49 protein-coding genes (1 of these 49 only partly in view) are annotated in these 57,671 nt (G+C 37.3%); 41 read left to right on the plus strand and 8 right to left on the minus strand.

Annotated features, from left to right (window positions below; all coding sequences use genetic code 11):
• The 13 genes from JNG87_RS13470 to JNG87_RS13530 all read left to right on the plus strand — a co-directional run.
• Nucleotides 1–1,471: the 3' portion of a type VI secretion system Vgr family protein gene (locus JNG87_RS13470; RefSeq protein WP_202838868.1), read on the plus strand. 461 nt of this gene lie to the left of the window's left edge; the window shows 1,471 of its 1,932 coding nt (coding positions 462–1,932); its start codon lies off the left edge, out of view; its stop codon occupies nt 1,469–1,471.
• Nucleotide 1,472: 1 nt separating this feature from the next.
• Entirely contained in the window at nt 1,473–1,643 is a 171-nt protein-coding gene (locus JNG87_RS13475; protein ID WP_153816338.1) for a hypothetical protein, read from the plus strand.
• A gap of 61 nt (nt 1,644–1,704) precedes the next feature.
• A complete protein-coding gene (locus JNG87_RS13480; protein WP_238349591.1) occupies nt 1,705–2,679 on the plus strand; it encodes a DUF2931 family protein in 975 nt (324 codons plus the stop codon).
• A gap of 34 nt (nt 2,680–2,713) precedes the next feature.
• Entirely contained in the window at nt 2,714–4,126 is a 1,413-nt protein-coding gene (locus tag JNG87_RS13485; RefSeq protein WP_202838870.1) for a T6SS phospholipase effector Tle1-like catalytic domain-containing protein, read from the plus strand.
• 53 nt (nt 4,127–4,179) lie between these two features.
• The gene (locus JNG87_RS13490) at nt 4,180–5,223 is read left to right on the plus strand and encodes a hypothetical protein (protein ID WP_202838871.1); all 1,044 of its coding nucleotides are present in this window, start codon (nt 4,180–4,182) and stop codon (nt 5,221–5,223) included.
• A gap of 29 nt (nt 5,224–5,252) precedes the next feature.
• A complete protein-coding gene (locus JNG87_RS13495) occupies nt 5,253–5,741 on the plus strand; it encodes a DUF4280 domain-containing protein (protein WP_202838872.1) in 489 nt (162 codons plus the stop codon).
• A gap of 11 nt (nt 5,742–5,752) precedes the next feature.
• A complete protein-coding gene (locus JNG87_RS13500; protein WP_202838873.1) occupies nt 5,753–8,584 on the plus strand; it encodes an OmpA family protein in 2,832 nt (943 codons plus the stop codon).
• Between the two features lie 5 nt (nt 8,585–8,589).
• The gene (locus JNG87_RS13505; RefSeq protein ID WP_202838874.1) at nt 8,590–9,189 is read left to right on the plus strand and encodes a hypothetical protein; all 600 of its coding nucleotides are present in this window, start codon (nt 8,590–8,592) and stop codon (nt 9,187–9,189) included.
• A gap of 13 nt (nt 9,190–9,202) precedes the next feature.
• Nucleotides 9,203–9,853 carry a hypothetical protein gene (locus tag JNG87_RS13510; protein ID WP_202838875.1) on the plus strand — a complete coding sequence of 217 codons (651 nt, stop codon included), beginning with the start codon at nt 9,203–9,205 and terminating at the stop codon, nt 9,851–9,853.
• Nucleotides 9,853–10,413 carry a LemA family protein gene (locus JNG87_RS13515; RefSeq protein ID WP_202838876.1) on the plus strand — a complete coding sequence of 187 codons (561 nt, stop codon included), beginning with the start codon at nt 9,853–9,855 and terminating at the stop codon, nt 10,411–10,413. The genes JNG87_RS13510 and JNG87_RS13515 overlap by 1 nt, the downstream gene beginning before the upstream one ends.
• Complete coding sequence (locus tag JNG87_RS13520) at nt 10,394–10,762, plus strand: hypothetical protein (protein ID WP_202838877.1); 369 nt, start codon at nt 10,394–10,396, stop codon at nt 10,760–10,762. The genes JNG87_RS13515 and JNG87_RS13520 overlap by 20 nt, the downstream gene beginning before the upstream one ends.
• A gap of 4 nt (nt 10,763–10,766) precedes the next feature.
• Nucleotides 10,767–11,540 carry a hypothetical protein gene (locus JNG87_RS13525; protein ID WP_202838878.1) on the plus strand — a complete coding sequence of 258 codons (774 nt, stop codon included), beginning with the start codon at nt 10,767–10,769 and terminating at the stop codon, nt 11,538–11,540.
• Nucleotides 11,541–11,658: 118 nt separating this feature from the next.
• Nucleotides 11,659–12,378 (plus strand): hypothetical protein, encoded by a 720-nt coding sequence (locus JNG87_RS13530; RefSeq protein WP_202838879.1) that lies wholly within the window; start codon nt 11,659–11,661, stop codon nt 12,376–12,378.
• A gap of 201 nt (nt 12,379–12,579) precedes the next feature.
• Here JNG87_RS13530 and JNG87_RS13535 read toward each other — a convergent pair whose 3' ends face one another.
• The 3 genes from JNG87_RS13535 to JNG87_RS13545 form a co-directional block, all read right to left on the minus strand.
• A complete protein-coding gene (locus JNG87_RS13535; protein WP_202838880.1) occupies nt 12,580–14,370 on the minus strand; it encodes an endonuclease in 1,791 nt (596 codons plus the stop codon).
• Nucleotides 14,371–14,797: 427 nt separating this feature from the next.
• Nucleotides 14,798–15,325, minus strand: a complete 528-nt coding sequence (locus tag JNG87_RS13540; RefSeq protein ID WP_110011388.1) for a DUF4136 domain-containing protein — start codon at nt 15,323–15,325, stop codon at nt 14,798–14,800.
• A gap of 1 nt (nt 15,326) precedes the next feature.
• Nucleotides 15,327–15,509, minus strand: a complete 183-nt coding sequence (locus tag JNG87_RS13545) for a DUF5522 domain-containing protein (RefSeq protein WP_047434227.1) — start codon at nt 15,507–15,509, stop codon at nt 15,327–15,329.
• Nucleotides 15,510–15,549: 40 nt separating this feature from the next.
• Here JNG87_RS13545 and JNG87_RS13550 point away from each other — a divergent pair, with 40 nt between their 5' ends.
• Nucleotides 15,550–15,876: a hypothetical protein gene (locus tag JNG87_RS13550; protein ID WP_202838881.1), complete on the plus strand. Its 327-nt coding sequence runs from the start codon at nt 15,550–15,552 to the stop codon at nt 15,874–15,876.
• Here the strand turns inward: JNG87_RS13550 and JNG87_RS13555 are convergent.
• Nucleotides 15,873–16,061: a hypothetical protein gene (locus tag JNG87_RS13555; RefSeq protein WP_202838882.1), complete on the minus strand. Its 189-nt coding sequence runs from the start codon at nt 16,059–16,061 to the stop codon at nt 15,873–15,875. The genes JNG87_RS13550 and JNG87_RS13555 overlap by 4 nt on opposite strands.
• 168 nt (nt 16,062–16,229) lie before the next feature.
• On the opposite strand from JNG87_RS13555, the gene JNG87_RS13560 reads away from it, so the two are divergent.
• From JNG87_RS13560 to JNG87_RS13590, 7 genes are all read left to right on the plus strand, one after another.
• On the plus strand, nt 16,230–17,138 hold the full coding sequence (locus JNG87_RS13560; RefSeq protein WP_202838883.1) for a 1-aminocyclopropane-1-carboxylate deaminase/D-cysteine desulfhydrase: 909 nt from the start codon (nt 16,230–16,232) through the stop codon (nt 17,136–17,138).
• A gap of 66 nt (nt 17,139–17,204) precedes the next feature.
• A complete protein-coding gene (locus JNG87_RS13565) occupies nt 17,205–18,263 on the plus strand; it encodes a glucosaminidase domain-containing protein (protein WP_202838884.1) in 1,059 nt (352 codons plus the stop codon).
• 16 nt (nt 18,264–18,279) lie between these two features.
• Nucleotides 18,280–19,248: a hypothetical protein gene (locus JNG87_RS13570; RefSeq protein WP_202838885.1), complete on the plus strand. Its 969-nt coding sequence runs from the start codon at nt 18,280–18,282 to the stop codon at nt 19,246–19,248.
• A gap of 19 nt (nt 19,249–19,267) precedes the next feature.
• Entirely contained in the window at nt 19,268–20,557 is a 1,290-nt protein-coding gene (hemL, locus tag JNG87_RS13575; protein WP_202838886.1) for a glutamate-1-semialdehyde 2,1-aminomutase, read from the plus strand.
• A 299-nt stretch (nt 20,558–20,856) separates the two neighbouring features.
• On the plus strand, nt 20,857–22,188 hold the full coding sequence (locus JNG87_RS13580; protein ID WP_202838887.1) for an amidohydrolase: 1,332 nt from the start codon (nt 20,857–20,859) through the stop codon (nt 22,186–22,188).
• A gap of 203 nt (nt 22,189–22,391) precedes the next feature.
• Complete coding sequence (locus JNG87_RS13585; protein ID WP_202838888.1) at nt 22,392–23,237, plus strand: AraC family transcriptional regulator; 846 nt, start codon at nt 22,392–22,394, stop codon at nt 23,235–23,237.
• 79 nt (nt 23,238–23,316) lie between these two features.
• Entirely contained in the window at nt 23,317–24,555 is a 1,239-nt protein-coding gene (locus JNG87_RS13590) for an amidohydrolase (protein WP_202838889.1), read from the plus strand.
• 379 nt (nt 24,556–24,934) lie between these two features.
• Here the strand turns inward: JNG87_RS13590 and JNG87_RS13595 are convergent, their stop codons facing one another.
• Both JNG87_RS13595 and JNG87_RS13600 read right to left on the minus strand, forming a co-directional pair.
• Nucleotides 24,935–26,344: a hypothetical protein gene (locus tag JNG87_RS13595; RefSeq protein WP_202838890.1), complete on the minus strand. Its 1,410-nt coding sequence runs from the start codon at nt 26,342–26,344 to the stop codon at nt 24,935–24,937.
• 44 nt (nt 26,345–26,388) lie between these two features.
• A complete protein-coding gene (locus JNG87_RS13600; protein ID WP_202838891.1) occupies nt 26,389–29,178 on the minus strand; it encodes a TonB-dependent receptor in 2,790 nt (929 codons plus the stop codon).
• A 325-nt stretch (nt 29,179–29,503) separates the two neighbouring features.
• Here JNG87_RS13600 and JNG87_RS13605 point away from each other — a divergent pair, with 325 nt between their 5' ends.
• From JNG87_RS13605 to JNG87_RS13670, 14 genes are all read left to right on the plus strand, one after another.
• Nucleotides 29,504–30,178 carry a response regulator gene (locus JNG87_RS13605; protein WP_002977493.1) on the plus strand — a complete coding sequence of 225 codons (675 nt, stop codon included), beginning with the start codon at nt 29,504–29,506 and terminating at the stop codon, nt 30,176–30,178.
• Nucleotides 30,179–30,226: 48 nt separating this feature from the next.
• Nucleotides 30,227–31,258 (plus strand): sensor histidine kinase, encoded by a 1,032-nt coding sequence (locus JNG87_RS13610; RefSeq protein WP_110010193.1) that lies wholly within the window; start codon nt 30,227–30,229, stop codon nt 31,256–31,258.
• Between the two features lie 133 nt (nt 31,259–31,391).
• Nucleotides 31,392–31,991 (plus strand): IS1096 element passenger TnpR family protein, encoded by a 600-nt coding sequence (locus tag JNG87_RS13615; protein WP_137905915.1) that lies wholly within the window; start codon nt 31,392–31,394, stop codon nt 31,989–31,991.
• A 292-nt stretch (nt 31,992–32,283) separates the two neighbouring features.
• Complete coding sequence (locus JNG87_RS13620; protein WP_202838892.1) at nt 32,284–33,633, plus strand: alpha-amylase family glycosyl hydrolase; 1,350 nt, start codon at nt 32,284–32,286, stop codon at nt 33,631–33,633.
• Between the two features lie 130 nt (nt 33,634–33,763).
• Nucleotides 33,764–34,204 carry a hypothetical protein gene (locus tag JNG87_RS13625; protein WP_110010190.1) on the plus strand — a complete coding sequence of 147 codons (441 nt, stop codon included), beginning with the start codon at nt 33,764–33,766 and terminating at the stop codon, nt 34,202–34,204.
• A 16-nt stretch (nt 34,205–34,220) separates the two neighbouring features.
• The gene (locus JNG87_RS13630) at nt 34,221–34,871 is read left to right on the plus strand and encodes a hypothetical protein (RefSeq protein ID WP_110010189.1); all 651 of its coding nucleotides are present in this window, start codon (nt 34,221–34,223) and stop codon (nt 34,869–34,871) included.
• A gap of 137 nt (nt 34,872–35,008) precedes the next feature.
• Nucleotides 35,009–35,803 (plus strand): thymidylate synthase, encoded by a 795-nt coding sequence (locus JNG87_RS13635; RefSeq protein WP_110010188.1) that lies wholly within the window; start codon nt 35,009–35,011, stop codon nt 35,801–35,803.
• Nucleotides 35,804–36,032: 229 nt separating this feature from the next.
• Nucleotides 36,033–36,251 carry a hypothetical protein gene (locus tag JNG87_RS13640; protein WP_110010187.1) on the plus strand — a complete coding sequence of 73 codons (219 nt, stop codon included), beginning with the start codon at nt 36,033–36,035 and terminating at the stop codon, nt 36,249–36,251.
• A 25-nt stretch (nt 36,252–36,276) separates the two neighbouring features.
• Nucleotides 36,277–38,787, plus strand: coding sequence for a M1 family metallopeptidase (locus JNG87_RS13645; RefSeq protein WP_202838893.1), 2,511 nt, complete (start codon nt 36,277–36,279; stop codon nt 38,785–38,787).
• Nucleotides 38,788–38,956: 169 nt separating this feature from the next.
• The gene (locus JNG87_RS13650; protein WP_202838894.1) at nt 38,957–40,285 is read left to right on the plus strand and encodes a hydroxymethylglutaryl-CoA synthase family protein; all 1,329 of its coding nucleotides are present in this window, start codon (nt 38,957–38,959) and stop codon (nt 40,283–40,285) included.
• Nucleotides 40,286–40,898: 613 nt separating this feature from the next.
• A complete protein-coding gene (locus tag JNG87_RS13655) occupies nt 40,899–43,697 on the plus strand; it encodes a SusC/RagA family TonB-linked outer membrane protein (protein ID WP_202838895.1) in 2,799 nt (932 codons plus the stop codon).
• A gap of 14 nt (nt 43,698–43,711) precedes the next feature.
• On the plus strand, nt 43,712–45,175 hold the full coding sequence (locus JNG87_RS13660) for a RagB/SusD family nutrient uptake outer membrane protein (RefSeq protein ID WP_202838896.1): 1,464 nt from the start codon (nt 43,712–43,714) through the stop codon (nt 45,173–45,175).
• A 572-nt stretch (nt 45,176–45,747) separates the two neighbouring features.
• Nucleotides 45,748–48,588, plus strand: a complete 2,841-nt coding sequence (locus JNG87_RS13665) for a SusC/RagA family TonB-linked outer membrane protein (protein ID WP_202838897.1) — start codon at nt 45,748–45,750, stop codon at nt 48,586–48,588.
• Between the two features lie 12 nt (nt 48,589–48,600).
• The gene (locus tag JNG87_RS13670; RefSeq protein ID WP_202838898.1) at nt 48,601–50,052 is read left to right on the plus strand and encodes a RagB/SusD family nutrient uptake outer membrane protein; all 1,452 of its coding nucleotides are present in this window, start codon (nt 48,601–48,603) and stop codon (nt 50,050–50,052) included.
• Nucleotides 50,053–50,134: 82 nt separating this feature from the next.
• Here the strand turns inward: JNG87_RS13670 and JNG87_RS13675 are convergent, their stop codons facing one another.
• Nucleotides 50,135–51,061 carry a helix-turn-helix domain-containing protein gene (locus JNG87_RS13675; protein WP_202838899.1) on the minus strand — a complete coding sequence of 309 codons (927 nt, stop codon included), beginning with the start codon at nt 51,059–51,061 and terminating at the stop codon, nt 50,135–50,137.
• A 182-nt stretch (nt 51,062–51,243) separates the two neighbouring features.
• On the opposite strand from JNG87_RS13675, the gene JNG87_RS13680 reads away from it, so the two are divergent.
• From JNG87_RS13680 to JNG87_RS13690, 3 genes are all read left to right on the plus strand, one after another.
• Nucleotides 51,244–52,773, plus strand: coding sequence for an aldehyde dehydrogenase family protein (locus JNG87_RS13680; RefSeq protein WP_202838900.1), 1,530 nt, complete (start codon nt 51,244–51,246; stop codon nt 52,771–52,773).
• Between the two features lie 212 nt (nt 52,774–52,985).
• On the plus strand, nt 52,986–54,020 hold the full coding sequence (gene adhP, locus JNG87_RS13685; RefSeq protein WP_110010178.1) for an alcohol dehydrogenase AdhP: 1,035 nt from the start codon (nt 52,986–52,988) through the stop codon (nt 54,018–54,020).
• An 89-nt stretch (nt 54,021–54,109) separates the two neighbouring features.
• A complete protein-coding gene (locus JNG87_RS13690) occupies nt 54,110–54,493 on the plus strand; it encodes a DUF779 domain-containing protein (protein WP_202838901.1) in 384 nt (127 codons plus the stop codon).
• Between the two features lie 17 nt (nt 54,494–54,510).
• Here JNG87_RS13690 and JNG87_RS13695 read toward each other — a convergent pair whose 3' ends face one another.
• Nucleotides 54,511–55,710, minus strand: a complete 1,200-nt coding sequence (locus tag JNG87_RS13695; protein WP_202838902.1) for a dicarboxylate/amino acid:cation symporter — start codon at nt 55,708–55,710, stop codon at nt 54,511–54,513.
• Between the two features lie 93 nt (nt 55,711–55,803).
• Here JNG87_RS13695 and JNG87_RS13700 point away from each other — a divergent pair, with 93 nt between their 5' ends.
• The 3 genes from JNG87_RS13700 to JNG87_RS13710 are packed head-to-tail and all read left to right on the plus strand — an operon-like array spanning nt 55,804 to nt 57,592.
• On the plus strand, nt 55,804–56,718 hold the full coding sequence (locus tag JNG87_RS13700; RefSeq protein WP_110010175.1) for a DnaJ C-terminal domain-containing protein: 915 nt from the start codon (nt 55,804–55,806) through the stop codon (nt 56,716–56,718).
• Between the two features lie 3 nt (nt 56,719–56,721).
• Nucleotides 56,722–57,024: a chaperone modulator CbpM gene (locus JNG87_RS13705; protein ID WP_079242769.1), complete on the plus strand. Its 303-nt coding sequence runs from the start codon at nt 56,722–56,724 to the stop codon at nt 57,022–57,024.
• A gap of 37 nt (nt 57,025–57,061) precedes the next feature.
• On the plus strand, nt 57,062–57,592 hold the full coding sequence (locus tag JNG87_RS13710) for a hypothetical protein (RefSeq protein WP_202838903.1): 531 nt from the start codon (nt 57,062–57,064) through the stop codon (nt 57,590–57,592).
• Nucleotides 57,593–57,671: the final 79 nt, after the last annotated feature.

The following is a 57,671-nucleotide window of genomic DNA, read 5'->3' on the forward strand; positions in this document are numbered from 1 at the left end:
TATCGGAATTATTGCAGAAGAAGTGATCAAACAAGGGATTGATAAAAGCCGTTTTGATATCAGGGTAGATGCCAATAATTTCTCTCAGATCATCTATAGCAGCCAGTATGATGAAACCCATTATAACTATCTGGCAAGAATGGCCGAAGCATACGGTGAACAATTCTACTACGATGGTGAAGTTTTACATTTCGGAAAACTGCCGGCTCAGAATAAACCTATTACCCTTACTTACGGAAGCAGCGCCAATGAAATTAAAGTTGAGCTGAAAGCGGTACACACCAAACCACAATTTTACGGTTATAACAGTAATAAAAATGAAAAGCTGACTTCTGGGTCTACACCCATCAAACATGTGAGTGATCTTGCAAAAACAGCATACAGCCATAACGAAACTATTTATAAAACACCGGCTTTACAGATTGCTCCTATCAAAGCTGCCACACACCTGGATGTGGAGTATTCGCAGAAAAGCGCTTCAGGAAGTGAGGCGGTGAATGTTTTTTCCGTTTCAGGAAATACAACGGTTCCTTTCCTTCACCCGGGGTGCGTAGCAGACGTCCAGATGCGTAAACAGGATTCCAATGAAACCTCTTATTTCACAAGGATAATGATTACGGAATCAGAACATGAGATTGACACAATAGGTCATTATAAAGGAAGCTTCGTAGGAATTGCAGCAGATACAGGGTTTCTTCCAAAGCCGGAATACACCATTCCGAAAGCTGAGCCACAAACTGCCACCGTAATTTCCAATACGGATCCCGAAGGACAGGGAAGAATACAGGTAAGATTTGACTGGCAGACCAATGATACCACTCATTTTATCCGTATGATGAGCCCAGATGCCGGAGGAACAGATCAGATTACCCAAAACCGTGGGTATGTAGCCATTCCGGAAGTGGGGGATCAGGTGATGGTTAATTTTGTGCACAGCCATCCGGACAGACCTTTCGTAATGGGAGGAATGTTCCATGGAGGAGTTGCTTTGGGCGGCGGCGTAAACAATCACCTTAAGTCTATTCAAACCAGAAGCGGAATCAGGATACTGATGAATGATGAAGAAGGAAGTGTAACCATTCTTGATCCAAGCGGTAATACCTATTACATGGACGGACAGGGAAATATCAGTATGAAAGCCCCTAAAAACTTTACGTTGAATGCGGGTGATAATATCAACATTACTGCAGGAAAAGAAATTTCTATAGGCGCAGGAGCAAGTATTACCAGTACAGCCAACGATAATATTGTTTCCATCGCAGGAAAAGATATGAAACTTACGGCTTCGGGAGATATTACGGAAACTTCCGATACCAGAACGGAAATGATTGAAAAAGAATTCAAAAGACAATCTGAAACCTCCAATGAAATTGCAGGTGAAATTTCCATGTTCAGTCAACTGGAAAATATGACCATGCAGAGCGGAAAGATTGTAGAATTCAACAGTGCTGAAAAATCAAAACTCTTCTGATATGGCAATCATCAAAACAGCAACCAACCTGCGCATAACAGTTAAAGATTCTTACCATCTGAGTGTAGGAAAAAAGGTTGAAAAAATAGCAAAGAAAATCAATGTGGAAGCACATAAGGAAAATCTGGTTTTAGCGAGTAACAAGAAGATTATGTCCCATGGTCATAAGTAAATGTAACCTGCTGATTCTTTTTATATGGTGTTTTTCATTAACGAATTGTCAGAATAAAAAAATGGAAGAAAAATACAGTTGGCTGGGAACCGTTTCTGCCCCGGAGGAATACCCGATGGAAGTCTATGAAGGTGCTATTGTTGCCGATGGTTTTACCTACAGCTTTGATGCCATCTGGGGAACACAGAATACAGGCTGGGGTAAAGAAGGCGGTACCATGAACGTTAATACCGAAAGCATGAGTGCGCCCTATAAACTGGAATTTACATGGTATTCTTTGGTAGAAAATAAATTCTACACCGGAAAATGGGACCTGGATAAAGAAAAGATCAAAAAACTTTTGGATGAGGGGTTTGTAGACCAGGACACAAAAAAGAAATCTACTTACAATTCCTTTGTGGTAGGATTAGCTCCACAAGGAAGAGTTGTGCTTTGGATGAAAGGTCCGGGAAACCAGAAAGAAGTAGGTGCTTTTCAGGCTCATGATACCATTATCACCAAAGAAAAAGCATACGATAATGCTCAGTATATGTTGAATGAAGGCTTTGCAGAAAGAATGTTGAAAGATCCGTCTTATAAGACATTCAAGCCGGAAATTCGTGAGAAAATTGAAAAAGAAGGCTATCCGCCAGCAGATATTTATAACGTTTATCGGGAAAGATACAGCTGGAAACCTTCCGTGATTCTCCCTGAAGGAGCCACCTGGATAGATTTTGGTTTTACCGGTTACAACGGTGAACAGGAAAACCTTTTTGACCAAAGCTTGAAAGAGAATACGTACAAAAGCAGGGCTATCCCAAAATTCTGCGGTTTGTACTGGAAAGACAAGAACAACAACAGGTATGCAGTATGGATAGACGCTTTTGATGATAAAGAGATATTTGATTTGTTTCAGAAATCGGGAAAAGACAAAAATATTGATCTGACCATTAAAGTAAACGAAGACAATACAAAGGTCTTGGTCTCTTTAGAATCTGAAAAAGAAAAACTGGCAGTTACCAAAGCAAAAATAAGGGTATCCCGAAAGATAGAATGATAATATTCACTCAGTCAATTTAAAAACAAGAACGATGCACAACAATCAATTTGGAAGTTATACACCATCTGTATCCAAAGAGGAAGTACTGGATATTACCATTGGGATTTTTTTTGACGGAACCCTGAATAATAAAACCAATACGGAAGAGAGAAGGAAAGGGACAGATGCTCATAAAAAACATGGTGGTGGAGCTAAAGACAATACCAGTTATAACAATGACTGGAGTAATGTAGCCCGCATGTGGGATAACTATGATAAAAACTTCGGGATTTATATAGAAGGTATCGGTACACTGGATAAAGAAGGAGATGCAACGCTCGGATACGCTTTCGGTACCGGAGAAACCGGGATCAGATCAAAAGTGAGAAAAGGCTGCGAAGAAATCGTAAAAAAAGTGAAAACCATTAAAGCTGAAAAGAAAGCCGATAAAATTGCCGTACTTACTTTCGATGTATTCGGATTCAGCCGTGGAGCAGCCGCTGCCCGTAATTTTGTATACGAAATCGGAAAAGCAAAATATAAAGCCAGTTCACGAACCGTCGCAAACGAAGCTGTTTCAGTGACCACCTATTCAGATGATGATGGAAAAAATGTTGATTCTGAAGAACTTCCAAAATGGGGACATCTCGGTCTTAAACTCGAAGAAGCAGGTTTAAAAGTTGATGTGTTGAAAGTGAGATTTCTGGGGATTTACGATACCGTTTCTTCCTATTCAAAATACCTGTCACCAATGCCCAATTTCAGTAACGATGTTGAAGAATTAAGCCTGAATGACATCGGAAAAGCCCAAACTGTAGTTCACTTTATTGCAGCCGATGAGCACAGAGAAAACTTTGACCTTACAAGAGTACATATCGGAATCGAAAAAACATTCCCAGGTGTACACTGCGACGTCGGAGGTGCCTATGAAAACGGACAGGAAACGTGGGAGGAAGTGGAAACATCCTGGACAACCAGTTCCAAATTAGAAGCATTAAAAGCAGAACTCGTATCAGAAGGTTGGTATGAAAAAGATATGCTTACCATTACCCCCGGATTCTATTTATCATTGAGAGGGTCCCGTTACCTGCTGAAAACTTACAGCTATATTCCTCTACATTTTATGGCTGAATACGGCATTGAGAAAAATCTTCCTATCACCTTGAAAAAAATGACTGATGATAAATATTCCATTTTGAATGATCAGTTTTTAATAGGAATAAAAGACCGTCTCAGAACTTATGTGATGGGAAATGGCAAACCTTATGCCTTCAAACATTTTAAAGCGCTGCGTGATGCTTATGGTGGAAACGAAGTCCCGGAAGACCGTCAGGATGCTTATCAGAAAGAAGTAAAAGAACAGAACGATTTGAGATTCCTTCGTCTTCATTACCTTCACTGGTCAGCAAGAAGAGAAAAAATAGGTATGGATCCGAGACCGAACAGAACAAGAGTTATCCATTAAATATTTAAATAAGAGTATTATACCAAGAAAGAAATTGAAGCAGGAACATTTTTATGCAGAAATATAATATACATACCGTTCAGAAAGATGAAACTTTAAAAAGTATAGCCTTGCTGTACGGGCTGGATAAAGATGCATTAAAACTCTTCCATAATAACCACTGTGCTGTGAAAGATATGATTCTGATCAATCTCAACGGGCAGAAAGAGCTTTTTGTTCCGAGAACAGCGGTTGCTGATCAAAAGAGTCTGGTTAAATTCGGAAAAGGAAACAGCCTTACTCTTCAGCCTGAAAACAAAGTGCGAAGATACAGTGTCGTTATTACCATTGAAAAAGGAGAATCGAAAAACGAATTAAAATATGAAACATCAGTTCGCTGGCTGAAAACAGAAAAAGGGCATCATTTTTTTGAGATAGACAGAACATCAAAACTCTATCTCAACGAAGAAGAAGTGAATGAAATTGCAGATCTGCTCGCTTACAGAACCTCCGGGATCTTATATCCTTTACAGATCAGTACAGATGAACATGGAAGGTTTGAAACCGTAGAAAATGCAGAGGTATTTTCCAAAAGATGGCCAGCTGTAAAAGAAGAACTCTATAAAGAATTTGATGGCGAAACGGTAGACGAATACTGCGGAAAGATTGAAAAAGTGATCAGCCAGCCCGAAGCAATCAATCTGTATATTAAAAATGATTATTTCATCCGCTCATTATTTTTTGGAATATATCAGCGTTTCGGAAATGAATATAGAACTGAGATGACAGAAACCTTTCCGGTAACAGATAATGCCATTGAACCTGCATATAAACTGACACTGGAAACAGATCCGGTGAAAGGAGAAACCGGCCTGATTACCATAGAAGGATATGGAAAGTTATATGACGAAAGAAATATTGATGATTTTATAAGAAAATCACCTTTTTCATTGATTATAGAAGATCATCCTGTGATGAATGAAGAAGGAACTTTCAGACTCATAAGCTATCTGAAAGGAGAAACTTCACTTCCGGAATCTCTTTACCTGGAATGCAGTATCATGCTGCAGGAAGAGAAAAAGATTTCAGTATCAGTTTCAGGAATTGATGAAAACTAAATTACCATTTCACTAAAGATAAAATTAATATGGCAGAAAAACATATTGTAGTACAGGGCGCCCTATGCAAATGCCAGTTCGGACAGGCTCCGGACAAGCTCAAAGTACTTACACACCAAAAAGAATATGCCAATGATAAAAGCGCTTCCAAAAAACTGATCGTTACTACGAAAGAAATAGGAGCAGACACATTTGAAAAAAACACATTCGGAAACTGTACCAAAATGGGAGGTCCGCCTCCACCATGTAAAATTATGGTTACAGAATGGCAGAATTTTTATGATAAAGTACAGCTCAGCAATGGCGGATATATCATTGTGGAAGACAGCAAAGCCGTGTGTGCTGTTGCCGGAACGCCATGCATCGAGATTATAGACCACGGGCAAAGAGCAGAAGCCAGCCAGCAGAACTTTAAAAATGCAGACAAAGATGTTCAGCAGCAGATCAATCCACTGGTAGATTCCGAAGAAATGTATAACGACCAGCCTTCAGGAGGAGGGCAGGATGGTGCAATCTAAATGATAAGAAAATGGCAAAAGGCGTAAAAAAAATAAAAGTTGTAAGCGGATTGTATTACCCCAAAATGTCTGTATTAGGGCAAAGGATTACCATAAAACCGGATCAGTGGGTGCAGTTTGGTGTGGATGAATGGCTGCCGGGCACCACAGATGCCGACAAAAAGAAACCTCTTACCTGGATGAGGCAGAACAGTAGCAAAAAAATTATCATCAATCAGATAACCTCTGCTACAGGATATAAATTTTTAATTGGTAAGCAGTACTGCGGAAGCTATCAGTTTTATATTGAAGCCAGTCTTTCAGGAGTAAGAGACCCTAAAGGTAATACAGGACTATTTGTAAAAGGCTGGTGTGAGCCCAAAATTGTAAGCAGCAAATGGTCTACCCAGAAGAACAGCAAAAGCATCAAAAACAATAAAAAAAACGAATACATTTCCTATGGGCATATCGTTCATCTGAACCTCGTGACGGAAGGACTCAATGGAAATACAGTCAGCATTGAATTGTGGAATCAGCAGTCCGCAAAAGCAGATAAACTGGTGCATACCTATAACAATGTACAGGTAATAGACGGTGAAGTGAATCTGAAAATAGAAAATACCTTTGCCTGGATGGCTTATGTGGACAATATTCAGAATGTAGAGGAGTTCTATGTTAAAGTAAAAGATGTTGCATCCAAAAAATACATTAAAGACAAGCTTGGAGATGACCTTCATGCCATCTATCTGAATGTAAAAAATAAAGTAGTTACTACCAATACCAACGGAGCCCAGAACCAGACACCAACTAAAGTGTATAAGCCGGATGTAAATTCCGTCAGACTGGAACCTTGTAAGTTTGAAGTGATCAAAATCACAGAAAGTGAAATAAAAGACGGAAAGGCTAATAATACAACCGTTAAAGTTTTTGATAATGGTAATGGTATAAAGCAAATACAGTCACCGGCGCTTCAGGAACATATTAAAAGAACCATCTTTTATAAATTCGATTCTACAGAAATTGATAAAGATGGAGTCGCCATCCTGAATAATGTACTCAAATTCCTTTTAGAACATAAAGATGCCACCATGAATCTGAGTGGCTACGCTTGTGTAATCGGAAAGCAGAATTACAATAAAGGTCTTTCCCAGAGAAGAGCGGATGTTGTCAAAAAATTCTTTGCAGACGGTGGATTAGATCCAAGAAGAATCATCTCTGTGGGAAAAGGAGAAGTAGATCCTACTGACGATAAAAAAGGAAGAGATAATATAAAATATAAAAATGAGAAAGACTACGAAAATAACCGTAGAGTAGACATCTCATTTGTATTCAATGCCCATGATGCACAAACGGTTAACTATGAAGTGACAGCACCTAGTGTATCCATGAAGAAAGATATAACGATTGATGTTACCGGTTTTCAAACCAATGAATGCTTCAGAGACAGCAAAGGGAAACATAAAAAACAGGTCCTGATGGTAGATGTAGGGCAGGCAATAGATAAAGGAGATACTGTAAAAACATTTACCACACCATCATTTAATTATGGAGTATACTCAGATCTATCACAATTCAATGCTTTTCCTATACAATATATCTGGCCGATGTGGACCACTCCCAATCAATTCCATCTTCACGCACATACATGCAGGTATTTTAGCAATGAAAAGAGAACAACCGTATTAATCAAAGCTTACCCGGACATTAAATGGACACTTACTTTCTTCGTTAATCTTACCAATGAACTGAGTGTGAAATGGCAGAACCAGCCAGCGGCAAAACATAAAGACTTACAGGCTAAAGCCGGTAAAATAGGTGCTGAAAGAAGATGGAAACAAAAGGATGCTTCCTTCGGATTCAGCCTGAAAAGTGAATGGGAAAAGAATAGAAGCGGCAGTTTTCAGAAAAGTAAGGAAGTTAAAGGAGAATACGAGACAAAATTCAAAAAGCTTTATGATCTTTTCGGATCAATGGGAGCAATGTCTGACGGTATTACCAACAAAACTAAAGGACAGGTTAGAAATATAGGTTTTAAAGGTCTTCCGGTAACTTTCGCAATCAAGCCTCCTAATATTAATCTAAAAGGTGAATGGTTTTTAGAAAGAGCCAAACAGAAAAATACCGAAATAGAAAGATTAGGAACAAAGGTTGATATATCTTTTAATGCAGAACCCCTGATAGGATTAGAAGTTACAATAGACCTCCTTTGTACAGCTGTAGGACTGGTGGCAGGAGCCGTGAGTGGTGGAACCGCAGCACCAGGTGCTGTAAGGTTGTATGGAGTGATCAAAGACCAGATGAATACAGGAGTTGAGTTTGGGAATGATGATTTCGGAGCTAAACTGAGTTCAGATGTTTACATTGATCTTGTTATTTCAAGTGAAATCAAAACATCAATTGGTTTTTCATTCAATACTGTAAGCGAAAAAAGTGATAAGCAAGGAAAAATAGAAGCTAAAAATACCCTTAAAATTGAATTAAAAGCAGGGGTTTGGGCAAAAGCAGAAGCCAATCTTGTCATTGTGAAAGTAGAAGGATATTTTGAAATGAGCGGAAAGGGATCAGCTTCCATTACATTCGGGCATGGTGTGAAATTTGATGATAAAGGATTAAATTACCGCCCGGAATTAGGATTTGATGGACTCAACGCTGAGTATGTGATTAAAGGAAAAGTAGGAATGTCTGCAAAAAAGAAAATACCTAGAGGTGGCAGTAAAAAACCGGCAGAACTTAAAGGAAGTTCAGAAGACGAAGGTATTATCGCAGAAGGTAAATTTAACGAAATTGTACCTAAATTTGATGTCATCAAAAGTCTTGAAGAACTTTTCGGATTCAGTGCCGATATTCCGTTAATAAGAAATTAGATCATATGAAAAAGATAGTTTTAATAATTTTGTGTTTTATCATGTTTGTATCATGCCAGTCACAACAAAAGACAGATCTGGAAAAAATAGATTTTTCCAAAGGATATAAAGAAGTTCTGAAAGACACCAAATATCAGACAGAAGCAAGGGAAATTGTAACTACATTGCCTGTAGCTTATACCAAAGATGTTTCCGGATATAAATTCGGAAATATATCGTTTCCCGAACAGAAAGAAAATAATGTAAAAAACTCCACCGTAGGATTACTTATTAACAATACTACAGAAAGGCTTACTAAAGGCGTGAAAATAGAACTGGAAGATACTGCTGCAGGTAACGATCTTTTAGCCTATCTCAAATCACAATACAAAAATCCTAAAGTTCTTGCAGGAGTTCCTGCAAAGAACAGTGAAGGTAAAATATTGGGAAATGCAGCCTATGCCTGGGATCTGAAAGGTAAAACAATGGTATTGGTACAATATTATGAATACACCAATAATAAACCCAATACTTCCTCTGTTCTCTATATTGTAGACAATCAGGTGAAGACGGCAGACGGGCAGGAAACAGCAGCAGTACACCTGCTAAAAACGTATACTTCATAGCAGATTTTTATTGATGGATAATTATGATTATTATGCAGAAAAAGTAATTACGTATTTACCGTTAGTTATACTTTCTGTCATTGCAGTTATTTTACTACTTCCTAATTCTAGAAAAAGATTTTTAAGAATTCAGGCATCATTACCCACATCCAAAATAAAATCTGTGGCCATGGGGCTGGTAGAAATTCAGGGAAAACTTATTATGAAAGAACCTATGATTTCTCCCGTTGCAAGAGAAGAATGCATAGGATATTATTATACAATTGAAGATGTAACCAGAGATAAAGAAGGGAAAAATTCTTATACAACAATTCATAGAGAAACCCAGTGCAATCTCTTTCTGATGCAGGATGATTCAGGAACCATTGAAATACATCCCGAAGGCATAGAATTGATATTCATCGAAGAAACCAATGTAAGTTATAACGGACAGAAAAGATACAAGGAAACATTGCTTAAATCCGGCCAGGAAATGCTTCTGGTGGGAGCTGCCGATTCAAGAAACGGAGAAGCTTTCATCAGAAAAGATACAGGGCATAAGCTTTTAGGAATTACCACTGTTGCAGGAATTTCAGTCTGGAATAAATACCAGCCCCTGTTGAGGTCATTTATTGTCACCTGTATCGTTATACTTATCGTAATGATTTTAATCTTATCACAATAATGAATCAAATTGTAGCAATTGTTATCGCCGTTTTTCTTATCGTGGCCATCGTGGCTTTTTTCATCAGTTTATATAACAAGCTTGTCATGCTGAAATTCAATGTGGAAAAAGCGTATGGGAATATAGATGTTATTTTGAAGCAAAGAGCAGACGAAATTCCAAACCTTGTTAATGTTGCCAAACAGTTTATGGCACATGAAAAAGACCTGCTTACCAAACTGACAGAACTAAGAACTTCCTATAACAACACCAATGATTCCGACAGAAAAACAGAGCTTGCCAATGAGACATCAAAAGCACTTTCATCATTTTTTGCTGTTTCAGAAAACTATCCCGGCCTGCTGTCAAACAATAACTTCCTGGAACTACAGAAAAGAGTTTCCGGAATGGAAGATAAAATAGCAGACAGAAGAGAATTTTTCAATGACAGTGTAAACCTCTATAATATAGGAATTCATGAGTTTCCCAATGTTATATTGGCAAAAATGCTGGGCTATAAAGACAAAACCCTATTAGACGTTTCAAATCAGGAAAAACATTATGAAGGAGTTCAGTTTTAATACATTTTTCGGATATGAAAATATACTGATGGAAAAACCCGAAATTGTTTTGTTTGGGGCGATGCTTCTTCCTATAGGACTGATTATGGTGGTGAGTATCATAGGATGGGTGTTCAGGAAACTGAAATTCAATATGTATATCATTCAGGCAATACTGTATACCTTGCTTTTCACCTTTTTTTTTGGAACGGTTACCATGCTCATTCTTTTTTTTATAACAGATAAAAACGGAGTTAAACTTGCGTGGTGCTGGAGCGCTATTTTCCTTGGAATGTTTTGTTTTAGCATCATCAATACCAATACCATCAGTAAAATGTTTACAGACTGGTCTAAAATCATTAAAAACTAAAATTATGATACAACAACCTTATTATATGATCGACTTCAGTGCATCAGCCTGTTTGTTTGAAATAAGGATTAATGATTATCCTGTGATTCATATGAATGTTGAGGGACAGGTTGCCACCAATATTCCTATCAATTTTGCCATATTGAAAAGTGGTGTTCAGACGATATCAGCAACCATTTTACCTAATATTGGCGATGTACAGCTGCATCCTAAATCAGAACTGAAATTTAATGTCAAACTTTTTGATGTGGCTAATGATTTTGTTTTTGATAAACAGTTTGGAGACTATCATTCAGAGGCTATTGAAGACAAAAAGAAACAGGTTATCAAATATGTTGGCTCCTTTAAAGCTGAAGTTCCTTATCAGCTTTCGGCATGGCAGAACGGGAGAAACCTGCAGGATATTAAAGACAGCAGAAAAAAACTGGAGCAGGCTTATGATCATATATCAAGATTAATAAGAGAAAATAAATTTGAAGATTATAAGAAATCAATTTCCAGAAGAGAAGAAAATATGGCTGCTTCTATGTATCTGTCAAAAGCAGAATCGGAAGAACGCTTTACTGATCTTGTAAAAGATTTCAAGTCCGGATTTAAAATACAGCCTGTTTCCAAAGATGCCGTAATGTTTGTATGTGCAGAGAATAGAGTTGCCTTTTTAAAAAAAATAAACGGAGAGTCTGCTTTATATCTGGAAAATCCTGAAACAGGAGAAGAACTGATGCTTGATATTTCATTTTATATACCTGAAGGAAAAGAAGAATTTGAAATAATATAAGCGTTTTATATTCATGAAACAAATAGGAATTTGAAGTTAAAAAATGAATAAAAAACGTTTTCCGGATACTTGAATCCTGTTTTTTCTGTTTTATTATTGATAACCGGACACTAACATTATGAAAAATCTGAAATATGTATTAACAGCGGTAATCTGTCTGAGCTTTGCGTCATGCGACCAGCAGAAAAATAAAGAAAGTGAGTCTTTGGTTGAAACAGAAGGAAGTACTCAGACCGAACCATTCAATCTTGCTAAACTGAAAGCAGGACAAAATATCAACGATATTTTAAAATCTGCCGGAGCAACAGCAAAAGAAGCCGTCCGTACCGGTGAAGTTACCCTGATCGGAAATGAAAAGCTGGCTTTTGCTTCAAAAGAATTATTGCACTTCAACGGAATTGATCTGGAAGGAAAAAATCATAAAAATACAAACAAAGTAATTTTACATTTCGGAAAAGTAGATCAGGAAATTGGCCCGCTTGCCAATGAAAAAGAAGACGAACTGGGAATGTATCAGCTTGATATTTATACAGAGCAGGAAAAAACAGCACTTCTGGAAAGCTTAAACAAGACACTTCAGAAACCTAGTTTTGATACCATTCGGGAAGGTTTTGAATCTGAAGTTAAAGATAATGAGATCATCCGGACGCATAACAAACTCAGACAGGAAGTAGCGATCTGGAGAAGCAAAGATATGCTCTATTATTACTGCGAAACCAAAATAGATAACAGACCGGACGAATACCGCTGCAACCTCTTCGTGTTCAGAAATAAAGAATGGAAAGACCTTCTGAAAGGGTCAGGATATCCGGACCTGGATAAAATCTCCCTGAACTAAAAGAATATAGCAAAGAAATTAAACCATTTGCTTAGCCAGATCAGCTTGCTGATTCCTCTTTGTCCTCTAAAATAAAACATTAGAAAAATAAAATCTCTGCGTTACAAAGATCTGCTCAATCAGTAAAATCTGCGAGAGTTAAAAAAAATAAATGCCGGTCCAAAAAGAACCGGCATTTTTTATATCAAATGACTATTTGAACTATTTCACTATAAACTGCATCGTTACCTGATCCAGTTTCAAAATATAAACTCCCTGGCCAAGATTTCTGGTTTTAATAGAATTTCCATTTCTGAAAGGCTGGTCAATTGTCTGAAGAGTTTTCCCCTGAAGGTTATAAATCTCGGCTTTTTTTACTTTCTGAAGATCTCCTTTTACAAAAATCTCCTGATTGGTAACAGGGTTAGGAGATATTTTAAAACTGTTGGATGTAGTTTCTGCTGCTGTATTTTGAGCCATTCTTGCTGTTGATCCTGAATAACATGTCCATGAAAGATCATCAATAGCAACTCTGTTACTTGATGAAGTATTAACCAGGCTTACCACTACATTTCCGGAAATATTGATATTATTGATAGTCGTGGTTGTAGATGAAGTACTGTAAGGAATAGTTCCTACGGTTGTTCCATTTACTTTTACATCAAAAGTACCATTGGTTCCTGAGAATTTAAGCTGTGTAGTTACTGTTAAAGAACCAATACCGTTTGCAGAACTGCCGGAAGTTAAAGAACCGTTTCTTACCGTAATTGCTTTATTGTTAATGGTCTGGTCTGTTCTTGCATCCGTTGCGCTCCAGGAAATGCCGCCATTGCTCCATGTTCTGGTTGTATAAGTAGAGTTGGCTGCAGGAATGGTTTCAAAATTTTCATTGGCACAGCTAGTACCCGGAGTAGTACCGCCAGAACTAGTAGTACCGGAAACTGTTGAACTGTTCGATGAAGAATTTCCAGCTGCATCTTTTGCTACCACGTAAAAACTGTAAGTTGTAGAAGGCGTAAGCCCTGAAATGGTTGTAGAAGTTGAACTTGTCGTAGTTTGCAGAATTCCGTTCATGTAAACATTATATCCTGTTACTCCTACATTATCGGTAGAAGCATTCCAAGCCAGAGAAATACTGCTGGAAGTTGTTCCTGAAACATTCAGACCTGTTGCTGTAGTAGGCGCCTGGGTATCACCTGAAGGCTGCTGGGAACCCCAGATAAGGTTAACATAATTTGGATTGTCGATAAACGGGTTTCTGTTCCCCTGAAAAGTATAGGAAGCATTATTTCTTTTGATCTCAGCCTGGGAAACCGGATCCTGATTGTGCCATGCCAAAAGGACATTAAGTTCCCATGTCTGTAATCCCGGGAACGCAGAACTTCCTAACATATTTCCTGACGAAAAAGAAGAAAGCTTGCTTTGATAACGGGTTACAAAATAGAAAATCATACGGGCCACATCTCCTTTAAACTCGTCAATAGGTTCAAATACCGTTCCTGAATATCCTGAAGAAGCAGATGTTCCCAGCTTGGATCCGTTCTGTGAAGTAAAAGAAGCACTTCCTACCTTTCCGAAAGGATAATTACTTCTCATTCCATTTACTTTTCCGTCTGTAGCTCTGATAAAGTGAATATCCGCAACCATTGGCGAAGCTTGATTGAATAGGCTTTGAGGAACAATATGCTCCCTGTTATAACAATTTCCTTCAGTAGAATACGTTCCACACTGATCAGATCCTGGAGTATAAGTATAAGGATCACTACCTGCTGGTCTTTCAGAATAAATATCAAGGATGGTTCCGTCATTTTCATAGTCCTTATCGATATCAGTGGTTTTATAAGCTGTCCAAAGCCCACTGTACCCTTTATCCATATGTCCGTTGGTGATAATGCTGCTTAATTCAGTTTTCAGTGCTGCACCACTCAGTCCGTTGGCAGAATTGTAGTATCCTGCAGGAGCCTGGGCGTGGGCAAGTCCCGCAAATACAGAAAATAAAATGATTTTTTTCATAATTAATATTTAGTATAAAGTTTCAGCAAGAATACCACAATTTTTGTGAATAAAAAATTACAAAATTGTTAATTTTAAACACACTGTATGTAATGCATAATGAGTGATAAATGATGGATGATGAATGATGATGAACGATGAGGTTTCGTATGCGATTCAGTTTTTTATATCTTGAATTATGATTTTTCTATAATCTATCCTCAATATTGTAAATTCAATAGGATCGGGCTATAATCCAGAACGTAGACGAAGGAAGCCCAGTTTAAAATAAGACGTTTATCATCTGGCTTCAGCCAAAACTTAAATAACAGAAGACTATATCACGGCTATCTGTGTAATTCTGTGTTATCTGCAGGAAAAAACAAATAATTATCCATAAAAAAAGCCGATACCAAACGTACCGGCTATATAATGGATGACTTACATCTTATTTTCTTTGTGGCGGATAATTTTTCATAATCTCAGCCATAATTTCTGGAATCTGTCTCTGTTTTGCTTTTGGAGAATCTACAGAAATTCCGCTTCCGATACCCTGCCAAACCAATTTGTTGCTTTTTGCATCGATAAGATCAACGATCAAAGCGCCTTCATTGTAGTTGGTTGTCCATGTTCTGTTCATACCAACACCCCATCCGAATGGTCCGCCCCATCCCCACATTCCGTAAGGAGAAGAGGAATTGATATCAGTAATCTTTTTATGATTTGCTTTTACGTTGATAATCAGATCAGGGTTTTCTCCGGACTGAAGTCCTTTGCTCTGAAGCTGTCTCGACAGCTCATTCAGCACTCTGTCTTTATCAATATCATTCAGTTTTAGATCATCAATTCTTATTTTATAGGTTTTGTAAGAATTGAAATTGGCAGTTTCAGCATAATCCGAACGTACCTGAAAAGGGCTACAAGAAGTTAAGCCTAATGTAGCAGATGCCAACAAAATAAAAATATATTTTTTCATTTTATTTATTTTTTTTATCACTTTTAATGAATGTATCAGTCTTTTTATCGTACCCGTAAGGACAGTGTCTGCAGCCGCTTTTACAGCAATATCCTCTTTTCAGATGGAATTTTTCTGTAAAAACCTTGTACCCCTGTTCATTATAGTAGAAGTCTTCACCTTCTTTGATGTCATAATGGGCCATAAGTTAAATGCTAGTCAAAAAACTTTTTATATTTGTTACTATGATAATTGTATGCCAAAAGCCTTTAAAAAAATTAAAAATTAATGGCATCGCTCTCTTTCCCTTTATCTTCATTAGGAAACCCGAAGATAAGGAAAATAATGTATTGATCAATCACGAAAAAATTCATTTACGGCAGCAACTGGAAATGCTCGTTATTTTCTTCTATATTTTCTATGGTATTGAATATTATTACTGGTTTTTTAAACTGAAGGACGGTTATCTGGCTTACAGAAGAATCTCTTTTGAAAGAGAAGCCTACGCTAATGAAAACAACCTGAATTATCTCAGAAAAAGAAAATTGTGGAACTTCAGGAAATATCTTTAGAATAAGGGCATGATGCATTGGAGTTCCGGGTTACGAGATTCTGGTTCAGGCTTCTGGATTCTGGCTTCCGATTTATTCTTTGTAATGACAGAAGTATTAAGATCTTTCACATCAAGATAACCGGAATATTTTGGCATTGCAGTACTGTATAATTCAATAGGAATGGGCTTTAGCCCTTTTATCAAAAAAATTAAAATTCATCCGGCTTTAGCCAAAACTTAAAAAAGTATCAAACAACCATCTGTAGAAATCCGTGTTATCTATGGTAAAAAAACAATAAAAACAACAAATTGTCACAACACTAAATCTTTTCCTACTTTTGTAAAGAATAAACTCTGATTCGTAAAACTGAAATGCTATTAAAACTTCCCCCAGAACCTGTTTCCATCAAGGAAATTCCAATTCATAAAAACGTAAAGCTTTTCATTAAAAGGGAAGATCAGATTCATCCGTTAATTTCAGGAAATAAATACTGGAAGCTTTTTCACAATGTCAATAACTATCTCGAAAAAAATCAGGGAAACCCTTATATCATTACTTTTGGAGGTGCTTTTTCCAATCACATTGCTGCGGTTTCTGCCGTAGGGAATATGGCGGGTATTCCAACACTGGGAATCATCAGAGGAGAAGAACTGGAGCAAAAATGGCGCGATAACCCAACCTTACTTTTTGCCAAAAGAAATGGAATGAACCTGAAATTTGTCACCCGCGAAGAATACCGTCACAAAGAAAAACTCACGGAATTCCTTCAGCAGGAGTTTCCTGAGGCATTGATAGTTCCTGAAGGAGGTACCAATAAAGATGCTGTGGAAGGGGTAAAAATGATGCTCAACGAACAAACAAAAGATTTTGACTATCTTTGCACCGCAGTTGGAACCGGAGGTACTATTGCTGGAATTTCAAAATTTTGTGAAGAGAATCAGAAAGTTATAGGATTTAAAGCTGTTGACGATGCTTCTCTGGAAAATAAAATTTTTGAATTAACTTTGAGACAGAATTTTAATCTAATAAATTCATGTTTTGGAGGTTATGGTAAAATAAGTGATGGAAACGTCCGTTTTATCAATGATTTCAAGGAGAGATACGGTATTCCTCTGGAACCGGTTTATACAGGGAAAATGATGGAGAAGATTTTTGAACTGATAGAAGAAGAATATTTTCCTGAAAACAGTAAGATTTTGTGCTTTCACACTGGTGGATTACAGGGGATTGAAGGAGCTAATCTGCTGTTGGAAAAACAGAATAGAAATTTAATTATATAAGTAAAATTGAAAAACATGAAACACTTAGTGTTCCATCTTTCATTTTAAAACAATAAAAAATATAAGATGAAAAGACTTTTTCTATCCATAAGCCTTTTAGTTTTATCAAAATTTTCAGCCCAGACTTGGGCAACCGAAGATCAGTATATTCAGAAGTTTGCTAAATATGCAGTAGAAGAAATGGAAAAATACAAAATTCCGGCTTCTATTACCCTTGCTCAGGGATTATTGGAAACCGGAGGCGGGCAGAGCAGACTGGCACAGGAAGGTAAAAACCACTTCGGTATAAAATGTAAAGAAGACTGGACCGGTAGAACAATGAAGCATACCGATGATGCACCCAATGAGTGTTTCCGTGTATACGATGATCCAAGACAGTCTTATGAAGACCATTCTATATTTTTATCCACAAGAAAATATTACGCCAACCTTTTCAAACTGGATATGAAAGATTACAGAGCGTGGGCAACCGGCTTAAAAAAAGCAGGATATGCTACCAACCCGCGCTATGCTTCCATTCTTATCTCCAAAATTGAAAAGTATAAATTATATGAATACGACAATACCAATTCTAATGAAGTATTGTATGCTGTTCTTAAAATGTACCCGGATCTGAAAGACGACAGAACTTTCATGGCACAGCTGGAACCTTCAAAAGCAACCAGAAAAGTGAAAGAACCAGTTACCGTTGAAGTTCCTTACAAACAGACTTCTTATGCACAACAGCAAAAAAGAGTAGAAAGAATCAAAACGAAAGCTGAAATTCTTAATTCTATTCTTATCAAAAGTCACCCGAATGACGGGCTGAAATATATTATCATTCCTGAAGATACCGATGTGAAATTCATTGCCAACAAATTCAAAGTAAGCGAAAGCAGGCTGATGAAATGGAATGAACTGGAAAATGAGTCTTTAAAGAAAAATGATATCGTTTTCCTTGAATCAAAAAACTCTACAGGAAATACCGCAACCTATAAAGCGGTGTCTGGAGAAGATATGCATGATATTGCACAGAAATTCGGAATCAAGTTAAATAAATTATATGCTAAAAACAGAATGGATGAAGGGCAGCAGCCTTCAGCAGGACAGCTGATTTATTTAATAGACAAAAAACCGCGAAACTAATAACGATTCCAAAGCCATGAGAATATTAAATGTGAAATCTAAATATCTGTCGATATTTCTGATATTCATGTCGTGTACAATATTTTCACAGGATCAAAATTATATTCCTTACAGAAAAGGAAAGTTGTGGGGATTGTGTGATGTTAATAAATTTATAGCTGTACAGCCGCAATATAGCAGTATAAGCAGCTATGATGAATCCATAGGAGGATTTCATGCAGAACAAAATGGAAGATTTGGTATCGTAGATCGAAATGCTGTTATCATCATGCCATTTATTTCCAATACACCCATATCTGTAGAACGAGATAAATATCTGGTTTTTGATGGATGGGATTATTATTACTATTCCATCAAGACCAAAATGCGTCTTGACAAATATATTAAGCAAGAAAGTTATCCTGTAAGAGACAGTGGTTGGGAAAATTATAGTCCGCTTAACAGAAATAACGCAAAATTGACATTAAGCAGGGAAGATCTTGATGATGATGATCTGGATATGCTGGAGTCATATGATAATGATGGTTATCAATGGAATTACAAAGCTGATTTTCTGGAGATCATGGACGGAAATACCTATGTCGGGATGTATGTCCCTAAACTTAAGAAAGTATTTCTCAATACACAGGATATAGCATACGTAGGATGGCAGTTTTATAAAGGTAAACCTTATATTTTGACAACCAACGTTTCAGGTTTTTTGGGGTTAGCAGATGAAAATTTGCGGGAGGTTTATCCTATACGATATGAAACAATCAATCTGATAGATGACAGCCATTTAGTTGTTCTTTCAGAACCTGATCCGAATAACAGAAATAATGTGATTTTTAAGACAATTCTTCCCAATAATAAGGTTTTATACGGAAAATTTGAGCCAGCTATGATCGTTTTGAAAAATGGCAATCCTTTTCAGATATATTACATGATAAGTAATGGGCAGAAAAATTATGCAGGAGAAGATGGAACCCTTTACTTTGAGGGTTAAATAATAAAATAAAAGAAAAATGAAGTATCAAAGAAGTTCGGCTTTATTTGATGAAGCCTACAAATACATTCCGGGAGGTGTAAACTCTCCGGTAAGAGCATTCAAATCCGTAGGAGGAGTGCCCGTTTTCATGAAATCGGCAAAAGGAGCTTACCTTACCGATGCAGATGACAATACTTACATCGATTATATTAACTCATGGGGCCCAGCCATTTTAGGACATACACATCCTGAAGTATTGGAAGAACTGAAAATACAGGCAGAGAAAGGATTCTCTTTCGGTGCACCTACAGAGCTGGAAACAGAAATTGCAAAATTCATCATTGAAAATGTTCCTAATATTGACCAGATCAGAATGGTTTCTTCAGGAACAGAAGCATGTATGAGTGCCATAAGACTGGCAAGAGGATATACAGGAAGAGATAAGATTGTAAAATTTGAAGGCTGCTATCACGGACATTCAGATTCATTCCTGATCAAAGCAGGAAGCGGCGCCGCTACATTCGGAAATCCAAACTCTCCGGGAGTAACTTCCGGAACTGCAAAAGATACTTTGCTGGCCCGTTATAATGATTTTGAACAGGTTCAGGATTTATTCCGCCACAATCCGGGAGAAATTGCAGCTGTAATTATAGAACCTGTAGCAGGGAATATGGGCTGTGTACTGCCTGAAAACGATTTCTTACAAAACCTGAGAAAGATCTGTGATGAAAACGGTGCTTTGTTAATCTTTGATGAAGTAATGACCGGTTTCAGATTAGCTTTCGGAGGTGCACAGGAACTTTTCAATGTAAAAGCAGATTTAGTGACTTACGGAAAGGTAATCGGTGGAGGTCTTCCGGTAGGAGCTTTCGCAGGAAGAAATGAAATTATGGATCACCTTGCACCAAAAGGAGGGGTATACCAGGCGGGAACATTAAGCGGAAATCCTTTAGCCATGAGAGCCGGATTAAAAACTCTTCAGCTTATTAAAAATGATCCTGAGTTTTTCAACAGATTGGAGAAAACAACAGAAACATTGGATTTTGAAATAGGGAAAATTCTGAATGAAAAAGGAATCGCTCACAGAATCAACAGAAAAGGTTCTATGATGTCGGTATTCTTCCATATCAGCAGTGTTTCCAACTTTGATGAGGCTCAGGAAGCTAACCATTCATTGTTCAATAATTTCTTCCATCAAATGTTGCAGAATGGAGTATATCTTCCGCCAAGTGGTTATGAAACTTACTTCATCAGTGATGCGATCAAGGATAAAGAAATTGATATGACACTGGAAGCAGTAAGAAAATTTGAATATTCAAATAAATAAAAATAAATGAAGCCGGATTTTAGATCCGGTTTTTTTATGGAAAAGAAAATTGATTTGATGAGTTTAGATTGAAAAAAATCAACGCAATCTTTGTCACTGCGGTAGAAGAGTAAAAACAGCATAATCTGGATTTTTATGGAATGACAAGCGTTGTGGGATACTCTTAGTTGTAGTGTAGAAAGATAAACTGAGTATTTCAGCAGGGAATTACCACAAAGTATAAATCATACAGATTTTGTAATAAACCATACACCTCATTCAAGGGGCTTCTTTTTAATTTTGTCTTAAATAGATTGGAAATGAAGACCTCAGACAATACCATCTCCCGTAAAGATTTTATCCGGAATTCAGCGTTGGCTGTAGCGGGATTAACTTTAATACCTAATATCATGACTGCATCGCCTTTCGATGAGAAAAATCTTTCAGCAAAAGGAAAAATGAACCTTAAGAATGTTCGTTTGGAAACAGGATTTGAATACCAGGATGGGGAAGTGACTTCTACCAAAACGGATCTATTTTATGTTGAAGTTGAGAACGGAAAAATTATAAAGATTTCACCCAATCAACCTAATGCTAAAGCGGTAGATGCAAAAGGACTGTTGATGCTTCCTGCATTTAAGGATATGCACATCCATTTGGATAAAACCTTTTATGGTGATCAATGGCAGGCCGTTAGAAAAAGAACAGGAGGTGTCAAAGGAATGATAGAACTGGAGCAGAAAATGCTTCCTGAGATGCTGAAGAATTCAACTTTCAAAGCCGAAAAACTGATTGAGTTATTACAGTCTAAGGGAACTTCCTTTGCAAGAAGTCACGTGAATATTGAGCCCACTTCAAAACTTCAGTCATTAAAAAATCTTCAGAAAGCTTTAGAAAATAAAAAGAAGGGCTTTGGAGCTGAATTGGTAGCCTTCCCACAGCATGGTGTATTCTATACGGATTCCGTACCTTATCTGAAAGAAGCTGCGAAGATGGACATCGATTTTATTGGTGGAGTAGATCCGTTCAACATTGATGGCGATATTGAAAAAGTGGTAGACTTTACTGTTCAGCTTGCTTTAGACAATAAAAAAGGAATAGATATTCACTTACACGAAACCGGAGACTCGGGATTGAAAACGGTAGAATACCTGATTAAAAAAGTAAACGAAAACCCAGCTCTTAAAGGAAAAACATATGTAAGCCACTGTTTTGTTCTTGGAAAATTAGAAGCCGCAAAACAGGAAGAAATTGCTGAAAAATTGGGTGATGCACAGATTGGAATTGTTTCTACAATCCCTTTCGGAAGGCTGATTATGCCCATACCAACACTTTACAAGCATAATGTAACTGTTCTCACAGGAAATGACAGTATTGTGGATCACTGGAATACTTTCGGAACCGGAAGTGTCCTTCAGAAAGCCAATTTAATGGCTCAATTGTATGGATATTCAACAGAGTATTTATTATCAAGAAGCTTAAAACTGGCAACTGGAAATATTCTTCCGTTAGATGATAAAGGTACTCAACAATGGCCGAAGTCCGGGGATAAAGCAAATTTTGTATTGATCAACGCAAGTTGTTCTGCAGAAGCAGTATCACGAATTTCACACGTGGAGTCTTTAATTCATGAAGGAAACGTTGTTTTTTAATGTAGAAAAAAAAGATTAAATAAATTAATATATAATCTAGTTGTGTTTTTTCAACCATAATGGGGATGAAAAGTTTACGAAAAGTTACGAAACGAAGATGGAAATGAAGATAGCGTGATGCAGATAAAGCTTTTGTTCCTTTTGTGGTTGTTTTAGTTTTTTCTCTCATAAATTTTAGTAATTTTAGGAGAAAATCAGGCAGAGTGGCTTACCATACAGATCATTTTCCTATTTTGGGAATTCAGGAATTTAGTGAGAATCAGCTGAAGGGCTGTAATCTGCTGTTTAATGAACTTTCCGGAGCGCGCTCCATTGATGATCCGCACAAACATGATTTTTTTATCATCAATCTTTTTGAGAAGGGAGTAGGTTCACATACCATAGATTTTACAGAATATCAGGTTAAAGACCATCAGATTCATCTTGTTTTTCCCGATCAGGTACACCAATGGGTGATTGAAAAAGAAACCATCGGGTATCAGCTGATGATCAGCAGAGATTGGTTTGAAAGTTTTCTGCCCTCATTACGGTTTTCTGCCTCGTATTACCAGAACCATCCGGTGATCAATCTTTCCAAAGAAGTTTTTGAAACTTTTCTGTATGAATTTCAGGCTATCCAGAAAGAATTGAGTGGGGAAAAAGTCTTTTGGGAACTGATTCAAAAAAGAAGTGAATTGATCGGTTTGCTGGTGAGTCAATCTGTGGAAGGCGCTTTTAAAGACTTTGAAATCTATAACTCAAATCCTATTATTTCAAAATTTCTGCATCTTATTGACGAATATTTTAAAACAGAAAGATCTGTATCTTTTTATGCCGATAAACTGAATATTTCTGCCAACTACCTGAATATTGTCTGTAAGAAAAACCTCAATGCTTCAGCTTCTTCACTTATTCAGAACCGCATTTTACTGGAAGCCAAAAGACTGCTGAAAGTTTCCGAAATGTCTGTAAAAGATATTGTTTATGATCTTGGTTTCTATGATCATGCCAGCTTTTCAAAATTCTTTAAAGCCCAAACGGGAATGACACCTTCCCAGTTTAAAGAATAATCTGTACAAAACAAGACATAATTGATACACCGGTTTTACTCTCAGGCCGGCTTAATTTTGTATTGTTAAATTTTAAATCATGAAATTTCCCTATCAATTAACTGCAAAAGGAAACTATTCCCTGAAAAATGTCCGTCTGGAAACGGGTTTTGAATACGAAAATGAAGAGGTTACCGGAACAAAAACAGGCCTTTTCAGTATTGAAATTGAAGATGGAAAAATAAAAACAGTAAAAGCCAATGATCCGGCTTCCAATGCAATCGATGCTAAAGGATACCTGATGCTTCCCGCATTCAGGGATATGCACATTCATCTGGATAAAACGTTATATGGTCTTCCATGGCAGGCCCTTTCTCCGAAAAGAAAAACAGTGAAAGATATGATCGCCTATGAACAGGAAATCATTCCTGAATTGTTGAAGACTTCGGTAAGCAGGGCAGAACAGCTGATCAGTTTACAACAGCATTACGGAACGCATTTTGTAAGAACGCATTTCAATATTGATCCTACCTCTGGACTGAAATCCCTGGAACATCTTGAGCAGGCTCTTAATAATAAAAAAGATTCTTTCAAAGCTGAACTGGTGGCCTTCCCGCAGCATGGAGTTTATTATACAGAAACGGCTCCATTGATGAAAGAAGCAGCACAGCTTACAAGTGTGGGATTTATTGGCGGATTGGATCCTTTAAGTATTGACGGCAGCATTGAAAAAGTAATGGATTTTACGATTCAGCTGGCTTTAGATTACAACAAAGGAATTGATATTCACCTGCACGAAGCAGGAGAATCCGGAATGAAAACAATCAATTATCTGATTGATAAAGCGATGGAAAACCCTGCACTTCAGGGAAAAACGTTTGTAAGCCATGCATTTGCTTTAGCTCATCTTTCTCCTAAAGAAACTGAACAGATTGCAGAAAGACTGGCTGCCGGAAAAGTAGGAATCGCTTCTTCCGTACCTTTTAAAGGAAAAGTAATGCCTATTCCAACCCTGAAAAAATACGGAGTAAACGTATTGATTGGAAACGACAATGTACAGGATTACTGGAGTACGTTCGGTTCCGGAAGTATGCTGCAGAAAGCGAATCTTATTGCTGAACTGTACGGTTATACTACAGAATATGCCCTTTCAAGAGCTTTGCAGTTTGCGACTCAAGCCATTCTTCCTCTGGACGAAAAAGGAAAGCAGCAATGGCCAAAAGCCGGTGATGAAGCAGCAATTGTTCTGACAGATGCTTCATGCTCTGCAGAAGCTGTTTCCAGAATGTCTGAAATAAAAGCCCTGATGAATGACGGGAATTTATTTTGGAGAAATTAATGTGAAGTATATATATTTTTATACACTTGTTTTTTGTAACTGCCATCGGAAGCTTTTCTGGTGGCTTTTTTTGAATTATGAGTTATGAGTTTCGGGATTCGGGTTTCGGGGTTCTTCTTTATCAATAGGAACGGGCTTTAGCCCGTTTGAATGGAAAAAAATATACCTCAGGCTTTAGCAAAACTTATGAAAGAATATCTGTATTCAAACCCCAAAATTACTGTTCATATTCCCTTTATATGTTTTACAATGTGAACATCTATTCATATTCAAAATTCCTACTATTTGTAATATCCCGTAATAACGATAAAAAAAGCCCCCGGAAATTACTTCCGGAGGCCTCTATTTGAAATTAAATCTAGGTACTTATATGATGATGTTATAAGTTAAAGTTAGTCCATCCTGCATACCATGTATCCGTAGCATCTTTTACAGCACCTCTGTAAGTAACCTGCGTAAACCAGGTTGCTAATTTAGCGTTTGTAAATGCTCCACCTGTTAATAATGGAGAACCTGAAGTAGGGGTAAAGTTTGGAGTAGTTCCTGCAGGAGCCCAAGCACCGGCAAGTTTTACATCAGCTGTAGAAGCAAGGATGGTGTTTCCTTTAGCATTGAACCATGTAGTAAGGTCAGCTAAAGTATATGTTGTCGGAGTAGAAGTTGATGGCCCGAATTTTAAAGGAGTTGTAGTTCCGGCCAATATGTTGTTTTCGAAGAATAATTTGTTACCAACAATATTGTTATCTGTTGGAGAACCTTTTGTAGCATCGATGAATAAACCAACCGGGAACCCTGTGAATACAGAGTTGAATACAGAGATAGAAGAGTTTCTTCTGATCTGTAGTGCATTCTGGAATAACGCATTGATTGATCCAGGATTTGCAGAGTTGATTGGCCCGATAATCGTCATGTTAGAGAACGTAGCGGATGTCTGAGGGGCTAAAGTAGAACCGTTGGCATCATTATCAGATTCAAATGCATTAGAACCTGAAACGTCTGCTACCTGAGAATCTCTTACTGCGATACCAAACTGTACCTTTCCTGAATACCCGTTGTCAGTATCGAAATCGTCATCAAGACCTTTGTAAGAAATAAGGTGAGAACAGTTTACTGTTCCTCCGAACCACTCAAAACTGTCATCGTTAGCATAAGCAACCTCTACATAATCTACTGTAGTTCCGTTACCTACACCACCGAATGTAAGTCCGTTAACCTCTTTATCTGGTAAAAATGCATATCCTGCATATTCTATTCTTACATATTTTAATACACCACTGTTGTCCGCAGCGTTGGTTCCGCCATAAAGTCCAAGACCTTCAGAGTTGTTGATTCCTCCTTCAATTTCTCCAACTCCGTTTGCACCTCCGAAAGATGCATTGGTAGGAGCATTTCCTAAAATAACTAAACCTGCCCAGTCTCCTCTTTTAGGACTTGGTTTTTCTGAAGTGAAAATAATAGGGTTGGCAGCAGTACCTTCTGCCATGATTTTACTTCCTCTTGTAATGATCAAAGCTCCGTTTTTATCAGCTTCACCTACAATCTTTGTACCTGGCTCGATCGTTAAAGTAGCTCCGTTAGTTACATATACCAGTCCTCTCAGCTTATAGATTTTATTGGCTTTAAGTGTAGTATTGGAAGTGATTTTTCCTGAAAGAATAAGGTTTTCAGTTTCTCCGTTTCCGTTACCTCCATTTTGAATAATGGTAGGTCCATCTTCTTCTATATTTCTACATGCGGTAGTTGATACTAGAGCGCCAAGCATTAAAGAATATAAAACGAACTTTTTCATGTTATAAAGAATTAAATTATTTATTAGATTATTTGTTGAGTGAATTAAAAATTGTATCCCAGTGTTAAACTGATATTGGTTCCTGTAAGTCTTTCAATAGCAAGAGCATCTTTGCTGTCATACTTGCCATTGTCGTTCAGGTCATGGTAGAATTTCGCACGACGGTTCAGGATGTCTGAAACATTCAGCTTGATCTCTCCTTTGTTGCTCCATAATTTTTTAGAAAGCTGGAAATCTAAAAGAGGTCTTGGTGCTTCCCAGATTGGTGGAACCTGATCGTTTCCTACATAAAGGATTCTTCTTCCGATCATGTTGAACAATAGCGTTGAAGACCATCCTGATTTTTCAGTATCATACTGAAGACTTAAATTGACCGTGTATGGAGATTGCCCCTGCATTGGTCTGTCTATGTTAGTCGCTTCGTCTGTTACTCTGTTTTTAATTAGTGCTACGTTTCCACCCAGCGTAAAGTTTTTAAGAGCGCTTACAAAATCCAGTTTTTTTCTGGCTTCCACTTCCAGTCCGTAAGCATCAGCTTTATCTACGTTAAGATAGTTGAAGGTGTTACTCGTTCCTACCCCGGATTGGTTGAAGTATAATTCGATCGGTTTTTTGAAGTTTTTATAGAAACCTGCCACGGAAATAATTTCCCCGTTTCTTGGGTAGAATTCCCAGCGAAGGTCGGCACTCGTAATTTTGGTTCTTTCGATAGATTTGTTACCGATTACAGTTGCTCCCAGATCAAAATCATAATATGCCAAAGGAGAAACTTCTCTAAATTCTGGTCTTACAACAGTTTGTGAACCTGCAAGACGGATATTCATTTTAGGATTTACCTTGAATGTTAAGTTCACAGCAGGTAAGAAATCTGTAACACGAGTGTTTACAAAACGGTCATCGCTTTTCTTCGTGCTTCCTACCAACTGATCAAAGTTCTCCACTCTTAATCCCCAGACAGCTCTTAACCATGGTGTGAAGTTATTGTCAAACTGTAAGTATCCTGCGTTAAGGATGGTGTTGGCAATATATCTGTACTGGTTTCCTGCAATTTCATCAAATGTGAATCCACCGTTAGTTCCGAAGTTACCAGGATTGAAGATGGTTTCAAAAGGCTGGGAAAGTAATCCCTGATTGAAGTTTTCAAGCCTTACAGAGAATGGTCTTGAGTTGTATATTCTGTCTTTTACCTGGAATAAATAACCTCCTTTGATCGTTTGTTTTTGTCCAAACATCGTAAACGTCTTGGAAACATCACCTCCTGCATTATATAAATAGTCGCTTAGGGTGGAGTAGAATACACTTCCTGATTTTTGAGAAAGACCATTAGAAATTAATGCTAAATAAGGGCTTCCCGGCATATTCGTATATTGGTTATACTGTAAACGCTGCAGCAAAGGAATGTATTGATCAAGGATTCCGAAACTTCCGTACCAGTTCACGGTCAATCCGCCAAGTACATCAATTTTATGATTACCGGAAAGGGTAGAGTTATAGAAAGTTGTTTCTTTAAATCCAATTTCCCTTGCCATGATATTGGTACCGTTAATCGGATCAAATTCAAAGTCCTTTCCTGTTCTGAAGGACATGTGATTTACCGTATTGTTGGTGATGATATTCTTTAAGGAGATTTTATTATTGTTGTTCAGCTTTAAAGAAAGGTTCAACATCCCTCCTAAAATAATATCATTGCTGTATTTTTCTGTAAAATAATCGAAGTTGGTATCAGCAAGCTGGTCGTTGATAGTAAAGAAACGGTTGGTAGATTCGGTTCTTCTTTTGTTGTTACTATAGTTTAAAACAGCAATTACTCCTAAATCTTTTCCGAATACTTTCGTGTTGAAACCTCCGTCTAATTGTAAACTTAAGTTTTCAGGATAACCAATGCTGTTGTATCCCAGATTCTTGGTATATCCTTTACCAATCTCTGTTTTTTGTGCTTCAGTCAGAATACTGAAAGCATTTTTCGCAGGCATATTGGTTGGAAGTTTTCTATAGCCGTCATCAATTCCTAAAAAGTCCCATTTTCCTCCTTTCTGCATATGGAATTCCTGTCCCATAGTAGCAGTGTTTCCACCTACACCTACCTGTACATTGAAGAAGTTTTTATTAGGAATATCCTTCGTATTTACCTGAATCAAAGCACCTCCCCATTCTCCTGTATATTCCGGAATGAACGTTTTGTTGATAACAAGGGTTTCGATAACGTTAGCAGGGAAAAGATCAAAAGAGAAAGTCTTTCTGTCAGGCTCCGTACTGGATAACTGAATACCGTTCAGCATGGCCTGGTTATAACGGTCTGATAAACCTCTTACTACAATATATTTTCCGTCGAATAAACTCACCCCTGAAACTCTTTTCAGAACTTCACCGGTGTTTCTGTCCGGACTTCTTTTAATCGCTTCAACACCGATAACCTGAGAAACTACACCGGCATTCTTTTGTAAACCGATGGTAGAGGCTATGGTTTCTTTTCTTGCGTTTGATTTTATGACAACTCCCTCAATTTCTTTCTCTTTGGTAGAGGGCTTATCCAGAACGATATCAAGATGGGTGTTACCTTCATTTTTGATAATAACTTCACTGATCTCTTTTCTGTTATACCCGTTGGAACTTACGGTTACAATGTAATTGGTGCCAGGGGAAAGGTTGATAGAGTAGTATCCGGAAATGTCAGTGGTTACTTCCTGACCATTTACTTTTACCTTTACACCTTCTATTGGAGTATTATCTTTCTCGTCCAATACCCTACCTTCCAAAATCTGACTTTGTGCAAAAGCATAGCCAGCAGAAAACAAGGCAAGTAGCATGATGCTCTTGTGGAGTTGTTTTTTCATTATTACTTCTTTTACTTCTTTTTCAAGGGCAAAATAAAGGCTAAGTTTTTAAGAAAACTTTAGGAGAATCTTAATTAATTATGAAGTTTGTATTAACGAAAGAACAGATTTTATACTTATCGATGTTTAATTTATATAATTATAATTTTTGTTTTAATGTTAATTATTATTCCTTATATTTGATTTGTGTATATTTATTTATTGATTTTTTTATTGATTTTGTAATTAATGTGTAAAATGTAATTTTTTAATAATTAGTTAACATTTGGCGGATAGATGAAATCAATTGAAATAATTAATTTTGTGGGAATTCTTAAACTAGAAGATGAGCAAAAAAATTCTTTTAATAGACGATGAACTGGACATTTTAGAGATTCTGTCTTACAATTTGGAAAAAGAAGGGTATGATATCTATACCGCTACCAATGGTAACGAAGGTATAGAAAAAGCAAAGGAAATTGTTCCGGATCTTATCTTATTAGATGTCATGATGCCTGAAAAAGATGGTATAGAAACCTGTCAGGAACTTCGTAAAGTGAAAGAACTGCAAAAAACACTTATCGTGTTCCTTTCTGCAAGAAGCGAAGAGTTTTCTCAATTAGCAGGTTTTCAGGCGGGTGCTAATGATTACATTGTAAAACTGATCAAACCAAAAATCCTTATCTCTAAAGTGAATGCATTATTACAGCTGACCTCTCAGGTGTCTGACAATGCTAAACTCATCGAAATCGGAGACCTTGTTATCGACAAAGATAACTTCAGGGTTTCCAAGAGCGGACAGCAATTTCTTCTTCCTAAAAAAGAATTTGATTTGCTTTACCTTTTGGCTTCCAATACGGAGAAGGTTTTCAAAAGAGAAGAGATCCTGGAAAAAGTCTGGGGTAATGATGTGATCGTAGGAGAAAGAACCATTGATGTTCACATCAGAAGACTAAGAGAAAAACTGGGAATCAATACGATTCAGACATTGAAAGGGATTGGGTATAAACTGATCGTTTAATTATTTAAAAATCCTAACTTTACGTTCAATCATTAAAACGTTGTAAAATTGAAATTTTACAGACTTACCCTCGTTGCCTCCTGTCTGCTGACACTGGTAATGCTCCTTTTAGTAGTCGTATTCGATTCGCTGAAAGATATCTATTATGAGACCCCTTTGTTCAAAACGGGTCTTTTCATCTGTATTATCCTGATCTTTATGATCAACTGTGTGGTGCTGGAGCTGCTCTTTAATTATTACGGAAGAAAGCAGGTGAAAGGACTTTCCGGAATCCTTCCTCAGGAAATGGTTCATGATAATGATGAAAATATAACCATTAAAGAATTGGGAGAAAGATTTTCAGACCTTAATCAGCAGAGAGCTTCCGAAATTGATATGATGAAAGAGATGGAAAGTTACCGTAAAGAATACATCGGAAATGTTTCCCATGAGCTGAAGACTCCTCTTTTTTCTATCCAAGGATATGTAGAAACCCTAAGAGACGGCGGCGTGGATAATCTTACAATCCGTGACAAATATCTGGAGAGAATTGATAAATCGGTAGAAAGACTGATCGCTATTGTGACAGATCTTGATATGATTAACAGGCTGGAAGCCGGTGAAATCAATCTTACCGTTTCAAAATTCGATGTGAATCTTCTGATCAAAGAGATTTTTGACCTTCTTGATCTTGAAGCTGAAAAACGAAATACAACATTACAAATTCAGACCCTTCATCCGCAGATTTTTGTGGAAGCCGATAAACAGAAAATCTCCCAGGTTTTTATTAATCTGATTTCCAATGCTATTCATTATGCCAACAGGCAGGAAGCAAAAGTGATCGTAAAAACCAGTGTCCTTAAAAATAAGGTTCTGATCGAAGTGATAGACAATGGAATGGGTATCAAATCTGAAATTCTTCCAAGAATCTTCGAAAGATTTTATCGTGTGGAAACCAGCAGAAGCAGAAGAGAAGGCGGCTCCGGACTTGGTCTGGCTATTGTAAAACACATCCTTGAAGCTCACAACGAAAACATTACGGTAGAAAGCGTTTACCTTGAAGGGACGAAGTTCAGTTTTATGCTTGAAAAAAGTAAATAATTCCGGCAAAATGTAAGAAAAAAAAATATTTTAAAAAATCCTGAAATATTTTTTTGTCACATGTCATTTATTATATATTTGCAACAGAGATTTATCATAATTATAAAGGCAAAAAGTAATTTAAGAAACTGATATGGTTTACAAAATCCGCGTAATATTAGATGCGAAAGAGGATATTTTCCGTGATGTCGAAGTTAAGGGAAAACAAACGTTATGGAACTTACATTTAGGAATTAAAAGTGCATTCAGTCTGCAGGGAGATGAACTTTCTACTTTTAATCTGTTGGAAGATGACGGAACGATCGTAAAAAGTGTCCCATTGGAAGATATGAGTGATGATGGTGATGGTGAGATCATGTCAGATGTTTACATTGATGAAGCTTTTGAAAATGTAGGTGACAAAGCGCAATTCCAGTATGGACTTCTTGATCTTTGGGAATTCTTCTGCGAGCTTGTGGAAGTAATTGAAGAAACAAAAGGCGTGAACTATCCGATCACCGTATACCGATTTGGAAATGTTCCATTAAAAGCTCCCAGCAAAAACGGAAGTGCCGGAGGTGGCAAAAAGAAATCAGCAATGCCATTGGTAGATGATGAGTTCGGTTTTGATGATGATTTCGTAGCGGGAGGAAACTTTTCAGATGAAGATGATGACAGCTTTGATGATGAGGAAGAAGAAGACTACAATGACGATGTCTTTGATGAGGAAGATGACAATGATGATGAAAGATAGTCAACAAAAATATCTCAGCCCTGGATTTTAATCCGGGGCTTTTTTATGGAGTTTTACTTATGCTTTTTTTACAGAATTTCTTTAAATTTTTATTTTGAAACATTAATATTGGTATTAAGTTGTTAATATAAGCTTCGCTTTAAGCTTAAAAATCAGAATGATTCATCTTAACTAGACTTTATTTCTTAAATCCTTCTTAATGGTTTTAATAGATCCAGCATTTTTTATAAGTCTAAATACTACTTATCCTTTTTCTCCAAAAACAATCCTTACTTTTGTTAAAAATAGTTTAATGAAAAAAATAATTTTGTTAGCTGTAATTGGTCTGGGAATTGTTTCCTGTACCACTCAAAAAAAAATCCGGAAGATGACAGAACTGCCAAAAGATTGGAAACATAATACAAATATTTACGAAGTAAACATAAGACAATACACTCAGGAAGGAACTTTCAAAGCATTTGCAAAAGAAATGCCCCGACTGAAATCTATGGGAGTAAAAACACTCTGGTTTATGCCTGTTACTCCGATTGCCCGGCAAAATAAAAAGGGAAGTCTGGGGAGTCCTTATGCCGCAGCAGATTATACTTCCATCAATCCTGAATTCGGAACCCTGCAGGATTTTAAAGATATGGTGAATGAAGCTCACAGGTTAGGATTCAAAGTAATCATCGACTGGGTAGCCAATCATACCGGCTGGGATCATCTATGGACAAAAACACATCCTGAATTTTATCTTAAAGATCCGGATGGAAAATTCCATATTGCTTCCGGAATGGATGATATTATTGAATTGGATTATAAAAACCAGGAAATGCGCCAGGCAATGATTGATGCTATGAAGTTCTGGGTACAGGAAACCAATATCGACGGTTTCCGGTGTGACCTTGCTTCATGGGTAGAAGTCGATTTCTGGGAACAGGCACGTCCTGAAGTGGAAAAAATAAAGCCTCTTTTCTGGTTGGGAGAATTTGATGAACTGGAAAGTCCGGAGTACGGTAAAGTTTTCGACGCCAGTTATTCCTGGAAATGGATGCATAAATCTGCTGACTATTACAAAAATAATGAACCTCTTCAGGAATTAAAAGATCTTCTGAGACAATATTCCAATATCGGAGACGCTTCAATGAGAGCCTGGTTTACCACCAATCACGATGAAAACTCATGGAACGGAACAGAATATGAAAAATACGGAGTCATTACAAAACCTATGGCAGTATTCTCTGCAACATGGAATGGCATTCCGTTATTATATTCCGGCCAGGAACTTCCAAATATGAAGAGATTGGAATTTTTCGAAAAAGATGCTATCAAATGGACCAATACCTATCAGGCTGCAGATTTCTATAAAACATTATTGGATTTAAAAACATCAAATCCTGCATTAAGAGGAGGTGATTCCAATGTGACCACCTATCTTCTTAATACGACAGCCAATGATAAAATTCTTGCTTATGTAAGGAAAAATGGGAAAGATGAAGTGCTGGTAGTCCTGAACATGTCAAAAGAACCGCTTAATTTCTCCATTGAAGACGAACATCTGTCCGGAACCTTCAGAAATGTTTTTGATAAAACCAAAAGAGATTTCAGCAATGGAAAAGATTTTAGTTTTAAGGTATCTGATTTTGCCGTATTTGAAAAGTAATATTTAAATCTTTGGCTTTATCTTAATGCATAGTCACTAAGCAGTACCTAATTCCCCTCCGCTGGAGGGGTGTCAAAATCTATGATTTTGACGGGGTGGTTTATCTGCCCGCAATAAAAAAGATCATCCAATGAACAAACAGGAAATAATCAATATCATTAAAGCAAAAGCCGCAGATAAAATCCGGTATTTTGAAAATCTTATTGCAGAAACACGGGCTTCCAACAATGACACCAAAAGCTCGATGGGTGATAAATATGAAACCGGAAGAGAAATGCTTCAGCAGGAAATCAATAACCTGCAGAGGCAGCTCAATGAAGTGTTGAATCAACAGGCTGTTTTGCAGAAAATAACTTCTGATCCTTCGGAAAAAGTTCAGAACGGAACATTGGTGAAAACCAATAAAGGAATGTTTTATGTTGCGGCGTCAATGGGAGAGATTATTGTTGAGAACCAGAAAATCATGACGGTTTCTGCAGAATCTCCTTTAGTGAAGGCTATGTTTGGCAAGAAAATGGGAGAGACATTTACCATCAACAATATCAGTCAGGATATTGAGCATATTTGGTAATAATCTTTAAAATAATATGAAAATTAAAAATTTATTTTTCCTTGCCTTTTTATTGGTAGGTTTGGCGGTCAATGCACAGGTTCGTGCCTCCGTTTCGTCAAAAACGTATGATCTGGAAACAGTTAAATTTACTGTAGATGGTTTTGTGTTTACACTTAATGCAGACGGGTCAATTGCTGATTTTAATGCTCCTGACCTGAATGGCAAGCTGGAATACTATGATGATCAGGTTTTTGATAAAGTGAAATATGGAAAACTTAAAAGCATTGGAAACGTTAAAATAGATTACTGGGAAGATTCTACTTTCACTAAGGAAAAAGCCGGTAAGCTGAAACGTTTAGGGAATATTTCCGTAGACTATTGGGAAGATTCTGCCTTTACTGAAGAAAAAGCAGGTAAGGTAAAGAAAATAGGAAATCTTGCTATAGATTATTGGCCTAATGATATCATAGATAACAGCAAGATGGGCAAGCTGAAAACGATAGGATCTATTGTGATAGATTATGGAGCAAAAGACGTGATTGATCAGAGTAAGTATAAAAAGCTTGTAAAATTCGGTCCTGTGAGTCTTGATTATTATACTGATAGTTTTATAGACGAAAACAGAAACGGACAGCTGAAATCCATTAACGGAAACAGTGAAAAAATTAGTGTCTCTGTATTGTAATCCATCTGTTGTCTTAATTGGCTGAGAGTGTAGTCTATACATTCATTTATCGAAAAAAACATAAATCTCTTATAAAAAGTATCCATAGGCAGGATGCTTTTTTTTTACTAAATTTGGTCCATAAATTCCTTATCAAAATGCAAAACTACCTGGACCTTTTACAGCATATTTTAGACAACGGAACTGATAAAACAGATAGAACAGGCACCGGAACAAGAAGTGTTTTCGGATATCAGCTGAGATATGATCTGTCTAAAGGATTTCCCTTGGTAACGACGAAAAAAGTGCATTTGAAATCCATTATCTATGAGTTGCTTTGGTTCCTGAAAGGAGATACCAATATTAAGTATCTTAATGATAACGGGGTAAGCATCTGGGATGAATGGGCAGATGAAAATGGAAATCTGGGACCTGTTTATGGTGCACAATGGAGAAGCTGGAATGGAGCAGACGGAAAAGTAGTAGACCAGATTACAGAAGTAATTGACCAGATCAAAAAAAATCCGGATTCCAGAAGACTTATCGTATCAGCATGGAATGTTGCAGAAATTCCTAACATGGCTTTGGCTCCTTGTCATGCCTTGTTCCAGTTCTACGTAGCTGATGGTAAATTATCGCTGCAGCTGTATCAGAGAAGTGCAGATGTTTTCCTTGGTGTACCGTTCAATATTGCAAGTTATGCATTGCTGCTGATGATGGTAGCTCAGGTATGTGATCTTGAAGTAGGGGATTATGTTCACAGTTTTGGAGATGTTCATATTTATAACAATCATTTTGAACAGGTAAACAGACAGCTTGGAAGAGAACCACGATCACTTCCTACAATGAAATTAAATCCTGACGTTAAAAATATCTTTGATTTCGATTTCGAGGACTTTACGCTGGAAAATTATGATCCGCATCCGGGGATCAAAGCTCCTGTAGCCATTTAATTTTTTATATCTTTTTATTTTTTAAATTTACTTCTATTACTTTCATGTGAATAGATGATATTGTCTGTGGTCATAAGTCAGGGAATTAGAATATAAATCCTTTACTACGCTTTCTTTTGGCAATAGTTTCTTACATTTGGAAGAACAATGCCCGTTCACCGGATTTCTTTTGTAAGATGATCCGTTGGGAGGCAATATATCATAAATGTCAAATGCTTAAGAACAGATTATGAAGTATTTAAAAATTAATATTGAAGAAAATGCAGATATTGAAGTACTGAAGAATGCTGTACTTCAGCTGAAAGGTGTGGCATCCGCAGAAATAGTGGATGACGAAAATCCGGAAAGTGAACTCAAAAAAGCGTTTGCAAAAACGAAGGAACAACTTAAAAAGGGCGACTATGAAACCCTTGTTAATGATATTTTCGACATCATCATAAAAAAATAATTCTAAAAAATAATAAAGCAGACCGATGAGAAAGGCTATTTTATCAATTGCTATACTTGGAATTTTATTTTCCGCCAATGTATCAGCACAAACCGAAACTTCAGGAAGAGAAAAAGTATACAGAGCTACCCACACGAAAGTAACGGAGCTTAAGCACACAAAACTGAAAGTGAATTTCGATTATCAGAAAGAACAGATGAATGGGGAAGAATGGCTTACCGCTTCACCTTACTTCTATGCCACCAATGAGCTTACCCTTGATGCAAAAGGAATGCTGATTCATGAAGTGGCTCTTGATAACAACGGTAAAAAGTCTCCTTTAAAATACGAATACAAAGATGATGTTCTAAAAATTACGCTGGATAAAACTTATCAGAGAAATCAGGATTATACCGTTTACATCAAATATACCTCCCGCCCGAATGAAGTGAAACAACAGGGAAGTATGGCAATCAATGATGCAAAGGGTTTGTATTTCATAAACGCTCAGGGAACAGATCCCAACACACCAACACAAATCTGGACACAGGGAGAAACAGAATCTTCTTCAGCATGGTTTCCTACTATTGATAAACCCAACCAAAAGACAACACAGGAAATCTTTATGACAGTTCCTGATAAATATGTAACGCTTTCCAACGGTCTTATGAAAGATTCTAAAAAAGAATCCAACGGACTTAGAACCGATCATTGGGTGATGGACAAGAGACATTCTACTTATCTTTTCTTTATGGGCGTTGGAGAATATGCCATCGTAAAAGACAAATGGAAAAACATTCCTGTTGATTATTATATTGAAAAGGAATACGAGCCTTATGCTAAACAGATCTACGGAAATACTCCGGAAATGATCGACTTTTTCTCCAAAAAGCTGAATTATGACTATCCATGGGCGAAATATGCCCAGATTTCCGGAAGAGATTATGTAAGTGGTGCAATGGAAAATACCACAGCCACTCTTCATGGAAGTGATATCCTTCAGAAACCCGGTCAGCTTATCGATGAAAATACATGGGAAGATACCATTGCCCATGAACTGTTCCATCATTGGTTTGGAGATCTGGTAACGGCAGAAAGCTGGAGCAACCTTACCGTCAATGAATCTTTTGCTAACTATTCCGAATACCTTTGGAATGAATACAAATATGGAAAAGACCAGGCAGATTATCACCTGATGACGGATGTGAATAATTATCTTCATAATCCGTCCGATTTTAATAAAAATCTGGTGAGATTCAATTACGAATCCCGTGAAGATGTTTTTGATCTTGTAACATACCAGAAAGGAGGTGGCATTTTAAATATGCTGAGAAACTATCTTGGAGATGATGCCTTCTTTGCCGGAATGAATGATTATCTGAAAACCAATGAATACCAAAATGCTGAAGCCCACCAATTAAGATTGTCTTTTGAAAAAGTTTCCGGGAAAGACTTAAACTGGTTCTTTAATCAATGGTATTTTGGAAGCGGAAACCCAAAGATTAATTATTCATCCACCTTTGAACCGGTAAAAAAACAGGTTGCCGTAACCATTAATCAAACTCAGGAAAAACCATTTGAATTTCCTCTGGCTATTGATGTCTATGACAATGGAAAACCTAAAAGATATAATGTCTGGGTAAATGCAGAAGCAAAAAATACATTCAGTTTTGATGTTTCTAAAACACCGGATCTTGTCAATATCAACGCAGACGGAGTTTTACTTGCTGATATTACGGATACTAAAACTCCGGAACAGAATCTGATGCAGTTTACCAACTCCAAGGAATTTAAAAGCAGATATCTGGCTCTAAACGGAATTAAAGATCAGGCCGGGAAAAACCCTGCAGCTGTAAAATTATTGGCTGCTGCATTAAAAGATCCTTTCTTCAGAGTAAGAAAAAAAGCATTAAACTTAATGGACCTTACTAATCCTGAACAAATGAAAGCATTGGGTGCTGAAGTTGAAAAACTGGCTTCCAATGATCCTAAAACATTGGTACAAGCGGCAGCTATTACGGCTTTAGGAAAAACAAAAGATAAAAAATACCTTCCTTTATTTGAAAAAGGTGTAAATGCTGTTTCAAATGCAGTAAAAGGAAGTTCAATGGGTGCGCTTCTTTCTATTGATCCGTCAAGAGCAAACAGTCTTGCTGATAAAATTGATATGAAAGGTGCTTCAGAAGAATTGCAGGCACAATTGCTTCCTGTTATTGTAAAGAACAGAATTACTTCACAGATAGAAAATATTGCACCTCTTGCCACTTTTTATCCATTCATTAAATTCCAGAATCCGGAATTGGGAAAAGCAGCAGAAGACGGTTTCAACTGGATCATGACTTCCGATAACCTGAAAGCTACTGAAAGTGTCACTAAAATAGCAGGATATGCCAAAAACCAAATGGCAGGCAATCCACAGGCTAAAATGATGATGGTTCAGACGCTGAAAGATGGCTTGAGCAAAAAAATGGAACTGCTGAAACAGAATCCGCAAAACGCCGCAAGTATCAACAAGCAGATTGATGTCATCAATAAAGCAATTGAAAATTATAAGTAAAATAGATAAAGCCGGCAAATATGCCGGCTTTCTTTTACTGTTAAAGGTTTCTGGATTACTGTATTATATTTTAAAACGCATTGGTTTTTAATGATGTTGCAAAAATTAGCATTTTTTACCACTGTTTTTTGCATTATCTTTCATAAATTCGTTTAAAATTTAGACAATTATGAGTTTTGGAATTGAAGCAGCGGGTTATTATGTGCCTGGTTTATATTTGGAGATTAAGGATTTAGCAGAAAAAAGAGGGATAGAGCCGGCGAAATTGGAAAAAGGCCTGGGTCTTCATAAAATGGGACTTTCTGATGTTCACGAAGACGCTGCCACTTTTGCAGCAGAAGCGTTACTGAAGCTTATAAAAGATTATGAGATCAACCCTGAGGAAATGGCAAGAGTATATCTGGGAACAGAAAGTGCTGTAGATGCGGCAAAACCTACAGCTTCCTATGCTGTACAAATGGTAGAAAAAGTATTGGAAGAAGAATTTGGAACAAGATGTTTCAGAAACTGTGATGTGCTTGATATGACTTTTGCCTGCGTAGGGGGAGTAGATGCTTTACACAATGCTCTGGACTTTGTGAGGGTAAATCCTGATAAAAAAGCAGTTGTGATAGCCAGTGATTATGCAAAATATGAATTGGCTTCTTCAGGAGAATATACACAGGGAGGTGGCGCGGTAGCCCTTTTGGTTTCATCCAAACCGGACCTTCTTGAAATTGAAAATAATTGGGGAGTTGCTTCAGAAAGTGTTTTTGATTTTTTCAAACCCAGAAGATCATATAAAAAAGAAGACTTGAATGGGGCCCCTGAAACATATCCAGAAAAGATTGAAATTTTTACAGATGAGCCTGTTTTTGACGGACAATATTCTAACCAATGCTATCAGGATAGAATAAAAGAAGCTTATTATCATTATAAAGAATTAACAGGACAGGATAGACCATATGAAAACTGGGAGTATATTATCTTCCATCTTCCTTATGCCTTCCACGGAAAAAGAGTTTTCACAGAAATCTACAGTCTGGAGAATGGTCTTTCCTATGAAACTGCAGATGAACAGAAAGCAATCGCTAAGTCAGAAAATTATCTGAAATTAATCAATGATAAGATAGAAAAGACCCAGAGAGCTTCTTCTGAGATCGGGAATATGTACACCGCTTCTATTTTTATGGCATTTCTTTCTGCTTTACAGACATCTTTTAATGAAAATGAAGAACTTTCAGGAAAAGAAATTGGCTTTGTGGGATATGGAAGCGGATCGAAATCAAAGGTGTTTGCCGGGAAGGTATCCGGAAACTGGCGAAAAGTAGCAGAAAAATGGAATTTATTTGAAAATTTGAACAGCAGAACTGCTGTGGACTTTGAAACCTATGAAAAGCTTCACAGAAAGCAGCTGAAAGATTCTGTAAATAAAAATTACAAAGGCTTTGGACTTGTCTCTATTGAAACAGAAAATCCTGTTTTAATCGGAGCAAGATACTATCATTACCAGAAGTAACTATATTCTCAGTAAAATTGTATAAAAGCATCTCATACTTCGGGATGCTTTACTTTTTTATCTATAGAGATATTATGGTATTTTACAGTTGGATTATTTGTAATTTTAATAATGAGACAGTCAAAAAACGACAATAAATGCTGTGTGAAATTCTCTACAATTCATTTGAACTCAGTAAACAGTAAATGAACGGTTTTTTTAATTGTTATGATGAATAAAAAATTCTGAAACAGGAATTCTCTGTTGGCAGAAGGCTGTTTTTTATATAAAATTTAAGAAGAAAGCCTGTTTTTCACTCCATTTTCTTTAAATTGGTGAATTATTTATATGTATTTTTTACTTCACAATTTGTTATTAATGTTTATTTTTTTAATCATTTATTTTAAATTAATGAAAATTGATTTTAATTTTAAAATTTATTAAAATTTCGTTAATATACAAATTGACTTATTTTTTGTTAATTTTTTAAATATTTTCAAAATGATTTCTCATCATTTTTTTTAGATGAATGTGAATCTCTCTGTTCTGGAAGCGTGTTTTCAGCATTCAGCGAATTGATGTTATAGATATTTATCGACATATTTGTCGCTTGAATATATTAAAATCTGTTAATATGAATGTGAAGTTACATGTATTAAGTGCAGGAGCTTTGTTTTTTTTGGGACAAGCTGCTTTTGCGCAAAAATCTAAGAATGATTCTGTTCTGAAGGAGAATAAGATCGATGAAGTAATCGTTACTGGATACCAGAAGAAAAAAGCAGATGAAATTACCCAGGCTCAGGCTGTTGTTGGTGGTGATGAAATCAGAAGAAACTCTCCTACAACATCTATCGGTAACTCTTTACAGGGTAGAGCTTCAGGGGTATTTGTACAAAGTACTACCGGGCAGCCAGGTGCTGCTGCTACCATCCAGGTAAGAGGGATTGCCGGTGTTGGTGGTTCTTCAGAGCCTACTTATGTAGTAAACGGGATGTATATGACTGCAAGACAGTTCAGTGCAATCAACCCTGCAGACGTAGAGTCTATTTCAATTCTTAAAGATGCCGCTGCTACAGCACAGTATGGTGCGAGGGGAGCAAACGGGGTAGTAGTAGTAACTACTAAAGCCGGAAAAGCTGGGAAAACTCATTACTCATTTGAGACTAAATTTGGTTTTAGTGAAAGGCTTAAGGATAATAACTACACCATGATGAATTCAAGAGAGTTGATGGATTTCCAGAATCAATTGGGATACCTTGGATTTAAACCAAGATCTCAGGAAGAAATGGATAGATTGGCTGCTTATGATCATAACTGGCAAAAAGATCTGTTGAAGCCTTCAAGCATCCAGTCTTACTTATTCAGTGCCCAGGGTGGTTCCAGAGAGAGTACTTTCTATTACTCTTTAGGATATGATTCTGATAACGGGATTATCAGAGATATCGACGGACTTAAGAGATATACAGGTAACTTTGGATTTACCAATAAACTGAGTGAAAAACTGAACGTAGGGATTAACCTGGGGGTTCAGTATCAGGAAACTCAGAATTTTATGGACAGAAACAATACGCAGAACCCATTCGGAGCCATGTATAAATATGCTCCATATGAACCGGTTTATAATGCTGATGGTAGCTATAATCAAACAATGAGAGCGGGTTCTAACGTTGTTGAGCAGATCCGTAATTACAGACTGGATGATCAGAGGTTAAGAATCCCGGTTACTTTATTCGCAGAATATAAAATTATCGATGGTCTGAAGTTTAAAACAAACTTTAACGGACTTTTCGATTGGTACATGGGAACTCAGTGGTTGAAGAAAGGCTCAAACCTTGATTTAACGTTAAACAACAAAATTCCTACAGGGTCATTGAACAAAAATTCATTCTACACATTTAACTATACCTGGAACAACTCCATTAACTATAAAAAGTCATACGGAAGCCACAACTTCGATTTCTTAGGATTTATCGAATATAACGATAACTACAACGAAACGATGAATGGAGGGGCTTACGGATTGAAATCTCCGGTAATCAATGTTCCATCTATTACTACACCTTCAGATAGAAATACATTTACTGGAGTTAAAGTAAGAAATACTTTATTCAGTTTAGCGGGGATGTTAAACTATGACTATGAAGGTAGATATTTGGTAACAGGATCGTTGAGAAGAGATGCTTCTTCAAGATTTGGTGCCAATAACCAAAGTGGTATTTTCTGGTCTGCAAGTGCAGCCTGGAATATCGCGAAGGAAGACTTCATGAAAGGTGGGTTTATTAATGATTTAAAGCTTAGAGGATCTTACGGTACTACAGGTAATGATGGTACTTTACCTGATTATTATAATGTCAATAATATCAGCTACGGTTTATATGGTGCTAACGGTACTTCTTATCCGGGAACAGTTTCAAAAGGTGATTATATTATTGGTAACAGCAATCTTAAATGGGAGTCTAATGCGATTACCAACTTAGGAGTTGATTTTACGATGTGGAACAGAAGAATTCGCGGATCCGTAGAAGTATATCAGAACAAGAGAAAAGATTTCGTACAGCTTGTACCTTTGGATAAACAGGAAGGTGGATACTACCAGTATATCAATGCAGGAGACATGTCTCAGAAAGGACTTGAAGTTGAACTTAGTGTAGATGTGATCAAACAAAAAGATTTCCAATGGAATCTACATGCTAACATCTCTTTCCAGAAGTCTGTTCTTGACAGGCTAGCAGGTGACCAGACAGAAAGAAATTTAGGATATACTTATCTTAAAGTAGGTGAAACTCCATATGTATTCTATAATGTTAGGTTTGCAGGAGTAGATCCAAGTAACGGAAAAGCATTATATTATGATAAAGCTGGAAACGTTACGGATGTTTACAGTGCTTCAAATGCTGTTCCTCTCACTGATAAGTCTCCATTCCCAAAAAGTTTTGGTGGATTCGGAACTACAGTTCAGTACAAAGGACTTGATTTCAGTGCAGATTTTGCATTTAAGCTGGGCGGATATACTTATAACAACATGTATTTTGCCGCTGTTAATCCAACTTTGGCTGTTGCAGGTAGAAATATGGCACAGGCTGCTGCTCAGGTTTGGCAAAATCCTGGAGACACAGGAGTATTCCAGAAAGTTGACTCAAATGGTATGCGTGATTCTGATCAGTGGATTGAAAAATCAGATTACCTGAGATTAAGATCACTTACATTAGGATATACATTTGATAAAGCATTCCTTGGAGAAGGATCGCCAATTAATAAGCTAAGAGCATATGTACAGGGGCAAAATTTATTTACGGTAACTAAATTCCACGGAGAACCTGAAGTTTCTGTAGGATCCGCTGACTCATCATCATTATTTGTTCCCGGATCATTTAACCTTTATACTTATCCTGCTGTCAGAACAATCCTGGTAGGATTGCAATTAGAATTTTAATATTGAATAGCTTTATGAAAAAGAATATAATAAAAATAAGTTTAGCTGCGTTAACTGCCTTTGTATCGTTAACGTCTTGTGACAGAAATTTAGATCAAATCTCATCAATCAATGAAGATCAGGAGCAGGCAATGACGAGACCTGAGACCTTCAGACAGGCCATGGACGGTGCCTATACAGCGCTTAAAGGAGCTGGGTATTATACGAGTGATACAGGAAACCAACTTATCATGGGTGATCTTACCACTGATAACCTGGTTCGTACAACTACAGGAAGAAATACCAATTTTGCGGCGTCAAACTTCGAATTCTCATCCGATAATTCACAGACAACAGGTTTGTTTAGTGCAGCTTATCTTGTAATCAGCAGAGCTAATTTTGTTTTGAAATATATCAATAACGGAGTATTATCCGGAACACAGAAAACAAATTTGGAAGCTGAAGCAAGAGCATTAAGAGCAATAGCTCATTTTGATATTGTGAGAGCGTATTCCCAAATCCCAACTCAATCTGCAGGAGCTAAAAATACGATCGGAATTTATTATTCTGAAACATATTCTCCTTTAAGTAATACATCATCCCGAAATCTTACTGTTGATCAGGTATATGATAAAATTACAGCAGATCTATTATTTGCTGCTGATAATATAACTCAGAATGATGCTGATAAAGGAAGATTGAGCAAAGCAGCTATATACGGATTATTGTCCAGAATTGATCTTTATAGAGGAGACTATGTTAATACTATCAAATATGGTGAATTAGCATTAAACCTTTCTCCAAGTATCACAACATTGGATAACTTTACAAGAATCTGGAAAGAAAACGAAGGTATATCCAGAATTACTGATGGAGTATTATTCCAGATATCGAACTCTGCAGCCGAGCAAAATACGGTAGGAGTTGCATACAACCAGTCAGTTCCGGCTTTAAGATCAGAATTTGTTGTAGATTACGATTTATATACAGCTTATACATCAAATGATGTTAGAAAAGGAGCTTACTTTACTGTGGGTACATATAGCGGACAAAAATACAACCACGTTACAAAATATTCTGGTAATGGTGGTCCTTCTAATATTGTACCGGTTAAATATCTTAGATCTGCTGAAGTATTATTGAATGTAGCTGAAGCATATTACAGAACAGGTAATGGTGCACAGGCTTTGGTTCTATTAAATAAATTAAGAGCTGAAAGATATTCATCATTTACACCTGGTACAGAAACAGGACAGGCTCTTTTAGATGCTATCCTGAAAGAAAGAAGACTGGAGCTTGCATTTGAAAATGACAGATGGTATACATTGAAGAGATTAAACCTTGCCGTTCAGAGATCAGGTAAAGGAGATCTTTTTGATGGTACCGGTACCCCTGCAGTTGCACAGACTCTTGAAGCTGGAAGCTACAAGTGGCAGTGGCCAATTCCTATTTCTGCTATTCAGGCAAACCCGAATATTAAGCAGAATGATCAGTATTAATCATATTTAATTTTGAGGGATCCTATTCTTATGGGAGTAAAATTGTATACTCGAAAATAATATATTTTAATATTAAAAGTAAAGGCATTTCATTATATGGAATGCTTTTATTTTTTGTCCTGTCCTGAAATAAGTTGACAGTTAGTTCGCTTATGTTGTGGAAGATCAGGAATTAAAAGTTGAAAAGCGAATGCAATGAAATGATGATATTGGCTTTAAATTATGAGTCGTATTTGTGATATAAGGATAATTTTATTACTATTTTATATGGATTTTACCTGGGTGAAAACAGTATTTTATTTATTACAATTCATTTTTAAACTGATTTTTTTAGTTAATTGTTTGCATTAAAGCTGACCTTACGAAATTTTTAAAACTTCTTAATATTGTGTTAATATTATGTTGTCCGGGATTTTTTTTACTTTTTTTCAAATCACTTCTTGTTTGATTTTTTAAAATTGCTTTTTTAACGAAATTATTGCACTTTAAATTGTTGTTTATCAGTTGTTTAATGTTTGTTTCTGCTTGCATTTATTAACATATTTGTCTATGGATATTAAAATGTGTTAAATATGAATGTTAAACTTTATGCATTAAGTGTAGGTGTTTTGTTCTTTTCGGGACATACGGTGTATGCACAGAAAACGAAAAATGATACCATCCGGAAAGAAATCGAAGGAGTTATTGTAACAGGGTATCAAAAAAAGACCAAAGATGAAATTGCCCAGGCTCAGTCTGTTATTACGGCTGACGAGTTAAAAACCCAAACTCCCGCAACTTCTATAGGTAATATGCTGCAGGGGCGTGCTTCTGGAGTATTTGTACAGGCTAAAAACGGACAACCGGGAGCTGCTGCTGAAATTAATATTCGAGGTATAGCAGGTTTTAGCGGAAGTTCAGAACCTTTATATGTCGTGGATGGTATATATATGACAGCCAGACAATTCAGCGCAGTTAATGGAAATGATATTGAAAGCATGGTAGTGCTTAAAGATGCTGCAGCAACTGCCCAGTATGGCTCAAGAGGAGCAAATGGAGTGATTGTTGTCACTACAAAAAAGGGTAGAAGTGGCAGAACCCAGTATTCATTTGAAAGCAGGCTCGGATTTTCAGAAAAAATTTCTGATAAAGAACTTAATTTCGAAATGATGAATTCTGCCCAAAAACTGCAATATGAAAGAGAAATGAATGCACTCGGGCTTGGTGGGCTGCCGGTTTATACCCCTGCGGATGAAGAAGCTCTTCTGAAGCTAGACCATAACTGGCAAAAAGATATTTTAAGAACTTCTTTTCTTCAGAGTTATCTGCTTTCTGCAAGAGGTGGAGGTGCTAAAAATAAATTCTACTACTCTCTCGGATATGATAAAGATGATGGTATTGTACGTGATATAAATGGTCTTGACAGATATACAGGAAGGTTTAATTTTGAAAATAACCTAAGTGACAGACTAAAAGTAGGATTAGACCTGGGGGCTGCCTACCAGAATACTCAGAATATTCGCGACAGAAATAATACCCAAAGCCCGTTTGGTGCAATGTACAGGTACAATCCGTTTGAGCCGGTATATAATTCTGACGGATCCTACAATATAAAACTGAGAGCAGGATCAAATGTGGTTGAATCATTAAGAAATGTGCCCGATATTGAACAACGATTAAGGGTATCCGGAAATATATTTGGGGAGTATAAATTCAATGACGGATTGTCCTACAGAATGTACTTTAATTCTTTATATGACAATCTGGTAAATACTACAAATGTTAAAAAAGGTTCACAGTTAGATATTACGACCAACGGAGCCAACGGATTAGGCAAACTGACCAAATCAACATTCTACACATTCAATTATATTTATGGAAACCGGTTGGATTTCAGGAAACAATTGAACGATCACTATGTGGGTGCAACAGGTATTGTAGAGTTTAGCAATGAATTTACAGAAGATATTACAGCAAGTGGTACCAACTATAAAAATCCCAATTCTGATGTACCTTCTAATACAACTCCGTCAGATAAAAATACCTTTACAGGAAATAAGATAAGAAGTACCCTGTTCTCATTATTAGGCCTTTTTGAATATAATTATCAGAAAAAATACTTAGTCACAGCTTCTATTCGTCAGGACAAAAGCTCGAAATTCGGTGCCAATAACAAATCAGGGATTTTCTGGAGCAGCAGTGTAGCATGGAATATCGGCAAGGAAGATTTTCTCAGCCAAAACTTTTTTAATGATCTTAAGCTAAGGGCATCTTATGGGATAACCGGTAATGACAGAAATATACCCAATTATGCCAATATAGGATATGTTGCTTATGGAGATTACGGAACAGGAGGAACAATGATTCCTACAGATGTTATAGGAAATCCTGATATTAAATGGGAAACCAACAGAACAACCAATTTAGGAATTGATTTTGCATTTCTGAAAAGCAGATTCAGAGGTGCTGCAGAAGTATACCGTTCAGACCGTAAAGATTTTATCCAGCTCCTGCCTATGCCTTATGAATCGGGAAATTATTCTATATACCAAAACCTTGGTAATATGCGTACTGAAGGAATTGAGACAGAATTTACCTTTGATGTCATCAAAAAGGAGAATATAAAACTCTCATTACGAGGCAACGCTTCCTGGCAAAGAGCTAAAATAATTTCTCTTGATGGCATAAATACACGGAGAAATTTAGGTGAAACTTCTTTAATGGTAGGAGAAACACCTTATTTCTACAGGCTGGTAGAATATGCCGGAGTGAATTCTGCTGATGGAAAAGCACTATACTATACAGACAGAACTACCCCGGATAAAGGAGAAAATTTTTATTCAGTGAATGGAAGAACAGCCACAGATGTTTACAATGCCACTTTGGATAAAAAAGATATCACAGATAAAAGCCCGCTGCCAAAATTTTTTGGTGGATTCGGGCTAAGCCTTGAAGCTTATGGATTTGACCTTTCCGCAGACTTTTCTTTCAAAACAGGTGCATATACCTATAATTATCAGTCACAAATGTTGCAGAATCCTTCCAACAGAAAAAATAATATGAGTGTAGATGCATTTAATTACTGGAAAAATCCCGGAGATACCGATGTTCTGCCGAAGCCGACAACTTTAGGACTGAGAGCATCTGACCAGTTTCTGGAAAAATCAGATTATCTGAGATTCCGGACCTTGATGATTGGCTATACTTTCAGTAAAAAAAGTCTGGGCAATAAAGTTCCGCTCAACTCATTAAGAATATATGTGCAGGCTCAGAATTTATTAACGTGGACCAGTTTTAAAGGAGATCCGGAGGTAGCAGTAGGATCCGGAGAGAGTCAGCTGCAGGCTGGTCAAACCTATGTGGCAGGTTCATTTGCACAATTCGGTTATCCGGCTGTCAGACAGTTTATGTTCGGTATTCAGGTAGAATTTTAAAATGTAAAAAAAATGAAAAAGTTAATTATATCGGGATTATTCCTTTCTCTGTTGACTGCAGCTTCTTGCGAAAGAGATTTGGATCAGTATTCAAGTAAAAATACATTGTCTGATCAGGCATTTCAAACCTCCTCGGATTACAGATTGGCATTAGACGGAATCTATGATGTCATGAAAGAAACAGGTTATTTCTCAGGCGATAGTGGAAACCAGAATATTATGGCAGATATCACATCTGATAATTTAATTCAGAGCCCTTCAGGCAGATTATCCAATAACAGAGCCTGGATTTTAGAATTTGGTGCCGACGACGGTCAGACCACAGCTCTGTATAGCGCAGCATACCAGGCAATTTCGAGAGCTAATTTTGTTTTGGAAAACCTGGGTAAAGGAATCCTTTCCCCTGCAGATGCCTTGAAAGTTGAGGCAGAAGCAAGAGCCCTAAGAGGAATTATTCATTTTGATCTTGTAAGGGCATATTGCAAAATACCTACTCAGTCTGCGGATGCCAACAGTTCTTTAGGAATAGCATATATGACAACTACTTCCAATAGTCCGGTAACGAGAGATCTGACCGTAACTCAGGTTTATGATAAAATTATAGGAGATCTGGAGTTTGCAAGAATCAATATTCCTCAGACAAATGACACAGCTGCACCATTTACGAAAGGCAGGCTTAATAAAGCTGCAATAGCCGGTTTACTCTCAAGAGTGTATCTGTACAGAGGAGATAATACAAAAGCGCTTCAGACAGCGGAAGAATCCATTGCTCTTTCGCCAAGTGTAGGATCAATTGATAATTTCCCTTCAGTCTGGAACAATACCAATCAGGACGGAACTTTGCTTGAAATACTGAATTCTGATGCAGAAAAGGTTACAGTGGGCGTTTCATATAATCAGATTGTGGGAGGTGCTATCAAATCTGAATTTGTAGTTTATAAAGATTTTTATAATATGTATACCTCTAAAGATATCAGAAAAAGTACCTATTTCCAGGTAAGTTCCTATTCAGGCCAAAGCTATATAAATGTTATAAAATATAATACCAGAGGATCTTTACCAAATGTTGTAAATTACAAATACCTCAGAACGGCAGAAGTTTACCTTAACGGTGCTGAAGCAGCTTATACCTCTAATCCTGCCCGAGCTCTTGCATTGCTTAATATTCTTAGAAAATCAAGGTATTCTGATTATACCCCACTAAACCTTACAGGGATAGCGTTGTGGAATGAAATTCAGAAAGAAAGAAGATTGGAACTCATGGGAGAAGATGACAGATGGTACACCCTCAAGAGATTAGGACTTGGTTTGACGAGACCTGCTCTGGGCGCCTTAAGTACAGGAGGAGGTGCTCCTGCTCCCACACTTAACCTGCCTTCTTCAAGCTACAAATGGCAATGGCCGATTCCATTGGGAGCAATTAATATTAATTCTTCTATTCAGCAAAATGAAGGTTATAAATAAGGACCTATGGTAGTTCGCTGATCAAAAATTAACGGGACTGTACTTTTGCGGACAGTCTCGTTTTTTTTACAAATTCACCATTTTATTTAGGAAATATTATTTTATCCTGATAACTTTTCGGAGTCACTCCTTCCAGTTGTTTAAATACTCTTGTAAAATAGTTCGTATCTGAAAATCCCGTCTGAAAAGCAGTTTCCTTGATGCTGGTCCGGCTTGCCAGCAATTCCTTCGCTTTGCTGATTCTTTCCTGCAAAATGAAATCATTGGGAGATGTTCCTAACTCATCTTTGAACATTTTAAAGAAATTCGACTTACTTACATAAGCCAGCTTGGCAATACTGTCGATCGATAATTTCTGATGCAGGTTTCTTTTAATATAATCTACTGCAAAACCTATCCTGGATTTATTTTTTACAATATTCTTTTCCACCATTCTCCTTGCCTGAGTCTGCATCAGCCTTATCAGAAGTTCTTTCAATGCAAAATCAGCCATGATATCTTTTTGAGAATTATCATCCATGGCAATTCTCATAATATTGTTGGTGGCAGAAGCAAGTGCTTTATTATTAAACAGAAAATACTCATCAAGCTGAATGTTCCATTGGGAAGTTTCATCTACTTTAGGAAGATGGTAATTCAGATAGTTGAGAGAATCCTCAATAAAATCAGGATTAAGGCTTAAAGAAATACATTGGGTAGGAGTTTCATCCGCCTCAGGAAAATCAATCACCATTGTTTCTCCCGGGGCTACCAGAATGCTTTCTCCCGGATAATAATCAAAGTAACTGGTCTTATTATCCAGTTTCATATGTTTTTTGCCCCTCAGCATTGCCGTAAATGCAATGTTTTCAAAATGAAGTTTTACATCAAAAGCGGCCTGGTGAGTCTCATAAATGCTGAACTCACAATTGTTTAGATTGAATTTCGTCTGGTTTTCAACAAGACTCAATAGTTGGCTCTCCTTTCTTAATTCAGGAGTGTTTAATAAAATCTTACTATTGTTATTCATTTCTAAATTTTTTTGAAAAAGAGGTAACTCAAATATAGAAAATTTGAGTGTACGTTGCTGTTAATAAAATACTAAAATTGAACCTCTTGCACTATTTTCCACTTTTTTTATACGATTGTGCTATACTCTTTCTGGCTTCTCAGTGTAATTTGGCGTTATCGAAAAATAAAAACAATACTAATATGAGCACTATTACAGAACCAAGATCAACAATGCTTTTACAGCGCCCGGAGTTTAAAAACAGATACGATAATTATATTGACGGGAAATTCACTCCACCCGTTAAAGGACAGTATTTTGACGTGGTTTCCCCGGTAGATGGCAAAAATTTCACCCAGGTAGCACACTCGTCCAAAGAAGACCTGGAACTGGCTGTAGATGCAGCTGAAAAAGCATTTCAAACATGGAAAAATACTTCTTCTACAGAAAGAAGCATCATCCTGAACAAAATTGCAGACAGGATGGAACAGAACCTGGAATACCTTGCTACAGTAGAAACAATAGATAACGGAAAAGCTGTAAGAGAAACATTGGCAGCAGATCTACCTTTAGCTATTGATCATTTCAGATACTTTGCGTCTGTGATCCGCGCTGAAGAAGGATCTCATAACGAACTGGACAAAGATACCGTGTCCCTCATCGTGCATGAACCTCTTGGAGTGATTGCACAGATCATCCCATGGAATTTCCCGATCCTGATGGCAGTATGGAAACTGGCTCCCGCATTGGCTGCAGGAAACTGCGTCGTGTTGAAACCGGCAGAAAGTACACCTGTTTCTATTATGGTTTTAATGGAATTGATCGGTGATCTTTTACCGGCAGGAGTTATTAATATTGTTAACGGATTTGGAGCAGAACTTGGAAGGGCGCTCGTTACCAATCCGAAAGTTGCCAAAGCAGCATTTACAGGATCTACTGCAACAGGACGTCTGGTAATGCAGTACGCTACAGAAAATATTATTCCGGTAACGTTGGAATTGGGAGGAAAATCACCCAATGTTTTCTTCAATTCTGTAATGGATGCAGATGATGAATTTTTAGATAAAGCCATAGAAGGAGCTGTTCTTTTTGCCCTTAACCAGGGAGAAATCTGCACATGTCCTTCAAGATTACTGGTTCAGGAAGGAATTGCAGATGCCTTTATTGAAAGAGTAATCGAAAGAGTAAAAGCTATTAAAGTAGGAAATCCTTTGGATAAAACCGTAATGATGGGAGCGCAGGCTTCGCAGATCCAGAAAGATAAAATCCTTTCCTATATCCAGTTGGGAATAGATGAAGGAGCAGAAATATTGGTGGGTGGAGATGTCAATCACCTGGGAGAAGATCTTGAAGACGGCTACTACATTCAGCCTACCATTTTCAAAGGAAACAACAGAATGAGAATTTTCCAGGAAGAAATTTTCGGGCCTGTGCTGGCATTTACCACTTTCAAAGATGAAGAAGAGGCCGTGAAAATTGCCAATGATACGATCTACGGACTGGGAGCAGGTGTATGGACCAGAGATGCCCACCAGCTGTACAATATTCCAAGACAGATTGAAGCAGGTAGAGTATGGGTAAACCAATATCACTCTTATCCGGCAGGAGCTCCTTTCGGAGGTTACAAACAATCAGGAATAGGAAGAGAGAATCATAAAATGATGCTCGACCATTACCGCCAAACCAAAAACATGCTGATTTCTTATAACAAGAATAAGCTAGGTTTCTTTTAATATTATTATTTAGGACGTGCCCGATTGCCTTGGCTTTATCCAGGGCAAAACGGTCGGGCTATCCAGGGCTGCACTTCGTTTCGGTGCTCCATTGCATTGCGCACCGGCTCGTTCCTCGCCGCCCTTCCTATCCCTCACGCAGGGAAATTTACCTGTTCAGAAGCAGAGATAAAAACTGATAACCTTAAATAACTCAATCCAAAAAAGAAAATATGATTCCAAAAACAATGAAAGCGGCAGTAGTTCAGGGCTACGGCCAACCTTTGAAAATAGAAGAAGTACCTGTAAGAGAACCCGGAAGATATGAAGTCCTGGTTAAAGTCATCGCCTGTGGAGTCTGTCATACAGATTTACATGCTGTGGATGGCGACTGGCCTGCCAAACCTAAGATGCCGCTTATCCCCGGACACGAAGGAGTAGGGATTGTGGTAGCCTGCGGACCGGAAGCTTTTGTGAAAGAAGGAGATGCGGTAGGAGTTCCATGGCTGTACAGTGCTTGCGGATGCTGCGATTATTGCATTACAGGATGGGAAACCCTTTGTGAAGCACAGAAAAACGGAGGGTATAGTGTAGATGGCGGATTTGCAGAATACGTCATTGCAGACTCAAGATATGTGGGACATTTGAAATCTGATGTTAACTTTTTGGAAATTGCCCCAATTTTATGTGCCGGAGTCACAGTTTACAAAGGATTGAAAGAAACAGAAACAAAACCCGGCGAATGGGTAGCCATTTCAGGAATCGGTGGACTGGGACATGTAGCAGTTCAATATGCAAAAGCTATGGGAATGCATGTTGCTGCTATTGATGTAGCAGATGATAAGCTTGAACTGGCGAAAAAATTAGGTGCAGACCTTGTAGTCAATGCAAAAAACACAGATCCTGGAGAATATTTGCATAAAGAAGTCGGCGGAATGCATGGTGCATTGATTACTGCGGTTTCACCTATCGCTTTCAAACAGGGAATAGATGTACTGAGAAGAAAAGGTACCATTGCTCTGAATGGCCTGCCTCCCGGCTCTTTTGAACTCCCTATTTTTGAAACGGTTTTGAAAAGGATCACCGTGAGAGGTTCTATTGTAGGAACCAGAAAAGACTTGCAGGAAGCATTGGATTTTGCCAATGAAGGACTGGTAAAAGCCACCGTTACTCCTGCAAAACTGGAAGATATCAATGATGTATTCGATAAAATGAAAAAAGGACAGATTGACGGCAGAATCGTTTTAGATATTGCCGGCTCAAATTAATTTGATGATGTGTTGCTGATCCCGGCTAGAATGTATTTTACCGGGATCTTTTGTCAATATAAGGTTTACATTAAATCAAAATAAAAACAATGGAAACAAAAAGATCAAGACTTTCCGCTACGGAGCAGGCACTTGAAGTAATTGACAAGCTGGAAGATCAATACGGCCCCCTGATGTTTTACCAGGCAGGAGGATGTTGTGAGGGAACTCAGCCGCAATGTTTTGAAAAAGGAGGTTTCTTTCCCAGAATGAATGATGCCATGATAGGAACCATCAACGGACATGAGTTCTGGATAGACCGCGATTTGTTTGAATACTGGAAATATTCACATTTTACCCTCGATGTTACAGAGGGTTTCGGACCCGGAGGATTCTCTCTGGAAACTCCTTTGGGAAAAACTTTTAAGGTTCATTACAGGCTATTTACCCCGGAAGAATATGAAAACCTCGAACCGGTAAAACGTAGTGAATAGGGTCTTTAACAAAAAAGTCAGACCTTGACAAACCGATTGACAAACATAGCCGCCACAATATCTCCCACAGCATTCAGCACTGTTGCTAAAGGATCTACCAACGTTCCAATAATCATCACCGCAGGAATCGCTTCCTGAGGCAGTTTATAAACAGAAATCATCAGCATTTCCCCAATGTACCCGCCGTTAGGAATTCCACCCGCTACAATACTCACAAAAACAGTAATCCCCAAAGCTAAAAGCAGATTGGCAGGATCAAAAAAATCCTTTCCAATAATTAAAAAGGCTACATAAATCTTGATAATAGATGACATGGAAGATCCGTTTTTATGCAGTGTCGTTCCAATAGGAATCACCAGATTGGCAATAGAATTCGGAATCCCGATTTTGGAAGCCGCCTGTAAATTAGCAGGCATTGTTGCAAAACTGCTGCATGTGCTTATGGCGGTCAAAGTAGGGTAGATCGCATTGGTCCAGAAACTTTTGACTCCATTTTGCCCATTCGCCATAAACGCATAGATGGAAAAGAACACAAGGAAATAAATAACTCCTGCAATATAATATAACCCTAAAGGTTTAGCATAAAATCCAAAAAGTTGTGGCCCTAAAGTAGCGACCTGATAAGCAAAATAAGCGCCCAGACCAATAGGAGCAAGCTTCATCACCAGCAGAAGAAGTTCTTTCATCACTTCATATCCTGAAGCGATAAACACTCTGAAAGGCTGTCCTTTTTCTCCTGTTTTTCTGGCTGCAAACCCTGTCAGGAAAGCAAATACCAAAAGAGCCAGCATATTTCTTCTTGAGAAAAGCTCTGTGAATTCCCCTACTGTAAAGAAACTTACAATTCTGTTGCCCCATGTATCCTCATTGGCCGCTTCTGTTATCATCTCAGAACTTCCAGAGACCCCTGAAACCGGAAAAAGATAGACCGCGCAAATTGTGAAAACAGCTGCTGTGAGAATAAAAAATAAGAAAGTAAGAGCCATTACAAGGATGATTCTTCCAAATTTAGATTGCTGCTCCAGAGAGGCAATAGAATTGGATACCGCAAAAAATACCAAAGGAACCACACTCACAAAAAGAAGATTCAGAAAAATATCTCCCAAAGGTTTAATGTATTCCACAAAACCGGGTGCAACAATTCCTATGATGCTTCCAACAATAATTCCTAAAAGTAAAAATATGATTCCGGAGTAGTTTTTCAATACATCTTTCATGTATGGCTTTTTATCAAAGATAGGTTTATTTTTAACATTCTGTTATACAATTTTCAGACCTAAAATTCATAAATTTGAGTAAACCTCATTTCTATGGCTTATATAGATTATTATAAAATTTTAGGCGTAGATAAAAACGCAACACAGGATGATATCAAAAAAGCCTACCGGAAATTGGCAAGAAAACATCATCCCGATCTCAACCCCGGAGACAAAGAAGCAGAAAAGAAATTCAAAGAACTGAATGAAGCGAACGAAGTGCTGAGTAATCCGGAAAACAGATCAAAATATGACAAGTACGGAGAACACTGGAAGCACGGCGAAGAATACGAAAAAGCCCAGCAGCAACAGCAAAGACAGTATCAACAACAAAGTTATAACGGAGGTTATTCCGGTGCAGACTTTGGTGGAGGTGAAGATTTCTCAGATTTCTTCCAGGATATGTTTGGCGGTGCAGGCGGTGGATTTGGCAGAAGTTCCAGAGGAAGAGCCTCTGGCAAGTTCAAAGGACAGGATATTCATGCTGAACTGAACTTAAATTTAAGGGACGCCGCAACTACTCATCCGCAAACTTTTGAAATCAATGGTAAAAAAGTAAGAATCACGATTCCTGCAGGAGTATATGACGGGCAGCAGATCAAGTTAAAAGGACATGGAAATCCAGGCGTAAATGGAGGACCCAATGGAGATTTATACATTACCTTCAATATCCCGGCTGATCCGGATTTTGAAAGAATCGGCGATGATCTGAAAACCAAAGTCACCATTGATTTGTATACTGCCGTTCTGGGCGGAGAAGTAAAAGTACATACGCTCCATGGAAGTGTAAACCTTAAAGTGAAACCGGAAACCCAAACCGGAATGACGGTAAGACTTAAAGGAAAAGGTTTTCCAGTCTATAAAAAAGAAGGAGAACACGGAGATCTTTTTGTAACCTATGAAGTGAAACTGCCAACCAACCTTACCGAAAAGCAGAAAGAACTTTTTGAACAACTAAAAAATTCCTAAGCTATGAGTGAAAGAATATCACGGGAAGAACTCGTAAAAATCTATAATATAGAAATTACTTTTTTTGATGAACTTGTAGATTACGGGCTGCTGAATATTCAGATTGAAAACAATATTCATTATCTGATGTATGAAGATCTGCCTGACCTGGAAAAATTTGCCAACTGGCATTATGATCTCGAAATTAACCTGCCCGGCCTTGAAGTGATTCATAATATGCTGAAAAAACTGGATGCTCTGAACCGCAGAAACAGAGAACTCATGAATAAACTTTCTGCCATAAGTGATCAATATGAAGATATTTAGTTTAGTTTTGTAGCTTTTTAAAGCAAACTCTATAATTATGAATGAAGAAAAGGTGATTACACTAAAGCCGGACAGGAAGATTTTTGAAGATATTTATTTTAGCGGTAATCAGGGAAGTCTGCTTTTTTCACCCACTACAAAAAGTAAAACGATTGCCACCATTGCAGCAGCAGTAGTTGTTTTTATTGTTTTTCTTTCCAAAGATCTTTTAAGTAAAGAAAGTGTAGGGATTTTATACTTTTTAAGCTTTATATTTCTGCTTTGTGCTGTTTTTTTATCCGTAAGTGTTAATAAAGTTTCAAGATGGAAAAAACAGGTGAATCATTATTTAAGTGTGCTTGAAAGATGTAAAGTATATGAAATCAGGTTGGATAAGAACTTTTTCACCGTCAATATTGACGGCGATAAAGAAACCAGCGAATGGAAGGATTTTGAATATTTCGACAGCACTCATGAATTTATTTCTCTGGAAGGAAAATACAGCTATATGTTTCCCAGAAAATCAATGAATGAGAAAGAATACAGCTTTCTCAAAAATACATTGAAAGAGAAAGTTAAAACCGATTAATAAAAACAAAAACGGAGCAAAATTTTGCTCCGTTTTTTATGATTAACCAATTAGTCTTTTTGAATTCTAACTAATTTGT

It is taken from the genome of Chryseobacterium cucumeris, from assembly GCF_016775705.1.
In the GTDB taxonomy this organism is placed as follows: domain Bacteria; phylum Bacteroidota; class Bacteroidia; order Flavobacteriales; family Weeksellaceae; genus Chryseobacterium; species Chryseobacterium cupriresistens.

Coding starts and splice junctions, on each gene's coding strand:
- JNG87_RS13475 (WP_153816338.1), top strand. CDS start 1,473: ATGGCAATCATCAAAACAGCAACCAACCTGCGCATAACAGTTAAAGAT.
- JNG87_RS13480 (WP_238349591.1), top strand. CDS start 1,705: ATGGAAGAAAAATACAGTTGGCTGGGAACCGTTTCTGCCCCGGAGGAA.
- JNG87_RS13485 (WP_202838870.1), top strand. CDS start 2,714: ATGCACAACAATCAATTTGGAAGTTATACACCATCTGTATCCAAAGAG.
- JNG87_RS13490 (WP_202838871.1), top strand. CDS start 4,180: ATGCAGAAATATAATATACATACCGTTCAGAAAGATGAAACTTTAAAA.
- JNG87_RS13495 (WP_202838872.1), top strand. CDS start 5,253: ATGGCAGAAAAACATATTGTAGTACAGGGCGCCCTATGCAAATGCCAG.
- JNG87_RS13500 (WP_202838873.1), top strand. CDS start 5,753: ATGGCAAAAGGCGTAAAAAAAATAAAAGTTGTAAGCGGATTGTATTAC.
- JNG87_RS13505 (WP_202838874.1), top strand. CDS start 8,590: ATGAAAAAGATAGTTTTAATAATTTTGTGTTTTATCATGTTTGTATCA.
- JNG87_RS13510 (WP_202838875.1), top strand. CDS start 9,203: ATGGATAATTATGATTATTATGCAGAAAAAGTAATTACGTATTTACCG.
- JNG87_RS13515 (WP_202838876.1), top strand. CDS start 9,853: ATGAATCAAATTGTAGCAATTGTTATCGCCGTTTTTCTTATCGTGGCC.
- JNG87_RS13520 (WP_202838877.1), top strand. CDS start 10,394: ATGAAGGAGTTCAGTTTTAATACATTTTTCGGATATGAAAATATACTG.
- JNG87_RS13525 (WP_202838878.1), top strand. CDS start 10,767: ATGATACAACAACCTTATTATATGATCGACTTCAGTGCATCAGCCTGT.
- JNG87_RS13530 (WP_202838879.1), top strand. CDS start 11,659: ATGAAAAATCTGAAATATGTATTAACAGCGGTAATCTGTCTGAGCTTT.
- JNG87_RS13535 (WP_202838880.1), bottom strand. CDS start 14,370: ATGAAAAAAATCATTTTATTTTCTGTATTTGCGGGACTTGCCCACGCC.
- JNG87_RS13540 (WP_110011388.1), bottom strand. CDS start 15,325: ATGAAAAAATATATTTTTATTTTGTTGGCATCTGCTACATTAGGCTTA.
- JNG87_RS13545 (WP_047434227.1), bottom strand. CDS start 15,509: ATGGCCCATTATGACATCAAAGAAGGTGAAGACTTCTACTATAATGAA.
- JNG87_RS13550 (WP_202838881.1), top strand. CDS start 15,550: ATGATAATTGTATGCCAAAAGCCTTTAAAAAAATTAAAAATTAATGGC.
- JNG87_RS13560 (WP_202838883.1), top strand. CDS start 16,230: ATGCTATTAAAACTTCCCCCAGAACCTGTTTCCATCAAGGAAATTCCA.
- JNG87_RS13565 (WP_202838884.1), top strand. CDS start 17,205: ATGAAAAGACTTTTTCTATCCATAAGCCTTTTAGTTTTATCAAAATTT.
- JNG87_RS13570 (WP_202838885.1), top strand. CDS start 18,280: ATGAGAATATTAAATGTGAAATCTAAATATCTGTCGATATTTCTGATA.
- hemL (WP_202838886.1), top strand. CDS start 19,268: ATGAAGTATCAAAGAAGTTCGGCTTTATTTGATGAAGCCTACAAATAC.
- JNG87_RS13580 (WP_202838887.1), top strand. CDS start 20,857: ATGAAGACCTCAGACAATACCATCTCCCGTAAAGATTTTATCCGGAAT.
- JNG87_RS13590 (WP_202838889.1), top strand. CDS start 23,317: ATGAAATTTCCCTATCAATTAACTGCAAAAGGAAACTATTCCCTGAAA.
- JNG87_RS13595 (WP_202838890.1), bottom strand. CDS start 26,344: ATGAAAAAGTTCGTTTTATATTCTTTAATGCTTGGCGCTCTAGTATCA.
- JNG87_RS13600 (WP_202838891.1), bottom strand. CDS start 29,178: ATGAAAAAACAACTCCACAAGAGCATCATGCTACTTGCCTTGTTTTCT.
- JNG87_RS13605 (WP_002977493.1), top strand. CDS start 29,504: ATGAGCAAAAAAATTCTTTTAATAGACGATGAACTGGACATTTTAGAG.
- JNG87_RS13615 (WP_137905915.1), top strand. CDS start 31,392: ATGGTTTACAAAATCCGCGTAATATTAGATGCGAAAGAGGATATTTTC.
- JNG87_RS13620 (WP_202838892.1), top strand. CDS start 32,284: ATGAAAAAAATAATTTTGTTAGCTGTAATTGGTCTGGGAATTGTTTCC.
- JNG87_RS13625 (WP_110010190.1), top strand. CDS start 33,764: ATGAACAAACAGGAAATAATCAATATCATTAAAGCAAAAGCCGCAGAT.
- JNG87_RS13630 (WP_110010189.1), top strand. CDS start 34,221: ATGAAAATTAAAAATTTATTTTTCCTTGCCTTTTTATTGGTAGGTTTG.
- JNG87_RS13635 (WP_110010188.1), top strand. CDS start 35,009: ATGCAAAACTACCTGGACCTTTTACAGCATATTTTAGACAACGGAACT.
- JNG87_RS13640 (WP_110010187.1), top strand. CDS start 36,033: ATGAAGTATTTAAAAATTAATATTGAAGAAAATGCAGATATTGAAGTA.
- JNG87_RS13645 (WP_202838893.1), top strand. CDS start 36,277: ATGAGAAAGGCTATTTTATCAATTGCTATACTTGGAATTTTATTTTCC.
- JNG87_RS13650 (WP_202838894.1), top strand. CDS start 38,957: ATGAGTTTTGGAATTGAAGCAGCGGGTTATTATGTGCCTGGTTTATAT.
- JNG87_RS13655 (WP_202838895.1), top strand. CDS start 40,899: ATGAATGTGAAGTTACATGTATTAAGTGCAGGAGCTTTGTTTTTTTTG.
- JNG87_RS13660 (WP_202838896.1), top strand. CDS start 43,712: ATGAAAAAGAATATAATAAAAATAAGTTTAGCTGCGTTAACTGCCTTT.
- JNG87_RS13665 (WP_202838897.1), top strand. CDS start 45,748: ATGAATGTTAAACTTTATGCATTAAGTGTAGGTGTTTTGTTCTTTTCG.
- JNG87_RS13670 (WP_202838898.1), top strand. CDS start 48,601: ATGAAAAAGTTAATTATATCGGGATTATTCCTTTCTCTGTTGACTGCA.
- JNG87_RS13675 (WP_202838899.1), bottom strand. CDS start 51,061: ATGAATAACAATAGTAAGATTTTATTAAACACTCCTGAATTAAGAAAG.
- JNG87_RS13680 (WP_202838900.1), top strand. CDS start 51,244: ATGAGCACTATTACAGAACCAAGATCAACAATGCTTTTACAGCGCCCG.
- adhP (WP_110010178.1), top strand. CDS start 52,986: ATGATTCCAAAAACAATGAAAGCGGCAGTAGTTCAGGGCTACGGCCAA.
- JNG87_RS13690 (WP_202838901.1), top strand. CDS start 54,110: ATGGAAACAAAAAGATCAAGACTTTCCGCTACGGAGCAGGCACTTGAA.
- JNG87_RS13695 (WP_202838902.1), bottom strand. CDS start 55,710: ATGAAAGATGTATTGAAAAACTACTCCGGAATCATATTTTTACTTTTA.
- JNG87_RS13700 (WP_110010175.1), top strand. CDS start 55,804: ATGGCTTATATAGATTATTATAAAATTTTAGGCGTAGATAAAAACGCA.
- JNG87_RS13705 (WP_079242769.1), top strand. CDS start 56,722: ATGAGTGAAAGAATATCACGGGAAGAACTCGTAAAAATCTATAATATA.
- JNG87_RS13710 (WP_202838903.1), top strand. CDS start 57,062: ATGAATGAAGAAAAGGTGATTACACTAAAGCCGGACAGGAAGATTTTT.